Source organism: Nitrosomonas sp. GH22, assembly GCF_009833115.1.
Lineage (GTDB): Bacteria > Pseudomonadota > Gammaproteobacteria > Burkholderiales > Nitrosomonadaceae > Nitrosomonas > Nitrosomonas eutropha.
This window is the reverse complement of record NZ_QRCA01000029.1, coordinates 1-57671: the sequence shown is the minus strand read 5'-3', so window position 1 is coordinate 57671 and position 57671 is coordinate 1. Positions and strand designations below refer to the sequence as shown.

Here is a 57671-nt window from a genome sequence, read left to right as displayed (position 1 = left end):
TTCCCGTTTGAGGCGATCATATTCCTCACGCACCCGCGCACTGCGCTCAACCTGGTAGGTATCCAGCAACTCCCGTGCCTGCTCGTATTGAGATTCTTCACGCACCCATAACGCTGGCATGGAAATTCCCCAGTTACCGGCCGTGGTTTCATAAAAATCAATCTGATGCTCGCTCAGCAGCACCCGCACCTCTTCCGCCTCATCATCCGGCACATTTCTTAATTTAAATAGCAGTTTTGACATTTGCCAATAAAATTCTACAAGATAAACTCGAATTCTCTATCAGAATGAAGCCGCTGTCTGCAGCAATAATTTGTATCATGCATATATCATCACTGATAAATTCTCTTCCCGGTTGATAATCCACTTTATATCTAGCTATCTGTCAAAAAGATAAAGCTCAGTAAGCTGGCCAGCATGAATCTGTTATTTGCTTGTCATGAAAGTGGCAGGAGGATGTGAAAATTCTGCGCACGTTGTCAAGGAGCTATGTAGAAATATTGCCGGGATAAGGGTATTCTGCATAACTTTCATTTACCTGAAAATATAATGTTGAGGACGCTCGGCGAATCTGGACCTGTTATTCAGGATGCAACCTTGATTAGAAATCGCCATAAGCTTGCGTAAAACTGAAAAAATTACCATACGGTTCAAGCAAGAGCGCTCTTTTGTTAAACTCCATAAAGGATAAATTGAGAGAGACATGTCTAATTTTATTCGCACTATCATAGTAATTGTTTATCTGGTGTGTGCCTCTGGCGGTGCCTATGCATCCTCAAAATTACCTGAAACAATCAGAGTTGAATCCGCTGCACTCACATCTGAGCCGCCTTGTGATCCCAAAATTCCACCAGCCTGGCGTGATGCGCAAGTTATTGAAGGCGTGAAAATTGATGCAGATCCAAGTTGCAGCCCGGATAATCCTGCCTGGATTGCCGTTGCTGTTAAAGGAACCAATAATGTTTCCATGGATACGCTTATGCAAACGCACTTTTCTCCAGACGCCATCATCAAGACAGATGATCTGGATGGAGACGGCGATCCTGATCGTATCGTTATCAAGTTGGAAATCATGGAATTAAATGGAAAATCCCCTGATTTTCCCGGCCAGGTTCCCACCTTTGATATCGCTCCTGGCGTACAACCCGGCGCCTGGGTTTTTGCCCCCAAAACCAGCGGCATGTCAACCGAAAATTTTGAAAGTGTGCGAGCCACTCCGCTGATCAGATTGCCATCACCGGTAATCCGGGTTGAGCAGGGAGATATCGTACAGATCGTGCTGGAAAATACGCATTACTTTCCGCACAGTATCCATTTACATGGCGTGGATCACCCTTTCCATTATGAGTTTAATGGTAACGATGGCGTACCTCAAACCAGTGAAATGGAGCTGATGCCTGGTGAACGCCGTATTTATCAATTCCAGGCACGTGAAACCGGCACCATGTTTTATCACTGTCACGTCCAAACACATACTCATTTGTCGATGGGCCTGGCGGGAATAATCGTTGTTGAAGAAAACCGGCCCAATAACTGGCTGCAAACATTGAATATTGGCGGTGGCCACGTACGGCACCGATCAGTTGCGATCAAAGAGGATTTTGATCGGGAATATGACTTGCACTACCATTCAATGGACAAGGAACTGGGTGACATTATTAAGGAATACAACGACCCACGTTTGACTGCGCGCGACATGAACCGACGCTACCAAATCAATAATGCTACCGAGGATTATTTTACAATTAATGGATTATCATTTCCTTATTCACTCAGAGAATCACTGATCATAGTTGATCCAGACGAGAAAATTAAATTACGTTTACTCAACAGTGGCAGTGAATCAATCGCGATTCACACACATGGGCATCATGCCATGATTACGCACTATGACGGAGTGGAGCATAATCCTATAGCACAAATCATGCGTGACGTGTTTGATCTAGCCCCGGCGCAACGTCTGGATCTGAAACTGGAAACCATCAATGACGGCAGACACAGTTATGGTGAAGGTGACTGGCTGATCCATGATCACCGTGAAAAAGGAATTACGACAAACGGTATGGCTGAAGGTGGCAGCATGAGTTCCATTGTGTACACTTCGTATCTTGGTGAAAACGGCTTGCCGGATACGAGTCACTTTGGTGTTAATCTCGACCATTTTTTCACCAAGGAATATTGGGAAAGAAAGGTTCCCGTTTGGCAAGACCTGGATGAAGCCGCTACTTTTGGAGCTGCCGCAGGAAGAACAATCAATCTTGACACCGCAACTCGTAACATTTTGCTCTATGCTTTAGGAGGATTGCTGGCTGGATTGCTCCTGTACTCGATCTTTGTCGGACGTAGTCATATCAAACAATATGCTGCAGCATTAATTTTACGAATCAGAGGAAAAAAAGGGGGTAAAGCGTAATGAACGCAAGATTCAAGATCATTTTTCTGCTGGCTGCCACTTTGCCATTCTGTTTCGATGCTATGGCGCAACAGCAGGCCACACCCGATGAACACGATCAACATGCCCAGCACGAACAGCATAGTGGTCATGAACAGAGTGAACCAAAGCAGGAAGAGGCCACACAGTCCGAGCATGATCACAGTGGGCACGACATGAGTACCAGCAGCGAAACGGCGGCTGAACATGAACATACTCACAAGGATCACAGCATTGATGCCGAATCGCATCAGGAAAAGCCTGTTCAGGATCATGCCCATAAGGATCACAGCATTGATGCTGAAACCCACGAACACCCGTCAGAGCATGACCATGACGTGCACCTGGGTGGAGCAGCTGATCATGGCGATATGCATCACCACCACCATGTGGATGATGGCCACATCATGGATCATGAAGGTACGATGATCATGGGTCAGAATCTTGACAAGCTGCCCAGTGGTTGTAAAAGCATTTCTGAAGAAGTGGAAATTACCGTTCGTGCAGGCAGAAAATATGCAAAAAGGTTTCCTGGAACCGTTTTTGCCTTTGATCAACAGCAGTGGCACGTTAAACCTTGTTCAAAGGTTACTTTTCATTTCACCAATGAAGACAACATCCGCCATCAATTCATGATGCATGGTCTGCCTAGATATATATATCAACTCGGCATGTTCCATCTGGAAGTCACGGGGCCGAAAACTGTCTCCGGCACAATTATCGTACCGGGATCGGACGACACCTTGCTGGTGCATTGTGATATTGCACAGCACATGGAAAAAGGAATGAAAGCCCAGCTCGTTATTGGTAAGGGTGGCCAGGATATCCCTAGCATCCCCGGATTGACGCCTTACAACATCACCGATGTTTATGAAGCTGAAGATCTGCCAAAAATAAGTGCATCTGAAAATAAACAAGACAAAAGCAAAGTGGTAAGGGAAATTACCAAGTCACTTGCCAAAAGTGATACACAAAACTACCTGATACTTCTGATTGGAGCACTGATAGGGTTATTCAGCATTCCACTACTCAGGAAAATCATTCCCAGAAGAAAAACCAGTAAGAATGAGGAATAAGTAAACAAAAATGTAAGTCATGTCCCTTCGCATAGCCGTGGGGACATGGCCTCTTCCTCCGTAACTTGCAACACAGGAAATAATCCATCCTGAGCAATCTTCCACCTCCACGAACTTTTCGGTATGTCCAGCACGTTATAGGATAAAGAGTCCGGGTACAAAAGAAAATCGGCATTCAGAGGATCATGCGCAAGTTACAGCTCTGCAACGCACCATACACGCAGCGCAGGTCTTCAAGCGTTACAGTAACGGGACTGCCAGATGGTGATCTCTCAGATGAGCCGCCGCAGAAACCCCTTGGCTATTGATTCGGCAATGTATCAATATATAAATGACGCCGTCCCAGAGAAAATTTCTTTGAAACACTCAAGGAGTTCAAGCGCATCACTTTACACAGCGACAAAACCGACTACAGCTTCTCGCCAGCCATTTACCTGCTATCTGCTGTCACCAACTCCAGTTGAATCTCAACAGAACCTGATCTGGCCAGGCGCCCCATCCCAGACAATAAGCTTTAGCAGCAATTGGTAAAGCCATAAACCCGTGACACCGGTAAAAGCTGGTGTTTTTATCGATCCCGTCTTGCCTGGTACTCGCCCGTACAGCCCAACCCTCAATCAATACCGTACAGTATTCAACCACCATTCTTTAGTCACAGGTGAGCTAAAAGCGCGCCCAATAGGCTGTAAATGCAGTGTACACACGCCAGGCCCTTGTGCTGCAGCAACCCGGGGAGACTCAATGGCGGCGGCGTCTGAAGCGCTGCGGGCCCTCAGCCAAACCATTTCTGACCCCCCTGGTGCGGGCAGCATCTTAGTCTGGCAACTGACTCCATCAAACAGGTCATTTCGCGTTGTTCCATGATCCTCTCTCCTCTCCCGGGGCAAACGTTTAAGCGTCATAGACACCAGGAGATGAATAAACCTGCCACTACTGTTTGCTACAAGAATTTCTTGAAACATCAATAAGGGTTGACATAGATCTTTATCAAAGGTAAATTCGCGACCCGATTTTAATAAACGGAAGGGGAAATATAAAATGATCTCAACAGTTTACGCCATTACACTCGTAGGGATAGGCTTGGTCATGGCAGTCTTTTATTTTGTGATAATTAATTCCAAAAAAACTGAAGCGGATTATCAATCCATTACAAAAAAATGGTACGGCGTGCGCAGTAAATGGTTTATTTTTTTACTGGCACTGGGAATCATCGTCACCTTCGCCTCACTGAATCCATTTCCAATTCCTGATCAACACAAGGAATATTCAAGCAATGATTACCAGACCGTCGCGGTAAATGGTCATCAATGGTACTGGACAATGACACCTGCCACCGTAAAATCAGGCCAGCCGGTTGAATTCCAGGTATCTGCCGCAGACGTGAATCACGGGTTCGGTATCTATGATGAAAACCTGGTATTGATTGCTCAGACCCAAGCTATGCCAGGCTACACCAATAAACTTATTCACACATTTGACAAACCCGGAAAATTCAAGATTCTTTGCCTGGAATATTGCGGCCTGGCGCATCATGTGATGATCACCGAATTGATAGTTGAATAAATAACCCTGCATTAACAATAACTTATTGGAGAATACAATGAGTACAACAGAAGTAAGCAGCAAGATTGAGTATTCCGATTCAGAAAATCGGAATGCACTAATCGCCGTTAAATCTCACCTGATAGCGGGGTTACTGGTATTTTTATTGATGATGCTCGCGGGGCTGGCCATGCGGGCGGCACAAGGCACTTGGTTGGAAATTGGCGCTGATCTGTTTTATCAGATAATGACAGTGCATGGCGCAGGGGTTGTGGGGGCCGCAATGATAACCTCGACTGGGGTACAGTGGTACTTTCTGCGCCAATACGTACGGCTGAGTAACGGAGTTTTCTGGACCAATTTCTTTATTTTCTTGACGGGTGTTGTGCTGATCCTTGGCTCTATTTTCTTAGGAAAGTATGGTGGTGCATGGACGTTTCTCTTTCCGTTACCCGCTATTTCAATGGGAGCCTGGTCCGCGGGCGCTGCAGCCGCCTTTCAGCTGGGTTTGCTCATCATCGGTGTGGGGTTCTTGATTCTCTATCTAGATTTCGGCCGCGCTATCCTAGCACGCTATGGTAGCCTGGCACGTGCTCTGGGGCTTACCCAGCTTTTTGGTAAAGAACCGGTAAATTACAAGCACCCGGCAGCAGTGGTTGCCAGCACGATGGTGCTTATTGTCAACTTTATGGGTATTGCCGCAGGTGCTGTAGTACTAGTCATGGGTCTGGTTAATCTGTTTTACCCCGAATTCAAACCAGATGCCTTATTGATGAAAAATCTGATCTATTTCTTTGGTCACGTTGTCATCAATGCCACCATATACGCATCAGTCATAGCGGTTTATGAACTCCTTCCACGCTATACCGGCCGTCCATGGAAAACCAACAAACCATTCTATGCCGCTTGGTTCGCCATTGTATTCATGGTGATGGGGGTATATCCACACCATCTTCTAATGGATTTCCCGATGCCAACCTGGGCGCTTATCACCGCACAGGTACTCTCCTTTGGTAGTGGCCTCCCGGTTTTGGTGGTTACCGGTTACGGTGCGTTAATGATCGTATATCGTTCAGGCATCACATGGAGCACTTCTGCCAAGTTACTGTTTCTATCAATGTTCGGCTGGGCTGCTGGAGTAATTCCAGCTATTCTGGATGCAATGGTTACCGTGAATCGTACATTCCACAACACCCTGTGGGTACCGGGTCATTTTCATTTCTACTTACTGCTTGGATTACTTCCCATGCTCATCGGATTTGCCTACTTTCTGGCAGGCGAAGGTGACCGCAAAGAACGGCCTAAAGCAGTTGATAGCCTTGGATTCTATGCCTATCTGATCGGTGCATTCATGACATCCATGGTTTTCCTTGCCAGTGGCGCAAACAGCATCCCTCGCCGCTGGGCCGTCCATTTACCGGAATGGATCGGCTTTGCTCAAGCAGGGACAATCGCCGCTTCACTGGTTGTGCTGGGAATGTTGCTATTCATCACGCGCGCTTTAATTAGCCTGCCAGGTGCAAACAACCCCCGCTAAAACATAGACACCCCGGCAATTTCTCCAAATAAAAATGGAGAGTTGCTGGGGAATCTGATAGTAGCACTCGATACACTGCACACGGGGAATAAGGGATGAAAACTTTTCTGGCAACGTTTCTCGTAGTTATCGTGGGATCTCTCGTTCTTTGGGTAAGTACTGACGAAGGACGTGCTTTTACAGCAGAAGAAGCGCGTCGCCTTGAAATCCGTGAAACCCCTCGATCTGTGCCTGACTGGCGCCTGCAGAATCAGGATGCTGAAACTTTCAGAATCCAGGACTGGCACGGACATTTCATTGTGGTAGATTTTATCTACACAAGCTGTCCTGATGTATGCCTGATACTTAGCGGCAATCTTAAAACCCTGCAGAAAGATTTCTCCACTGAAGAGAAATCAGACAAACTTCGCTTCCTCAGCATTAGTTTTGATCCTGAAAAAGATACCCCTCAGCGACTGAAAGAATATTTGCATCATTTTTCTGCCGACCTCAGATACTGGATGGCTGCCCGGCCGATCAATCCTTCCCAGAAAGAAGCCATCCTGGATTTCTTTAAGGTCATCGTAATCCCTGATGAATACGGTGGTTACACTCACTCCGCCGGCTACCATATCATCAATCCAGATGGAAAACTGGTCGCCATATTTGGGATTGAACAGACAGATGAACTTCATACTTACCTGAATCAGGTTCTGGAGGAAAAAGAAAATGTATCCAAAAGCTAAACAGGCATGGTTACTCCTGGCAGCACTGGTCATACTGGCTCTCCCTCCGATGCAGCGATTTCTGGAACAAAGCATGGTAATGCACATGCTTGTTCAGATTCCGGCACTGGCAATCATAGGATGGATGATCGGCAAGATACTGCCTGAAAATTGGAAAAATAATATAGCTCCATGGAACCGATGGGGAATAACAGGCATAGCACTTGCTATTATTATCATGACCTACTGGATGTTGCCACGCGTACAGGATGCTGCTATATCCGAATGGCCTATCGAACTGACAAAATTTATCACTGTACCGATAATGGGCATGGCATTGGGAATAAGTTGGCCTCAACTTAACCCTATCGCACAAGGGGTTCTGAAACTGGAATTTTGGGCTACTTTTATGCGCTTGGGGTGGTTGTATCTTGATCTGCCTGATCGCCTCTGTGCAAATTATCTTTTGAGCGATCAGCGTGTTTTTGGACAACTATTGTTACTGGCTGGAAGTATTTGGGCAGTTGCCTGGACGCTTAGAATCACGTTTGGAATAAAAATTATCAACAACTGAAACCCGCAGTGATCTGCAGGAAGATGGATCACCGCGGGTTTCAGTTTCAGTTACTATGTGTGCGGTACCATAAGGTTGAGTTAAATATTACTGCCCCCAGAATATTGCCGATCGTTACTGGAATCTGATTCCACAGCCACCACTCAGAAATCGTCACGTCAGCGCCTGACAGTATCCCAATCGGGAAGACAAACATATTCACCACCGCGTGCTCAAAACCGAGCGCAAAAAAGGTGGCAATTGGCAGCCAGATCAGCATGACTTTACCCGGCACACTGCGCGATCCCTTAGCAAAAACCGGGCCGAGACTGACCAGCCAGTTACACAGGATTCCCATACCAACGGCGGCAATCCAGCCATTCATCCCATACCCCGCATACGAAACTTTTTTCTCTGCAAGATGGGCCAACGTAGTAAGAACTCCTGGTGGTTCTACTGCCCCTCCCTTGGTCAGCGAAAACCAGAGTAAACAGGCAAAGAAAATACCGCCGACCAGATTGGCTACGAACGTCCAAAACCAGTTACGCACCACACTTCCCAATCCGATTCGCCCTGCAAACAGTGCCATGGGCATTACGGAAAAACTGCCAGTCGCCATCTCCAGACCCAGTATCGCCAGCATGACATAGCCAACCGGAAAGAGCAGGCCTGCTGCTGCCGTCGGCCATCCTTGCGCAACCAGCAACGCACACAATGCCGCACCATAGGCAAGAAACGGAGTGCATAAGAATCCCCGCGTCAGAATCTGTGCAACATTGAATTTGCTTTTCTTGACTGCATCTTCAACGAGATCATGCCCCATCTGCACAGGCAGGACACTATCAATAATCGCGGTCGGATCACTACTTGCCTTAACCGGAGTCATGCTGCCTGCATAACCGCCAGCCGACATACTTTCTGCGATAGCACTGGATTGAATGACCTGTTCACTTAAAATAACAGAAGGTTTTTCAGATTCTTTCATATTCTCTTTAAGGTAGACTAATTGAGGAAATTAAAATAGTGATGCTGTGATTGTATGCACAGCGGGCGGGAATTCTGTCATAACTCAGGATGGCCAGCAAGAAAAATAGTGATGTATATTTAGCAGGTTACGGGCATCCTTCGATGAAGATGAAGAAGGCAGTACTTTACGCAATCGTTAGCTCGAATCATACTAAAAAGCATCCGGAAAATTTTCGGCTGACTATCAATAATCTTTACAGAATCACGGCCTCCTGCGCTACCTGCTGCAGAGATTGAATTACACACCTCAATGTCACCCAAAACCACTCTGGCATTTACAGTACAAAAGCAAACTGATCTGGTACGGGTTTATACATATCCTTCCGGATTACATTTCTGCCAGCGCCAGTGATCTCGGCACATCGCAGCCAGATCACGCTGCGCATTCCACCCCAGTATCTTTTCAGCCAGTGCAGGATCAGCATAACAAGTCGCCACATCCCCTGCCCGTCTGGGTGATAACTGATACGGAACATGCTGGCCACTTGCATTCTCAAAAGCCTTGACCACATCCAGCACGCTGTAACCGGTGCCAGTACCAAGATTGACTGCAAGACACTGCGGTGTGGCAAGGTGCCCCAGCGCACTGAGATGCCCTAGTGCCAAATCCACCACATGAATGTAATCTCGCACGCCGGTTCCATCATGCGTCGGGTAATCACTTCCCCACACATTCAGATGTTCACGCCGCCCCACCGCAACTTGTGCGACGAAAGGCATTAGATTATTGGGAATCCCTTGCGGATCCTCGCCAATCAACCCGCTGTCGTGTGCACCCACAGGATTGAAATAACGCAGGATGGCAATGTGAAATTGAGGATTGGCCCGATACACATCGCGCAACATTTCTTCAATAATAAGTTTGCTGCGGCCATAGGGATTGGTGGCAGATAACGGATGATCTTCCGTCAAAGGTAAACGTTGTGGTTCGCCATAAACAGTTGCCGAAGAGCTGAAAACCAGTGTGTATACAGCACAATTCTGCATTGCGGCCAGCAACCGGAGAGTACTGACAACGTTATTGTCATAATACTCAAGTGGTTTTTCTACCGACTCCCCTACCGCCTTGAGCCCGGCAAAGTGAATGACAGCCTCACAATGGTAATCTTTCAGAACCTTTTCAATGGTCGCCTGGTCTCGCACATCCCCCCTGACTACAGCAAGTTTCTTACCGGTGATTTTTTCTACCCGGCGCAATGCCTCCGGATGGCTGTTGCAAAAATTATCAAACACGACAACCTCATATCCGGCTGTCAGTAATTCGACGCAGGTGTGCGAACCAATGTAACCAGCTCCTCCAGTAACAAGAACCTTCATATCAATACCTTATCAGATCTAAATAAATACCAGATTAAGCAATCACTGCTGCCGCCGCGCAAGCAAAGCTTGTTTTCATCTAAATACGTTTTCCCTAAGTATTTTAAGCAGATACTGGCCATAACCATTTTTGGCCAGTGGCTGGGCCAGCATTTCCAGCTGTGCCGCATCAATCCATCGTTGCCGGTAAGCGATTTCCTCCGGACAGGCCACTTTAAGTCCTTGTCGGTTTTCCAGAGTGGCGATGAACTGGCTGGCATCGAGCAGAGTTGCATGTGTTCCTGTATCCAGCCAGGCGTAACCCCGGCCCATGATTTCCACACTTAACTGATCTTGTTCCAGATATAGGCGATTCAGGTCGGTAATTTCTAGCTCTCCACGTGCCGAGGGCTTAAGCGTTTTAGCAAAATCGGTAACCTGGTCATCGTAGAAATACAGACCGGTTACTGCATAGTTGGATTTAGGCTGCCTGGGTTTTTCTTCCAATAACAGCGCCTTCCCGCGTGCATCAAACTCAACCACGCCATAGCGCTCAGGATCAAGCACATGGTAAGCAAACACACTGGCTCCCTCCGTGCGCGCCATGGCATTGGCCAGTAATTGCTGCAAATCATGGCCGTAGAAAATATTGTCGCCCAGCACCAGTGCAGAAGGGTGATTGCCAATAAACGCTTCTCCGATCAGAAAAGCTTGTGCGAGACCATCCGGTGCAGGCTGTACCGCATATTGCAGATTCAATCCCCATTGCTCACCACTGCCCAGCAATTGCTGAAAACGGGGTGTATCCTGCGGCGTGCTAATGATGAGTATGTCGCGAATACCTGCCAGCATCAGGGTGCTGAGCGGGTAATAGATCATCGGTTTATCAAATACCGGCAATAATTGTTTGCTCAGCGCAAGCGTGGCCGGGTGCAGCCGCGTACCGGAACCGCCAGCAAGAATAATACCTTTTCTATTTGTCATAATGATTTTCTGGCAATCCGCAGAAAAATGAAATTGAAGAATCAGGGGAACATGTGAATTCTTGCAGATAGAACTAGTCCATAAAATACGGACTGTTATACTACAAGACTTGCGGCGGATCGTGCGGACATAGACAAATCCGGATGAACCAGCCGGCAAGCAGTTTACCTGTTTTGCCGGAATCACTTAATCGCAGATAAAGACCCATTTTCTCAGTCACACTGTTCAACATGAAAAATATCGGTTTTATTGGTCTGGGTATCATGGGAAAACCCATGGTCAGCCATCTTATCCGGGGAGGCCACCCGGCTTATCTCCATTCCCGCAGTGGCGTGCCCGATGAGTTGACAGCCCTGGGTGGAATTGCCTGCCCTACACCCAAGGCTGTCGCAGAGCAGACGGATATTATTATTCTGATGTTACCGGATACGTCAGATGTCGAAAAAGTGCTGTTTGCTGAAAACGGTGTCATGTCGGGCCTTTCCACAGATTCAGCCCGATCGAAAATTATCATCGACATGAGTACGATTTCACCAATTAGAACCCGCGATTTCGTCAGACGAATCAACCAATCCGGGCATGATTATGCAGATGCCCCCGTATCAGGCGGCGATATCGGCGCCCGGAACGCCGCGCTAACCATCATGGTCGGCGCAACTGAACCGGTTTTTGCAAGAATCGAACCCATCCTGGCGTTAATGGGAAAAACCGTCACCCGCATCGGCGAGCCAGGTACTGGACAGATCTGCAAGGCAGCCAATCAGATCATTTCCGCCCTGACGCTTGAAGCAGTGGCCGAAGCGCTGGTATTTGCTTCCAAGGCCGGGGCGGATCCAAACAAGGTCAGACAAGCGTTGCTGGGTGGATTTGCTGCTTCGCGCATTCTGGAAGTACACGGGGAGCGTATGCTCAAACACGCCTTCACACCTGGCTTTCGCGTCGATTTGCACATGAAGGATCTGGGGATTGCACTGGATTGCGCTACGGAGCTAGGCGTCAGCCTGCCGGGTACTGCGCTGACTCAATCGCTTTATAACGCCTGCGTTGCACAGGAAGACACGATGCTGGATAGCTCAGTCATCGTGCGTATCCTCGAAAAATTGGCCGGACATACTATCAATCCATCCACAGCAACCTCTCATGAATCGTAAGCAACTGATTACAGCCTTTCTGAAGTTTCTGCCTGAAGAAGCGATACTTTACGAGGAGGAAGATTTAAGGCCGTATGAATGTGATGCCCTGTCCGCCTACCGGCAGATGCCCATGATTGTCGTGCTGCCGCGCACAGAAGCTGAAATTGCCGCTATCCTGCAAATCTGTCATGCCGGACAGGTTCCGGTCGTGGCACGCGGCTCCGGCACCGGTCTGTCCGGTGGGGCACTACCTCACGCAGAAGGCATTTTACTGTCATTGGCCAGACTGAACCGCATTCTGGATATCGATCCTGCTGCCTGCACTGCACGTGTTCAACCTGGTGTGCGTAACCTGGCCATCAGCGAAGCCGCTGCAAGCTATGGAATGTATTACGCACCCGATCCTTCCTCACAGATCGCCTGTAGTATTGGCGGAAATGTGGCGGAAAACTCCGGGGGGGTGCACTGCCTCAAGTATGGACTCACCGTTCATAACATTTTACGCTTGCGTGTACTGACAATTGAAGGTGACATGCTGGAAATCGGTGCTGACGCACTCGATAGCCCCGGTTTTGATTTGCTTGCACTGATGACAGGCAGCGAAGGCATGCTGGGCATTGTCACCGAAATCACGGTAAAACTGCTTCCCAAACCGGAAACAGTGAAATTGGCCATGGCCGTGTTCGACGATATCAGCAAAGCCGGGGATGCTGTCGCCAACGTCATTCAGGCAGGTATTATTCCGGCCGGTATGGAGATGATGGATAAAATTACCATCCACGCCGTCGAGGATTTCGTACACGCAGGCTACGATCTTGAAGGTGCAGCGATTTTGCTGTGCGAATCTGACGGCATGGCGGAAGAAGTAGCCGATGAAATCAAACAGATCCAGACCATTCTGCAAGCCAGTGGCGCTGTCCGGATCAGCCTTGCGCGAGATGAAGCCGAACGGCAGCTTTTCTGGGCCGGACGGAAAGCCGCCTTTCCGGCAGCCGGCCGGGTTTCACCGGATTACTACTGTATGGACGGCACCATTCCACGCAAGCATTTGGCACATGTGCTGGAACAAATTGAGCAACTTTCAGCTGAATACGGTCTGCGCTGCATGAATGTGTTTCACGCGGGAGACGGTAATCTGCACCCGCTGATTCTGTACGACGCCAATCAGCCGGGCGAACTGGAGAAAGCAGAAGCCTTTGGCGCACGCATACTGGAAATCTGCATTCAATCCGGCGGATCATTGACCGGCGAACACGGTGTAGGCATCGAAAAACTCAACCAGATGTGCCTACAATTCAATGATGCCGAACGTGATCTGTTCCATGCGGTCAAGGCGGCATTCGATCCGCAATCGCTGCTCAATCCAGGCAAAGCCATTCCCGAACTGCACCGTTGCGCCGAATTCGGGGCGATGCATGTCCATCGAGGCGCTGAAAAATTTCCAGACATACCCAGGTTCTAATCAGACATACCCAAGTTCTAATTTATGCAAGATCAAACCATTCTCGATCAGCTCATCCAGACCGTTACAGAAGCAGCCGAATATAAACAGGCGTTATGCATCCGGGGAGGCGGCAGCAAGGATTTTTACGGCAACCCGCAGGCGTTGCAACCTCCCGCGCTCAACACAGCTACCTGGCAGGGAATCGTCGATTATGAACCCAGTGAGTTGGTTATCACTGCTCGCGCCGGAACACCGCTGGCCGAGCTGGAGAAGCTGCTGCATGATCATGGTCAGATGCTGGCTTTTGAACCTCCTTGCTTCAATACATCCGCTACGCTGGGCGGCTGTGTCGCTGCCGGATTATCCGGCCCCAGACGCGCCTACACCGGCGCAGTACGCGACTATGTATTAGGTATCGGATTGCTGGATGGCCAGGGCAGAACCCTGTCTTTTGGGGGGCGTGTCATGAAGAACGTGGCCGGTTATGATGTCTCCCGCCTGATGACAGGCGCCATGGGCACGCTGGGGGTATTGCTCGAAGTGTCACTTAAGGTACTCCCTAAGCCGGCTGTAGAACGCACCCTGTGCATTCAGACCAACATGCCCCAAGCGATCGGAATCATGCGCCGCTGTGCAGCTGAACCGCTGCCGGTTTCCGCTACCTGTTTTCATGAGAATCAGCTTTATGTCCGGCTTTCCGGTGCTGAATCCGCCGTGCACACGGCACATGCCAGACTGGGCGGAGATGAAATTAAAGATAAGGGAAGTTGTGAGGAAAATTTCTGGAAATCCGTCAGGGATCACACCCATCCGTTTTTCCAGCAAGGAAAATCGAATGGCAAATCGCTGTGGCGGCTGTCGATCCAATCGACCACCCCTCCGCTTTCGCTGCCAGGTGAACAACTGATTGAATGGGGCGGTGCACTGCGCTGGCTGGTGACAGACGAAGATACCGATGCTGCCAAGATCCGCAACCTTGCTTCCGGTGCCGGCGGCCATGCCACTCTACTCCATGGCAATAAAACCGCAACCCCCGTATTTCACCCGCTTTCCCCTGCCCTGCTTAAAATCCACCAGAGACTGAAGCAGCAGTTTGATCCGGCAGGTATTCTGAATCCGCAACGACTGTATGCCGAGTTTTAAACCATGCAAACCCGTTTGACTGATCTGATTAAAGACACCCCGGAAGGCAAGGAAGCCGATGCCATTCTGCGCAGTTGTGTGCATTGTGGCTTCTGCCTTGCTACCTGCCCCACCTACCAACTGCTGGGAAACGAGCTGGATAGCCCGCGTGGGCGAATTTATCTGATCAAGCAGATGCTGGAAGGCCAGGAGGTAACAGAAAAAACGCAGCTGCATCTCGATCGCTGCCTGACCTGTCGCGCCTGCGAAACCACCTGTCCATCCGGGGTACAGTACGGGCGTCTGCTTGATATCGGCCGGGGCATGGTCGAACAGCAAATCCAGCGTACGCCTTATGCAACATTCAAGCGCTATACCTTGCGCAAACTGCTGCCCAACCGTACTCTCTCCAGCTTTTTCATGGGCGTTGCCCGCTTGAGTCGCCCGCTGCTCCCCGTCCGGCTGAAAAGAACGATCTTACCGAAGCCGGTAACTGCACGCAGCCTCTCCGGCAAAACCCACACACGCTCCATGCTGATACTCGCTGGTTGTGTACAGCCGGCCATGACACCCAACACCAACCACGCTACCACACGCGTGCTGGACAGGCTCGGCATCTCGGTCATCACCGCGGAACAGGCCGGCTGCTGCGGTGCACTGGCTTATCACCTTAATGCGCAGGAAGAAGGATTGAACGCCATGCGCCGCAATATCGATGCATGGTGGCCTTTTGTCACGCGATCCGAGAATCCGGTTGAGGCCATTATCGTCACGGCCAGCGGCTGCGGCGTCACTGTCAAGGATTACGGACATCTGCTGCAACACGACCCAGTTTATGCCGAGAAAGCAGAACGAATTTCCAGCCTGACCCGCGACATCAGTGAAATCATCACGGCCGAAACCTCCACACTGATTCCGTTGTTGGAAGCAGCAAAAACCGCATCGACATCCTCCTCGTTCCCACGCAACCTTGCCTTTCATGCCCCCTGCACCTTACAACATGGCATGAAACTAAAAGGAAAAGTCGAACCGATTCTGCAAGCAGCAGGCTTTAACCTCACCAAAGTCGCTGACCCCCATCTCTGCTGCGGTTCAGCGGGCACCTATTCCATCCTGCAACCCAAACTTTCTCGTCAGCTACGTGATAACAAGATTACTGCATTGACCATGGAAAACCCCGATCTGGTGGTTACCGCCAATATCGGCTGCCAGATACACCTGCAAGGCGGCACCCGGCTGCCTGTACGCCACTGGATTGAACTGCTGGATGAAACCCTGGGCGGATAATCCCCAAACATCAGGGAAACGCTCTTTATCCGCGCGGCCGCACCGCCGCCAGCGGCAATTGATTCAGCTCCGCCGTGGCCTCGCGCCAGGCTGGATAATACTGATCCATCAATGCAACAAACCGTTTGTTATGTGATGCTTCAAGTAAATGAACCATCTCGTGCACGACAATATACTCAAGTAAATCCTTCGGTCTGGTGACCAGATCGGTATTCAGCCGGATATGGCGGGTACGCGGGTTACAACTACCCCAACGGGTTTTCATTCGCTGCAAAAAATAGGCAGACACACTCACACCCAGCCGATCCTGCCATTGCTCGATCAAACCGGGCACCACACCATGCAGCAAGGATTTGTACCAGGCATGCATCACCGCGGCACGCCTGGATAAATCACTGCCCGGACGCACCTGCAGGATGATGGACTGCTGATTCAGCAACACACAAGGTTTGGCTTGTTTCTCCACCACCTGCAGCACATAATGATGACCCCATACGGTATGGCTTTCATGCTCAACCAACTGCCGGGGTGCTTCTCTAACCTGCGATTGCAGTTTTGTCTGCTGCTTTTGAATCCAGGATAGTTTTGAAACAGCAAAGGCATGGATCCTCTCCAACCTGGCTCCAAAAGGCGCAACCAGTGTCACCCGGCCATCCGGCGGGTGCACCCGCAGGTAAACATGCTTCACTACCCTGCGTTGTATGAAAATCGTAAGATCTCCCAGCTTGATCTGCTCGCTCACCAGTCACTCCGCTCATCTTTGATTCTATGCAACCCCGACCAACTGTCGCTGCAAAAAGCCTGCGATGATGTGATCTGCATAAGGTCGTGCAACCTCACAGATGAAGCGCGGGAAATCGATGTGAGCGCTGTCATCGGCGCGATCAGAAATGGTGCGCACGGCAGCGAACGGTTTGCCAAAGTCACTGCACACCTGTGCTACTGCAGCGCCTTCCATCTCGACAGCGAGCGCCTGGTGGCCGGCTGCGGCGAGCGTGGTACGCAGCGCAATTGATTCAGCCAAGGTACTGACAAAACGATCTCCACTGACGATTAAACCCTGGTGCACCCGCGCTAAATGAGTGCGCGCGACACCACTGCTCCGAGGTATATCAGCTTGGGTATTTGTCAGATAAGCGTGCGCCGCTGCAAATAATAGAGTAGACAGTTCCGGATCGCAGGCAAATTGTGTACAGCCATAACCTGGTACTTCCCAACGCGGGAAAATGGGCGATGCATCCATATCGTGCTGCAGAAATTGCGTAGCGATGACCACATCACCCACCTGCACACCTTCCCCCATACCACCAGCCACACCCGTAAACACGATGCGCTGCGCACCCAATCGTTCAAACAGCACAACAGCTGTTGTCGCCGCTGCCACCTTGCCAATGCCAGATAATCCCAGCACCACTGTCTGGCCATGCAGACGACCGCGCCAAAATACACGCCCCGCATACTGAAACTGCTCCCGTTGCTCCAGCGTCTGTACCAAACCGCCCTGTTCTTCTGGTAAAGCGCTCAAAATTGCTGTAGTCATTGATAGGTATTAAAAAATCCGGAAATTTTTGATGTAACCCAATTTCGCATCGGCATTGCTCATAGAAGATTGCTCATAGAAGAACAGTTAATCGGGCCAGGGCAGATCATTTTCCTGCGCCAGCGCCCTGCCCCATGCTTCCAGTTCATTCAGAACTTCCTGCTGCGCCTGTTGCGGACAATCGGTACGCAGTTGTATCAGCTTCTGATGATATTCGTTTAATGTCAGACTGTCGTTGATGGCATCTTCACCAAACTGTCTGCGGCAATGAACTTGCCAGCGGTGTTTTTCCTGGGCCGACAAGGTATCGGGAAAGTTGCGGGCACGATAGCGAAACAGCAGTTCAGCATAACGTCCATCCTGAAATTCTTCTGAGAGATCAATCAGTCTCTCCGGTTCTGAATCGCGCACAAGCGGGAACAGGTTACGGTCGTGATCGTTTGCAAAACCATCGTACAACGCCAGATCGGCATCATTTTCTGGAAAAATCTTGCCATTTGCATACGCTTGCCTGATCCGCTGCATAAAATCAGGGTTTTGCTGCAACAATTGCCAATGCTGCTGGCACTGTTCAATATTCAATCCAATTCGATTGGCGACTTCATCATTCAGAACTTTCTGTGGCGCCAGTGCCGGGCATTTATTCAGCCTAATCGTCTTGACCGGCAGGCGCTGCTGCCCTTCCGCCAATTCCAATTTGGGCGTGAACAGACGTTCCACCAGCGCATCAACATTCAGCTGCATAAATTCAACAGGATCGTGCCGCAAGTCGTAAACCAGAATACTGTTGGTATTGCCTGTTTCAGGCAGCAGCGGCATCACCAGCGTGGTGCAACCTTGTTCGGATGGATACATACGCGAGGTATGCAATACCGGGGTATGTGCTGTCAGATCGAGCAGACGAGATGCTTCACGCTTATCCCGCAAACGGAACAGCCAGTCATACAAACGCGGCTGCCGGTCACGTAGCAAGCGAGCCAGTGCGATGGTGGCGCGAACATCGGATAACGCATCGTGCGCACTATCATGCATTAACCCGTTGGCAGCGGTAATATCCTCCAATCGGAAACTAGGCTTCCCTTCCCCATTGACCGGCCAGTTGATGCCTTCCGGACGCAGAGCAAAAGTCATGCGGGCGAGGTCAATCACATCCCAGCGCGAATTGCCGGACTGCCATTCGCGTGCATAGGGATCGTAGAAATTGCGATACAGCGCAAAGCGGGTGACTTCATCATCAAACCGTAGCGTGTTATAGCCCACCCCGCAGGTACCCGGTTGTACCAGCTGTGCATGAATCAGTGCGATGAATTCCGGTTCCGGCAACCCTCTGGTTGCTGCCATTTGTGGTGTGATACCGGTAAGCAGACAAGCTTCCGGATGCGGCAGCCGATCACGCGCCGGTTTGCAATAAATCACCAGCGGATCGCCAATTTCATTGAGCGCTTCATCCGTCCTCAGCCCAGCAAACTGAACCGGCCGATCCTGACGAGGGTTCGCACCGGAGGTTTCATAATCATGCCAGTAGAGTGTTGAGGTATCCATTCGTATAATGGTGGTTAGTCCGTAACAGGTTGGAAAACGCGGATTTATTTTCCCGATCCATTCCTGAATAACCGGGTCTTAACAAAAATCTCGAATCAATCCTGATCTGCCCAGAGAACATATATCGCTTGTTTCAAAGCTGCTTTCCTACCTTTTAGCGTATAGGTACAGAAAAATATCTATACATGTCCATCCTGGTTAAAGCTTTGCACCAAACCCCCGTTAAATATGGCTATCAACAGATCTATTTTATCAGCCTGAACCGGGCATTTGATGTCGTATAGATTACATTAATATTTTCATTAAATTATTCATTCATGGATCTACAATGGTAAAGTTCCTCAACACAAGTGCGACAAATTACTTCCTCGAAGAACTCATAAAAAGTGCAAAGGATCGGCTCATCCTCATCAGCCCATTCCTTCGCCTGAATGACAGAATCAAAGAATTGCTGGAAGATAAAAATCGCCTGAAAATTGACGTAAGAGTCGTCTACGGAAAAAGTGAACTCCAGCCAGAAGAAATTAGCTGGCTTACTGAACTCTTCTATTTATGGACTAGTTTTTGCAAGAACCTGCACGCAAAATGCTATCTCAATGAAGAATTATGCATTATCACCAGCTTGAATCTCTACGAATTCAGTCAAGTTAACAACAACGAAATGGGTGTGCTCATTCAGCGCTCTGAAGATGCCGAGCTTTATCAGGAAGCTTACGAAGAAGCACAACGCATCATCCGTATCAGTGATGAAGTACGCATTTCAGTCGAGACCATCGGAAAGGAATCGGAATCAACAGCTGAAGCCGATGAGCAGTCCACAGACAAGCTAACAACTTCCAAGCTGGCGCAAAAGATCGGAATCAAAACTATCGATCTTATAGAGCAATTGACGCACGCTGGTTATCTCGAAGTACGGGACGGTAAAAATTACATCACATTCAAAGGGAAAAATGCCGGGGGTGAATTCCGCATGAGTCCAAAGTATGGCCCTTATTTCCTTTGGCCTGAAAGCTTCCGACTGTAATAATTATCAGCCATTCATATACCACATCCAGAATATTCTTCAGGAGCCACCCTCAAACATGAGACAAATGATTTGTAAAGTATTTGTTAGCCCACCCCCATATAACAATTCATTCAGGCCAATACTGTTTTGATGTGGTTTAATGAAACCACATCAAAGTGTTGGATCTGTTCACCCCTGAGGAGTGTGCCAACTACCTTGCTTCATGTGGATATATAAACAAGTAAATTCAAAATGATCTAACCTTTCTCTTTGGCTACCAAATAATAATCCGCAGAAAGCCGTTACATTTTTTTCAATGCCCCGTTAGCCCCAACCGCTGCCAGATTTTTGTGGGTAGTACGGCCGAGTTAAGCGTGTAGAAATGCAGGCCGGGTGCACCGGCTTCCAGCAGGCGCGCACAAAGTGCGGTGACCACATCCAGCCCAAATGCCTGGATGGAAGGGATGTCATCACCAAAGCTCTCCAGTTTTTTGCGAATCCAGCGGGGTATCTCCGCTCCACAGCCATCGGAAAATCTTGCCAGTTGGGAAAATTTGCTGATCGGCATGATGCCGGGAACGATTGGGACACTGATATTCGCAGCTTCGCACATCTCTACGAAATGCAGATAGGCATCGACGTTATAGAAAAACTGGGTAATCGCTGCATTGGCACCTGCCTCAACTTTTCGTCTGAAGTTGGTGAAATCCTCCAGTGCGGAACGTGCCTGTGGATGATATTCCGGATAAGCTGCCACTTCGATCCAGAAAGTATCGCCGAACTCCTTGCGGATAAATGCCACCAGCTCATTGGCATAGCGGAATTCACCCGCCTGCGCCATGCCCGAAGGCAGATCACCACGCAACGCGATAATGTGGCGGATATTGTGGCTGTGATATTTTTCAAGAATGGAGCGGATATTGTCGCGAGTGGAACCGATACAGGATAGATGCGGCGCTACCGGGGAACCTTCTGCCTGGATTTCCAGCACGGTTTCCAGCGTCCGCTCCCGAGTGGAGCCACCTGCACCGAATGTTACCGAAAAGAACTTCGGGTTGAAGCGGGCAAGTTGTATACGCGTTGCCCGCAGTTTTTCCATGCCTTCCGGTGTCTGCGGCGGGAAAAACTCAAAACTGAATGTGGGCGTAAAATTTTTCTGGGATAACATCTGGACTTACTTCCATTGGCCACTTCCCTTCAAAGGAAGCAGTAGTGAGAATCTATGAAATAAAACCCAAATTTTCCATCAGATCCTTGCAGCAGCGAAAAACAACCTTTCAAAATCTGCTGGATTGCTTGACACCTACAGTGCTCGCAAAGACGGTATTTTGTCACCTGTTGAATTTCGCATCTTCTGCCCTGATGAAGAACCCGGGATAAAGCCGGGGGAATACAACTGTCGCTTTGACAGCGATTTCTCCGGCTTCAATCAGTTCAACCACTCAAACTCAATAACGGTACATCTCGGGTTTATAAGGTCCGTTTTTATCGAGATTGAGGTAGTGCGCCTGCTCGTCGGTCAGTTCGGTCAGCTTCACACCCAGTTTACCCAGATGCAGACGCGCAACCATTTCATCCAGCTGTTTAGGAAGTACATACACCTTCTTCTGGTAATCTTTACCGTTTTGCCAGAGTTCCATCTGCGCCAGCACCTGATTGGTGAAGGAGCTGGACATGACAAAAGACGGATGGCCGGTAGCACACCCCAGATTAACGAGACGTCCTTGTGCCAGCACGATGATGCGGCGGCCAGTCGGGAAGATGACATGATCAACCTGTGGCTTGATGTTTTCCCACTGGTACTTCTGAACTGAGGCAATATCGATTTCAGAATCGAAGTGGCCGATGTTGCATACGATCGCCTGATCCTTCATTTTCAGCATGTGGTCATGGGTGATCACACGCAGATTGCCGGTGGCGGTGACGAAAATATCTGCTTTATCACAGGCATCGTCCATGGTCACCACACGATATCCTTCCATCGCCGCCTGCAATGCACAGATTGGATCAATCTCGGTAATCCAGACAGTTGCTCCCAGGCCGCGCAATGACTGCGCACAGCCTTTGCCGACATCGCCATAACCACAAATCACAGCTATTTTTCCGGCAATCATTACATCGGTTGCGCGTTTGATGCCATCCACCAATGATTCACGGCAACCATAAAGATTATCGAATTTGGATTTGGTGACTGAATCATTGACATTGATCGCCGGGAATGGAAGTTCACCTTTCTTTTCCATTTCGTACAGGCGATGTACACCGGTTGTGGTTTCTTCTGTCACACCGCGAATTCCGGCAAGGTTACGCGAGTACCAGCCCGGATGGCTGGTAAGACGGCTACGGATGGAAGCAAACAGTACCTGTTCTTCCTCATTGGACGGATTGGCAATCACGGAAGGATCGCGTTCAGCCCTGCTGCCAAGGATGAGCAGTAAGGTGGCATCCCCGCCATCATCTAGAATCATATTGGCGGCATGCGAGCCATCACTGGTCCATTCAAATATCTGGTGAGCGTAGTCCCAATATTCCTTCAGTGATTCTCCCTTGTAGGCAAATACTGGAATATCGCGGGCGGCAATCGCCGCAGCAGCATGATCCTGGGTGGAGAAAATATTGCAGGAAGCCCAGCGGACTTCTGCACCTAGTGCCACCAGTGTTTCAATTAACACGGCGGTCTGGATAGTCATGTGCAGGGAACCGGCAATTCTGGCCCCTGCCAGCGGCTTCTTGCCGGCATACTGTTCGCGCAGCGCCATCAAACCGGGCATTTCAGTTTCGGCAATGGCAATTTCCTTTCTGCCCCAATCTGCCAATGACAAATCAGCCACCTTGCAGTCGGTAAAAACAGAGTTGTCCACTACGGGGTTGATTGTTGCACTCATAACACATCTCCTGAGAAGTGAAAGAGCGCCGTTGTTGGGTTGTTCATTTGTCCGAGCCTCACGAGATAGACCGTTGCAGCGCTCCTCGGTACAAATGGAACATCATTCACGCTGAATGATGTTGATGAAAAATATTCAAATACCTGCATCCGCTTTAAGCTGCTCTGCAATGTCGGTTTTCTCCCAGGTGAAACTGGGTTCTTCCCGACCAAAATGGCCATACGCAGCCGTTTTGCTATAAATCGGACGCAGCAGATTCAGTTCATGAATGATCGCTCTGGGGCGCAGATCAAAATTCCGGGTGATCAGCTCGGCGAGTTTTTCATCTGAAACTTTACCGGTACCAAAAGTTTCCAACATTAATGAAACCGGCTTAGCCACGCCAATTGCATAAGCCACCTGAACTTCACATTTGCGTGCCAGGCCGGCAGCTACAATATTTTTGGCGACATAACGGGCAGCATAAGCTGCTGAGCGATCCACCTTGGAAGGATCCTTACCGGAAAAAGCACCGCCACCATGATGGGCTGTGCCACCGTAAGTATCCACGATGATCTTGCGCCCGGTTAGTCCGCAATCGCCCATCGGCCCGCCCACCACGAAACGACCGGTAGGATTGACCAGATACCGAATATCACTACTCAGCATTTCTGCAGGCAATACAGGTTTGATGATTTCCTCGACAACTCCTTCAAACAAATCGCCATTGGAAATATCCGGATCATGCTGGGTTGAAATAACGACTGTTTCTATGTTTTTCGGTTTCCCGTCAATATAGCGTACTGAAACCTGGGATTTGGCATCCGGACGCAGCCATGACAGCTGGCCGCTTTTTCTCAATTTTGCCTGCTGTTCAACCAAACGATGTGCATAGTAAATCGGCAGCGGCATTAGTTGCGGCGTTTCATCACAGGCATAACCGAACATCAGTCCCTGATCTCCCGCCCCCTGATCCATCTCCTCTTCCTTGCTGCGATTCACCCCCAGAGCAATATCGGGAGACTGTTTGTTAAAAGCGGTCAGCACCGCGCAGGTGCTTGCATCAAAGCCAATCTCGGAACTGGTATAGCCGATTTCACGCACCGTATCTCGTGGGATGACGTTGTAATCAATGGTAGCATGGGTCGTTATTTCACCTGACAAAACGATCAGCCCTGTACTGCACATGGTTTCACAGGCTACACGCGCATGAGGATCCTGTTGCAGAATTGCATCAAGGATTGCATCCGATATCTGGTCGGCCACCTTATCAGGGTGGCCTTCAGATACGGATTCAGACGTAAAAAGATAGTTACTCATAGTTTGTTTTGTTAATTAAATTTGGATATGAATGAGATAATACTCAGGCAAGAGTAAAACCAATTCCGGATTTGAGGCCAAAGACTGCAGTTATTTATTAAGGTACAGTGCAAAACTACCTTAAAGCACTGCTTGTTGAGCAACCGGATTATTCCAGAAATCCGTATGAAAATCATTGTTCTTTTTACTGACCCTGCCTAGATTAGGTAATGCGGATGCAATAATCTGTCATTTTTTCATCTCAATGCTCCCGGAAAATGCCGATTATTTTGACCATGTACAGGAGTTTTCCATGAATACTGTTTTGATTACCGGCGCCAATCGGGGAATCGGATTGGAATTTGCCACACAATATGCGGCAGACGGGTGGCAGGTAGTCGCCTGCTGCCGGCAACCGCAACAGGCCATGGCGCTCAATCAGCTGGCTGAGCAGTACAAAGATCATTTTTCTATTTACCAGCTTGATGTACGTGAGCTTGCCGAAATAGATCAGTTGTCACAAAAGCTGCATGATTTGTCCATTGATGTGCTGATTAATAACGCAGGCGTTTATCCACCTGCACAAAATGGGGAGTTTGGTCATATCAACTATGATGACTGGATGGAGGCCTTCAGGGTCAATACATTCGCCCCCCTCAGAATGGCAGAAGCCCTGGTGAAACAGGTTGCTCGCAGCAAATTGAAAGTTATCGCCACCATCACCAGCAAAATGGCCAGTATCGACGATAACCAGCGTGGCGGCAGTTATATTTACCGATCCAGCAAAACTGCCGTAAACATGGTGGTAAAAAGTCTTGCCATTGATCTGCAGCCTCGCGGTATTATTTCAGTGCTGCTACATCCAGGCTGGGTACAGACTGATATGGGTGGACGTGGCGCGTTAATCACAGCAAAGCAGAGTGTGACCGGCATGAAAGGCATCCTGGATAAAATCACCCATACGGATACAGGCAAATTTCTTGCCTACGATGGACAGCACATCCCTTGGTAGTCTTTTTTACCTGCCTTTCAAGCAACAAACTTTCACTGGTAACCAAATGCGCTCATCTTATGTTGTGCAACTCGACGATGAAGCAGCAACTTTGTTCCTGGGAGAGCAGCTTGCAGCTATACTTCGCCCTGGTTTGACCGTATTCCTTTATGGTGATCTGGGAGCTGGCAAAACTACGCTTGCACGTGGAATATTGAAAGGGCTGGGGCATCATGACAAGGTGAGAAGTCCCACCTATAACCTGGTTGAAATCTACAAACTTTCAGAGTTATACTTGTATCACTTTGATTTTTATAGATTCAATGACCCATTGGAGTGGGAAGAAGCAGGCTTCCGGGAGTATTTCAACCAGAATTCCATCTGTCTGGTCGAATGGCCTGAAAAAGCAGGGGAATTTCTGCACGCAGCTGATCTGAAAATATGGATCAGTTATTCTGGAACAGGAAGAATCGCCGAACTCAAGGCGGAAACGGAGGCAGGAGAACAATGCTTATCACGCTGGCAAAAACAGGTATCCGAATGAATCAACCCGGAACCAGGCAGTGCTCTCCATTTCTATTTTTCGTTATAGCTATCCTTCTGCAACTGGCTTTGTATAGCAACGATACATCAGCTGGCACTCAAATCACGGCAGCACGCTACTGGGCGGGGCCCGAGTATACCCGGTTGACACTGGAATCGAGTAAGCCGGTTAAATACTCGGTCAGCACACTCCAATCACCCAAAAGAATCGTGATGGACATGGAGAATATTTCATTGTCCGATGTACTGAAGAGCTTGCCAGCAAAGACCGAATCACGGGATCCCCTGGTTGGCGCATTAAGAGTCGGCAATTTCAATTCGCGGACTGTCAGGCTGGTCGTGGAATTAAAAACAGATGCTGTACCCAAAGCATTCGCGCTTGATCCTGTAGATCAATTTGGGCATCGGCTGGTGCTGGATCTTTACCCATCGAAAAAACTGACAACAGAACCGTATGAACAGGATCCACTCATAGCATTAATACAAAAAAACAAGAAACCTGCGCCAGCTGCTCATACCCGCAATGTAACCCCCGCTGCGACTTCGAAGACTGTCCTGACAGCAACCAGCCGCAAACCTGAAAAGAACCGGATTATTACTATCGCAATTGACGCCGGACATGGCGGCAAGGATCCGGGAGCAATTGGTCCGCAAGGCTCCATGGAAAAAAATATAACCCTTTCCATCGCCAGAAAACTCAAGGCCAGAATTGACAAGGAACCCGGTATGCGTTCCGTACTAATTCGTGACGGAGATTACTTCATATCGCTAGCTGAACGGCGCATCAAGGCAAGACAAGCCAATGCCGATTTATTTGTATCTATTCATGCTGATGCTGCTCCACGGAGAGAAGCACATGGTGCATCAATTTACGCATTATCAGAAAATGGTGCCACTTCCACCACAGCGAGCTGGCTGGCCAAAAAGGAAAATGCGGTTGATCTGATCGGCGGAGTCAAACTGGATAACAAAGATCGATACCTAAAGCAAACACTGATTGATCTGTCCATGAATGCCACGATTAATGACAGTATCCGGCTGGCCAATCACGTATTGAATGAAATCGGGACAATCAGCCATCTGCACAAAAAAAATGTGGAACAGGCTGGTTTTGCAGTACTCAAATCACCTGATATTCCATCTGTTCTGGTTGAAACCGCATTCATCAGCAACCAGACTGAAGAAGCCAAACTTAATTCAGAGATTCACCAGAATAAATTGGTTGATGCGATATCAGTCGGACTTAAACGCTATTTCAACAGCGGATCCTGGCAGACACGGATGGATGTTGCTGATACCAGATAAGAGATATCAGCCTCTACCGGTTCTCAGACTACACTGTTTTATAGAGATGTCTGCTTATGGGTAAAACAGCTCCAGTTTGTAGCCCATAGCATTGAGCTGATTCGTATTCAAGAAACATTGGACCTGTATTTCACTTTCCCCCGCAAATATTGATTGATCAGCTGCTGAATCCAGATAATCCTTTGCCGTAAAAATACGACTTGCGAGCAGTTTTTCATCAGCATCTGTTAGCGTTAGCAGTAATGCCGGTAACGCTTGCGGGAAAGGCGCATGATTGCGGATAATTGCAGAAAGCTCCACCACATCAGGATCAGCGGAAGAACTGACACGCAAGTCTGATGATTCCAGGCTCAATAAATGGAGATGACGTGGTAAATCAACCTCACATTGCATCAGGGTGCAATATTCATTCAATACCGGTCGAAATGCAGGGAAAGCAATAAATATTTCTGTACGATAGGCATGCATAATCTGCCCAAGCAGCAATACCAGCAATACTGCATTGGGCACCAGCCAAAGCCGGGAAATTTTTGGCGCAGACGGTTGAATGTCAAAATAATCAACAGGAGGCGGTGTTTCAGCAACCGACATTACAGCAGTATTATCAGGGTCGGATTGATCCAGATCCGGTTGGGGCAACATCACAAGCGGTTGAATACACGCCACCGGAACAGCTATCAGTGCTGTAAAACCGTTGAATACTTGCTTACACTGCCCGCAGCGCACATCACCGTTATGCGAATGCAGCTGCCCACCCGTCAGGCGAAAAATCGCATGACAGCCAGGACAGCGTGTCACCAGTGTCATGATGTCCTATTGACTGATTTCCGACCTGCAAGCAGTACCCATCCCTGATCTTTTGCAGCAATCTGCATATCAAACCACTCGCTGTAAATCTGCAGCACTTCATCAGCCTGGGTTTCCAGTATTCCTGAAAGCACGATACGTCCGCCTGGTTGCAAGGCACTCATCAGAACAGGGGCCAGCATGATCAGAGGATTAGCCAGAATGTTCGCGACCACTACGAAAACAGGACGCTGCCTGGTATCAGCAGGATCGCCACCTCCAGAAAAGGATAGCGCAGTGGTAAATGATAATTTATCCAGATCACAGAGATTGTTCCGGGCATTTTCGAGGCTGGCAGTAATGGCATTCGGATCAATATCCACGCCCATCACCCGGTCAGCCCCCAGTTTTAACGCTGCGATTGCCAGAATCCCGGAGCCACAGCCATAATCAAGCACGCTGTCGCCAGGTTTAAGAAATTTATCCAGCCAGCCCAGGCACAACTGTGTGGTCGGATGACTGCCCGTACCAAAAGCCAGTCCCGGATCCAGTCGCAGATTAATTGCTGCAGGATCGGGTAAATCATGCCAAGATGGAACGACCCACAATCGCGAGGAAATTTTGATTGGCTCGAATTGCGCCTGTGTCAATCTGACCCAATCCTGTTCCACTACTTGCGTCAATTGATAGTCTGGCAGCGCAGATATCCCCATCACCCGAGCTACTGCCTGCACAATTTCATCAACATCCGTATTTTCCTCGAGCAATACTGTTACCTCTGCCTGTTGCCAGAATTGCTCCGGGAGAGCACCTGGTTCACCAAACAAGGGTTGTTCGTGATCAGTCCCTTCACCCGCATCATGTACATCAACTGACAGTGCGCCCTGCTCCAGCAACTGATCACTTACCGAATCAACGTAATCGGACCCAACTTTAAAAGTCAGAGAGAGCCAGGACATAGCTGATCTGTGTAACAGGTTTTATCACGATCACATCAAGTCGTTTTTTTGTTATACAGTGCAAGCTTGTTTTCAAGATAGTGAATAGAGACAGAATCGGATACAAAGTTACAGTCCGCCAAAAGATCCAGATGTAACGGAATATTGGTTTTGATTCCTTCAATGATCATTTCGGTAAGCGCAATACGCATACGCGCAATAGCGAGATCACGATTGTCACCATAGGCAATTACCTTGGCGATCATGGAATCATAGTAAGGTGGCACGCGATAATTATGGTAAATATGGGAATCGACTCGGATCCCGGGACCGCCTGGAGCATGGTACTGTGTAATACGTCCGGCTGAGGGAGTCAGCTTATAGGGATCTTCCGCATTGATGCGGCATTCTATGGCATGTCCTCTGGTCACAATATCTTTTTGCTGCACTGACAGTTTTTCCCCTGCCGCCACACGAATCTGTGCTTGAACCAGGTCAATACCAGTAACGGCTTCTGTCACCGGATGCTCAACCTGAAGCCGGGTATTCATTTCAATGAAATAAAATTCATTGTTCTCATAAAGAAACTCGAAAGTTCCTACCCCTCTGTAATTAATACGCTTGCAAGCCTCGACACATCGCTCACCAATTTGATTGCGCAACTTGATCGAAATACCTCGCGCCGGCGCCTCTTCAATAATCTTCTGGTGACGGCGCTGCATGGAGCAATCCCTCTCCCCCAGATGAACGGTATTGCCGTATTCGTCAGCCAGTATCTGGAATTCAATATGACGCGGATTTTCCAGGTATTTTTCTGCGTAAACCACCGGGTTACCAAATGCCGCCTGCGCTTCATTACGCGTTGTAATCACCGCATTCGAGAGCGCCGCTTCAGTGTACACGACGCGCATCCCGCGCCCCCCACCTCCTCCGGCTGCCTTGATAATGACTGGGTAACCGATCTCCTTGATAATTTTCCTTACTTCATCAAGTGAATCCGGCAACGCACCCTCTGAGCCTGGTACACAGGGAACACCTGCCTGCAGCATCGCGTGTTTTGCAGAGACCTTATCTCCCATCAACCGGATTGTATCCGGTCGGGGGCCGATAAAGAAAAAACCGCTCTTTTCCACCCTCTCTGCAAAATCCGCATTCTCGGATAAAAAACCGTAACCCGGATGAATGGCTTCCGCATCCGTTACTTCAGCAGCACTAATGATAGCGGGGATATTCAAGTAACTTTGCGCAGAAGCTGCCGGGCCGATACAGACTGATTCATCGGCCAGCTTGACATATTTTGCTTCGGCATCCGCTTCCGAATGAACCGCTACGGTCTTGATACCCATAGTCCGGCACGCTCGCTGGACGCGCAATGCTATTTCTCCACGATTTGCGATTAATATTTTTTCAAACATATAAATTAAACGATGAAAACCAGATCCGGATAGATTCCTGAAAATTCAGAGCATTATTTCTCGAAAGATTATTATTCGATAATAAATAACGGCTCGCCATATTCAACTGGCTGACCATTCTCCGGCAAAATAGCTTTGATTTTGCCCCCCCGATCGGTTTCGATCTCATTAAGCAGCTTCATGGCCTCAATGATACATAGCGTATCTCCGGACTTTACTTGCTGACCTACTTCAGCAAATGGTTTGGCCCCCGGGGCCGAAGCGCGATAAAAAGTACCTACCATGGGAGACTTGACAATATGTCCTTCCGGCAAACCTGGCTTCTCTTGTACATCGCTCTCACTGGCTATGGGGGCTGCCGGCTCTACCGGAACAGGGATCTGATATTGTGGCATAACCGTTGCCACCGATTGTGTCATGGTTACGGATTTGCTGATACGGACCTTCTCTTCCCCCTCTGTTACTTCCAGCTCTGTAATACTGTATTCCTCTACTAATTCAATTAATTTCTTGAGTTTTCTCAAATCCATTTTATCCTCCGGGGCAGATCCCTTTCATAAGTGCCCTGATCTATCTTCAGGGATAGCAGTTTTACGTCTTTTGATGATGGCTGGTAACTGATTTGCTTGTAAATCAATTGATCAAGTCTGCTTTGTCATTTGTATTTGTATTGATCACCGGGTAAAAAAATAATTTAACTGATTTAGGACAAATATATTGGAGTCATGCCCCGTTTTACACTACTGCCTGGCCAAAGCAAATTGCAGAGCCAGCTCATACCCCGCAGCACCCAATCCACTGATAACCCCAACAGCAATATCCGAGAAATAGGATGTGTGGCGAAAATGTTCGCGAGCATAGATATTGGAAAGATGAATTTCTACAAAAGGCAGATTTGTGGCAGCCAGGGCATCACGCAGGGCTATACTAGTATGTGTTAAAGCGGCGGGATTGATGATAATAAAGCCAGTGCCGTCATTCATGGCTTCTTGTACACGATCGATCAATTCATGCTCGGCATTGCTTTGAAAGGTATCCAACACCACAGAAGCTGCCTGCGCCTTCGCGACCAGATTCCTGTTAATATCTTCCAATGTTGTATGCCCATAAATGGACGGCTCTCTTCTACCTAAAAGATTCAAATTAGGACCGTGAACAACCAGGATTTTCGCAACCATTACACTATATTAACCATCCGCTTCCACGAATTAATTATGGCGTGTTATCGTATTATTGTACAGTTTTTTATGTGTTTTCGCCGAAGTTAAAGAATATTTAACCTCATTAAATCACAAAACAAGCAATTCAGGGGTCACGTTATTTATCTCTCATAAAACAACATCTGACAATAGGAATAATGAGTGATTTTATAGTGATTGGAGCTGGGATTATCGGTCTTGCCACTGCGCTCCGATTACTTGAAGAAGGGGCATCAGTCACGCTCCTTGAACGTCGCAAAGCTGGCTGCGAGGCATCATGGGCAGGCGGAGGCATTCTGTCCCCTCTGTGCCCCTGGAACTATCCGGACACCATAAACCGACTCGTCGCTTTCAGCACATCACTCTATCCAGAGTGGACTGCTGCACTTAGCGCGGCTACAGGAATTAATCCGGAATATCACGTATGCGGACTTCTCGCTCTTCCACCCTATGACTTGGATGAAGCTGTTAGCTGGTGCGCTGCTCATGCGGCACCGTTGACATACCAGATATTTCCACTTTCAACCCATGCTAGAACTCCGGGAATCTACGATTGCACCCAGCAGCAAGCTGATCAGGCACTATTGCTTCCTGACGTCGCCCAAGTTCGAAATCCACGTCTGTCACAAGCGTTATGCAAACGCGTCAAACAGCTCGGTGGAAATATAATTGAACACTGCGAGGTCCAGAAACTGAATGCTACCAGGCAGGAAGTTAGATCCATCCGGGTCCCACATAAAAACCTCTCTGCCGATCGATACATCCTGTCAGCCGGTGCATGGAGCAGGAATATTCTTGGAGAATATGCGTTGAATATTGAAATAAAACCAATCCGAGGACAGATACTGTTATACAAATTCCCGGAAAAACCTTTGCATTCTGTCGTATTGCAACAAGACCTTTATCTCATTCCCCGGCGTGATGGACATTTACTCGTCGGCAGCACAACCGAAGATGTCGGATTCGATAAGCGCATTACACTGGAAGCGAAAGACAAATTATCCAAATGGGCAGGAAAAATATTACCAAAGCTGAGTAATATGTTGCCGCTAAGACACTGGTCAGGCTTGCGCCCCGCCACACCTGGCAATATCCCCGTCATCGGGGCACATCCATTCCTTAAAAATCTTTATGTCAACAGCGGACATTTTCGCTATGGCGTCACGATGGCCCCTGGCAGCGCAGAAATATTAACAAACGAGATCATGCAACGAGCTCAACCTTTTGATACCACACCCTATCAGCAAGGATGGAATCTGTCTGGGTAATTTCAATCAGATATGCTTGTTGAAACCGGCTGGCTCAGCCTTTGGCAATGGGAATGTTACGGATTCAAGGACTCCCGCCAGCTCTTCCACCACCACACCCTGATTCGACTGTTTTGTCGCAATCTGCTCAAGACGCTCCAGTACCTGCTGAACCAGTATCTCCGGAGCAGACGCACCTGCAGTAATTCCAATACACTGCTTGTTGGCCAGCCAGCTCTCCTGCAACTGTGCCGCCTGATCGACCATATATGCTTCTACATTCTCGTTTCTGGCCACCTCACAAAGGCGATTTGAATTCGAACTGTTTGGCGAACCCACCACAATCACCAGATCACAGAGCTTGACCAACTTTTTGACAGCATCCTGTCGATTTTGCGTAGCGTAGCAAATATCATCTTTTTTCGGGCCAACAATCTTTGGAAAACGTCGTTTCAGTGCCTCAATCACGCGCGCCGCATCATCAACAGACAATGTTGTCTGGGTGACATATGCCAGATTATCTTCATCCTTGACCTGTAGTCCGGATACGTCTTCCGCTGTTTCCACAAGGTACATCGTCCCTTTTTTCTTCTCGATCTGCCCCATGGTTCCCTCAACCTCAGGGTGACCCTGATGGCCGATCATGACGATCTCCTTGCCCTCTCGGTCCATTTTGGCCACTTCCACGTGTACCTTGGTAACAAGCGGACAGGTAGCATCAAATATCTGCAGCTTGCGAGCGGCTGCATCTCTTCTTACTTCGTGGGAAACACCATGAGCACTGAAGATAAGCATGCTCCCTTCCGGCACTTCCTCCAAATTTTCTACAAATACTGCTCCTTTTTTCTCCAGATCTTCAACCACGAAACGATTGTGGACAACCTCATGCCTCACATAGATGGGGGCGCCATACATCGTCAATGCACGTTCAACGATTTCAATGGCTCGGTCAACACCAGCACAGAACCCTCTCGGGTTTGCAAGCAACACCTTGATCATCAGCCTATTTCTCCATGATTTACGCACAGGTTTGATTATAAAATAATCCTGAAGGGGTTTTCAGTTTTCATCTCTGAAGCCTATCCTATTAACACATACTCGTCATTCATCTTTATCCCGTTTCACCCGATTTGATAAGGCTATAAACAGGATGATAATTAAATCTTAAGCTTCCATTATATATAAACTTCTTAAAATCCTTTCTCTCTGGCTGTATACTTTCAAAATATTTCACGACATACGTGTTTAACCAGCTTCAAAACTTGATGGTTTTATTTGAGTACTCCTGATGGGCGCACTGATTTTTTATACTTTTATTTATTTCGTCGGGCATTTCGCTGCGCTCGGGCTAAACATAATTACAAACAAAAAACTGCTCAACCACCGCTTGGTCGGCTTGATTGGCGTAATCCTTGTGGCAATAATGCATGGCTACAAAATTATCAACAGCACCGGCCACGATGAAGACACGCTGTATGCGATAAGTTATTTTGTCGTTTTCCCGGTGGTGGTCATCAGCGCAGTTCTCTTTTATTTTGGTGGAAAAGATAAAGATGATAACAATCCCAAGTAAATGACAGGATTGTACGACATCTCTCCTTCTTTTTGATACATGACTTCTTTGTCACCTGACCAGATTATCCGCCAGGAAATTCTTGCACTATCAGCCTACCACGTCCCGCCCGCGAAGGACATGATCAAGCTGGACGCAATGGAAAATCCCTATCGGCTCCCCTCCTTTTTGGGTGAAGAGATTACCTGGATTACAGCAGGCGCGCATATCAACCGCTACCCTGATCCGCATGCCGCGGCACTCAAAGAAACGCTTCGAACATCGCTATCTATTCCAGATGGAATGGAAATCATGCTGGGAAATGGTTCAGATGAAATCATTCAAATCATCATGCTGGCAGCTGCAAAACCAGGAGCAAAGCTACTGACTGTTGAACCCGGATTTGCCATGTTCAAAATGATTGCTACATTTACAAATATGGAATATGTCGGCATTCCGTTAAGACCAGATTTCTCGCTGGATCTTGACATGATGCTCACGGCAATTTCACACCACCAGCCAGCTATTCTGTTTTTGGCCTACCCGAACAACCCCAGCGGCAATCTGTTTGACGAGGCCGCCCTGAATAAAATAATTCAAATATCCAAAGGTCTGGTTGTAATAGACGAAGCTTATCATCCATTTGCAGGGAAAAGTTTTATTGAAAAACTCCCAAATTATCCGAATTTACTGGTTATGCGAACGCTTTCGAAATTGGGATTGGCCGGGCTTCGCCTCGGGTTCCTGGTCGGCAGGCCGAGCTGGCTGTATCATCTGGAGAAATTGCGCCTGCCTTACAATGTCAATGTAATTACCCAGCTTATGGCAGAAAAAATCATGCAACATTACGATACGCTACAACATCAGGCTGACATAATTAAACAAACCCGAACCAAATTAAGAATCTTTCTTGAAAGTCTGAAAGGTGTTGAAGCCTATCCCTCTGATGCCAATTTCATTTTATTCCGGCTCAACAACGCCAGCCATGTTTTCAAGCAACTTCAGCAGCGTCGTATTTTGGTGAAGAACCTTGACAACAGCCACCCCTTATTAAAAAATTGCCTCCGTGTAACAGTTGGCACGCCCGAAGAAAACGATTATTTCTGCAATACACTGCAAGATTTGATCGCTGAAAATTAACCGGAAGACTAAACAAAACACTCCGTTCAAATTTAAATACTCATGCGCAAAGCCCAAGTTACTCGCAACACTCAGGAAACACAAATTACCGTAGCAATCAACCTGGACGGCCAGGGCAAAGCGGAATTGGATAGCGGCGTTCCTTTTCTTGATCACATGCTGGATCAGATTGCCCGCCATGGCATGATTGACTTGAATGTTGCAGCCAAAGGCGACCTTCATATCGATGCCCACCATACTGTGGAAGATATTGGCATTGCACTGGGTCAGGCACTGAATCGTGCCATTGGTGACAAAAAAGGAATATTTCGCTACGGTCATGCATATGTGCCTCTGGACGAAACCTTGTCAAGAGTAGTCATCGATTTGTCCGGAAGGCCTGGCTTGCAGTTCAACACCACATTTACACGTGCGGTTATCGGCTCTTTCGATGTCGATCTGATCCAGGAATTCTTTCAGGGCTTTGTCAATCATGCCATGATGACACTGCACATAGATAACCTCGCCGGTAAAAACGCACATCACCAGGCTGAATCTATTTTCAAGGCATTCGGCCGTGCACTGCGTATGGCTGTAACAATTGATCCACGCTGCGATGACCTTATTCCATCCACCAAAGGCGTGCTGTAGGTAAAAAAACGCTCAGAACATCTGATACGAACATGAACTCGATTGCCGTTGTAGATTATGGGATGGGCAACCTGAGATCGGTATCCAAAGCACTGGAATATGTCGATTCATCTGCGGTTGTCACGGTTACCAATGATCCGGAGGTTATCCGATCTGCCTCACGCGTTGTTGTTCCGGGCCAGGGTGCGATGCCTCATTGCATGGAGGCTCTGGATGATCAGGGTTTGCGTGAAGTAGTCGTCGAAGCAGCTCAAAATAAACCTTTTCTCGGCATTTGCCTCGGACTGCAAATGTTGTTCAAGGAAAGTGAGGAAGGCGATACCTCAGCACTGGGTATTTTGCCAGGCAGTGTGAAAAAATTAGACGTGCGTGAGACCGCCGGTAACAACACCCCAAAACTCAAGATTCCTCACATGGGCTGGAACCAGGTTCACCAGGTTATGGCGCATCCACTGTGGGATAGAATTGATACCGGCACACGCTTTTACTTTGTTCACAGCTATTACGTAGCTACAGATGAACCAGGAATCGTGGCGGGTAGTACCAACTATCCAACCCCATTCACATGTGCAGTTGCCAGAGACAATATTTTTGCCACCCAGTTTCACCCGGAGAAAAGTCATTCCGCAGGATTGGCATTATTGAGTAATTTCCTAAAATGGATACCATAACAACATTCCAGCATTATCCTATCCAGCATTTCCATTGTATTATCAATTTTTTTTCAAGTCTGATCATTAACCCCGATAACTTCGTATGCTGATTATTCCTGCTATAGATCTGAAAGACGGACAATGCGTCCGCCTGAAGCAAGGCATCATGGAAGATGCCACAGTATTTTCAGAAACCCCTGAAACAGTTGCACTGCACTGGCTGGATAACGGAGCCCGTCAGCTGCATCTGGTTGACCTTAATGGTGCTTTTGCCGGAAAACCTAAAAATGGTGAAGCTATCCGCGCGATAGTCGAAGCCATTGATGGAAGAATTCCAATCCAGCTGGGCGGAGGAATCCGCGATCTGGAAACTGTCGAGTACTATCTGGATAATGGCATCAGCTACGTAATCATTGGAACGGCTGCGGTCAAGATACCTGGCTTCCTGCACGATGCCTGCTATGCGTTTCCAGGTCAGATTATGGTCGGACTGGATGCCAAAGGTGGAAAAGTGGCTGTTGACGGCTGGTCCAAAGTAACCGGCCATGACGTTATTGATCTTGCAAAAAAATTCCAGGATTACGGTGTCGAAGCAATTATTCACACCGACATCGGTCGTGATGGCATGCTCAACGGCCTCAATATCGAAGCTACTGTGGAACTCGCTCAAGCGCTGACAATCCCCGTCATTGCAAGTGGCGGTGTGACCAACCTGGATGACATCAGGAAATTGTGCCAAGTCCAGTCCGAAGGAATCACCGGTGTCATCACCGGCCGGGCAATTTATCAGGGCTCCCTTGATTTCAAGGAAGCACAAGCCTTGGCAGATCAGCTGGATTCAGCAAAGTGATTGACATCACTCACTCACAGAAACTCACTGGCTTTGTGCTTTTTATCCCCTTCTTTTTTTATCTAATTTATTTCTGATAACTTTGACCAATGGGATTAGCCAAACGTATTATTCCCTGCCTTGATATTAAGGACGGGCGCGTCGTCAAAGGTGTCAATTTTGTCTCTCTGCGGGATGCAGGAGATCCGGTTGAAATTGCTCGCAGCTATAATGAGCAGGGAGCGGATGAACTCGTCTTTCTCGATATTACTGCAAGCGTGGAGAATCGCGATTTAATCCTGCATATTGTGGAAAAGGTCGCCTCACAGGTTTTCATCCCGCTAACGGTGGGAGGAGGCGTCTGCAAGGCCGAGGATGTGCGCCGGCTGCTGAACGCGGGGGCTGACAAGGTCAGCATCAACACTTCCGCAGTATTGAATCCGGAACTGATCAAGGAATCAGCAGATCATTACGGTTCTCAGTGTATCGTAATCGCCATTGATGCCAGGCAAACACCTGACGGAAACCCTGAATCTCCGCGCTGGGAAGTATTCACCCATGGCGGGCGCAAGCCAACCGGGCTTGATGCGATTGAATGGGCTCAAAAGATACAATCCTTGGGTGCCGGAGAAATTCTGCTGACCAGCATGGATCGTGATGGCACTCGTTCCGGATTTGATCTTGTTCTGACACGCACAATCTCCGATGCAGTAGACTTACCCGTTATTGCCAGCGGTGGTGTAGGTAACCTGGATCATCTGGTGGATGGTATTTTGCAAGGCCATGCTGATGCAGTGCTGGCAGCCAGTATTTTTCATTATGGCGAATTCAGTATCCGTCAGGCCAAGGAATATCTGTTATCACACGGCATAGAAGTCCGCCTGTAAGAAAGTGGAACACGATCTTTACTTCTGAGTCGCCACAATTACCATGGAAGCCGCTTTTCCTACGGTATTCCCACATTTTGCAAGTATTCCTGAAACTGTTAAGATCGCCCTGAAAGCAGCAGCACACAAGGAGCAGCTAATGACAGATGAATGGCTTGATACAATAAACTGGTCAGTTGACGGCCTCATCCCGGTAATCGCACAGGATGAAAACGGCGGCAAGATTTTGATGGTGGCCTGGATGAACCGCGACGCGCTCAAACGTACTGTCGAAACTGGTGAAGCAGTTTACTGGTCGCGCTCCAGAAAGAAGCTGTGGCACAAAGGTGAGGAATCCGGCCATACCCAGATAGTCCAGGCAATCCATCTGGATTGTGATAAAGATGTCCTCCTCCTCAGTGTGGAACAAAAAGGGGGGATTGCTTGCCATACAGGCAGGCAAAGCTGCTTTTTCCGCCAATTGAAAAATGGGGAATGGGTAATCACAGAGCCCGTTATCAAAGACCCATCACAAATTTATACCCAATGACCTCCTCTTCAACGATATTACAGCGACTGACTCAGACGATTGAAGCACGTAAGAGCGCCGACCCTGCTCATTCCTACATCGCAAAACTGCTAAGCAGCAACGAAGATAAAGTGCTAAAAAAAATTGCTGAAGAAGCCGCTGAAACTATCATGGCTTGCAAGGACAATGACAGAGAACAGATTATTTATGAAACAGCGGACTTGTGGTTTCATTGCTTGATCATGCTTGCCAGGCACGACATCTCGCCGGAAGCTATACTGTCGGAACTGGAGCGAAGAGAAGGAGTATCCGGTATCGAAGAGAAATTGTCACGATCTCAAAACCAACCTGAGCCAACTAAGGCTGAATGATATGGAAGATTGTATATTCTGCAAAATCGTACGTGGTGAAATTCCAGCCACTAAAATCCATGAAGATGATGAAACAATAGCGTTTTATGATATTCATCCGGCAGCGCCTGTGCATTTTATGCTGATACCCAAACAACATATCGAATCATTAAATGAAGTTGACCTGAGTCATCAGCAGCTACTCGGGAAAATGCTGTGGCTAGCTCCCCGCTTGGCGGCAGACCAGGGATGTACAGATGGGTTTCGAACCATTATCAACACCGGGCGGGTAGGAGGACAGGAAATTTTCCATCTTCATCTTCATGTTATTGGAGGGAAAGACCGCCTACCCGCCATGATTCACCACGGCTAATCCGCTTAAGGAGCAAATAATGGGAAGTTTTAGTATTTGGCACTGGCTGGTTGTTCTGGCGATCGTTGTACTGGTATTCGGAACCAAAAAACTCCGCAACCTTGGCAGCGATCTGGGGGGAGCCGTTCGTGGATTCAAAGAGGGTATGAAGGGTGCTGAAGAGGAATCTTCGCAACCACCTCCTTCACAGCAACAGGTAACCAGCCATTCAATCAAAAATGAAATAGAAGAAAAAGATCACACAAAGGTGTGATCTGGCAATATGGCTCTGTACAATCACGGGAACAGGATTTTCCGGATAATCTCGAAGCAGCATTCAATGCTATCCGAGCCTGCAAATGTTTGATATCAGCTTCACTGAACTTATCGTCGTTGGAATTGTAGCCCTTATTGTCATCGGGCCAGAACGATTGCCGGCAGTTGCACGCACAGCAGGTTATTTTCTGGGACGGGCTCGGCGTTATGTCGAACAGGTAAAGCGTGATTTGAACGAAGAAATGGAGTTGGACAGCCTGAGGAAGCTCAGGGATTCCATGCATGAAACCGTCGATTCATTTGAGAATTCGGTGCGCAGCGAAATAAACAAAATATCGGAGATAGCAGATACCCAGCCCACAGCCATACCCGAAAAAAAATCTCATGCAGTTGAATCAGGGGGAAAAACAGAACCCGAGAATACCGAGACAGCCGCCTCATCAACCCCTAAAGAACCCCGGCAACTGGGCAGTTAGTTTTTGCAGTGATTCAACCACTGCAAACTGCCAGTAATCTCCTCTTTATTAAGCGACTCAATTTAACAACAGGATAAACCACAGCAACAGATGGATGATGACAATACTTTTATTTCGCATCTGGTGGAATTACGTGCCCGGCTGATTCGAGCACTGCTGGCATTATTTCTGGGTTTTCTCCCCTGCGCTTTTTTCGCGCGAGAGCTGTACAGTTTCCTGGCCTTTCCTTTGCTGGAAAAATTGCCGCAAGGTGGTCAAATGATTGCTACAGAGGTGGTGACTCCGTTCTTCATCCCAATGAAAGTTGCGTTAATGGTGGCATTTCTCGTCACCCTGCCACACACGTTTTATCAAGTTTGGGCATTTGTCGCACCCGGCCTATACAGCCACGAAAAACGCTTGTTTTTGCCGCTGGTATTCGTCAGCAGCCTCCTGTTCTTCACAGGCATGGCATTCGCCTACTTCGCCGTACTACCACTGGTATTTGAATTCATCGTCTATTTCGCGCCAGAAGGTGTCGCTGTCATGACTGACATCAGCGAATACCTCAACTTCGTATTATCAATGTTCCTGGCTTTCGGCATCACATTTGAAGTACCGATTTTCGTACTGATCCTCATCCGTACCGGTCTCGTTTCAATAGGAAAAATGAGATCCGTCCGCCGCTTTGTTCTGGTTGGTGCATTTATCATCGGCGCGATTTTCACCCCGCCTGATGTCATGTCGCAGATCTTGCTGGCAATTCCTTTATATCTGCTTTATGAATTGGGTATCCTCCTTGCTGCCCTGTCGATGAAACAATCCGCTCGGGAATCAGCGCCACCCGCCATGCAGCATCAGCGTGACAATACTGGAAAAAACGAATAACAAGAACCAATTTACCAACCACATACCAACAGCAAAATTCTCCCTGCACCACAGAAGAATTACCAGCCAGTTTCGGAACCATCCTCCCGGACCATTCTTGACATGGTCATAGCGCTGCTATAGTCTCCACTCCCTTGCTTGAGGTGTCCCAGATGCATTTGCACGAGGGATGAAACGGGAAGTCGGTGCGCACTGGAATCAAACAATGCAATGCCGACACTGCCCCCGCAACGGTAAATGAGTCAATATTCTGCACACGCCACTGTGCCATCCGGCACGGGAAGGCGCAGAATCAGGAAATAAATCCACTCACAAGTCCGGAGACCGGCCTGAAGCAATATCATGTTATTGCGGAGGGCAATACACGGCACCGGATCTTATTTCTGGCATTTAATTATGTCAGGTTCCCTGCTGTTTCTCCGCAATCTGTTTATAACCCGATCATCGCGCGGGTGTGCGCGGAGGAAACAATGTCCAGAAATCATGCTTCATCTGTACTGGCTCTATGGCTGGGAATCAATCTTTCTGCCGTCTCATGGGCGGAAGAAATCAACTATCTCGAAAACCCGGTTGTCGTTACCGCTAGCCGTACTGATCAAGCCGCGGAAGATACACTTGCCTCAGTTACCGTCATTACACGAACTGATATTGAGCGTCAGCAGGCACGTTCCGTGCAAGATCTGCTGCACGGTATCGCAGGTATCAATGTCGCCAATACCGGTGGCCCTGGAAAATTGACCACACTTTTTCTGCGAGGTACAGAATCCGACCACGTACTGGTTCTGGTTGATGGCATCAGAATGGGCTCTGCCACCTCCGGTTTTAGTGAAATCCAGAACTACCCGGTAGAGTTGATTGATCGTATTGAGATCGTCCGGGGACCACGTTCCAGCTTATACGGCCCGGAAGCGGTAGGTGGCGTCATCCAGATCTTCACACGTAAAGGCGGAAAAAAGGGATTAAAACCCACCCTCAGTTTTGGGGGGGGCAGCTATGGAACCATCAATGGCTCAGCTACTCTCTCCGGTAGCAGCGAACACGCCTGGTTTAATCTCGGCATCAGCGGATCAGACACCAATGGCTTTAATGCCTGCAAAGGTTCTTTTAGTGCGGGATGCTTCACCGTTGAACCGGACAAGGATGGCTACCGTAATATCTCCGGCTCGGCCCGTGCCGGCTACCACTTCGACAGCGGATTGGATGTCGAAGCCAGTTTTTTACACACTGATGGACATTACGAATACGACGGCGGCTTTATCAACCGAACCAAACTGGCACAACAGATGTTCGGAGGAACTGCGCGTTATTCGCCTTTTGAGCCTTGGCGCATCACCTTAACAATGGGGCGCAGTAATGAAGATTCCGATAATTTCAAGGAGAAAATGTTCATGACGCGCTACCACGCCCGGCGCGATACGATCTCCTGGCAAAATGATATCACTGTAACCCCGAATCAGCTTTTGACCATCGGCACAGATTATCTGTATGATCATGTCAATAGCACGGAAAAATTCACCACTACCTCACGCTATAATTGGGGTGTATTTGCACAACACCAGATTTCACTCGCAGCGCACAAACTGCAGCTTTCTTTACGTCATGATGACAATCAGCAATTCGGCAGCCAGGTAACCGGTGGTGCTTCCTGGGGCTATTCACTGACTGAACGGGTCAGGCTGACTGCTGGCTTCGGTAGCGCGTTTAAAGCCCCTACCTTCAATGAACTGTATTTCCCTGGATTTGGCAACCCTCATCTCAAGCCGGAGGATGCCCACACAGTAGAACTGGGTGCAACTGGCCGGTTCGACCGAGGTAATTGGTCACTTAACCTGTATGAAACCTGGATTGATAACCTGATCTCATATAATGCGGCAACATTCGCTCCAGATAATATAGACAAAGCGCGCATACAAGGATTGGAAGCTATCCTCAACACTGAAATCAAAGGCTGGCTGATTCAAACCAACCTCACTTTTCTCAATCCAGAAAATCGCTCCAAAGGTGCTAATCGAGGCAATATCCTACCACGACGCAGCAAACAGGCCTTCCGGATTGATGCCAGTCGCCAGCTTGGTAATTTTGTGGTGGGGGCACTGTTTCTTGCGGAAGCCAATCGTTACGATGATCTGGCAAATAAGCAGCAGCTGGATGATTACGTCAAAGTCGATTTACGGGCAGAATATCTGATCAATTCACAGTGGCGCATACAAGGACGAGTTGAAAACCTGTTTGACAAGGACTATGAAACCGCTGCATTCTTCAACCAACCCGGGCGCAGCTTCTTTGCTACCCTGCGCTATCAACCATAGGATAAAACCATGAAGCCATTACCATTACACTATCAATACCTGATCGGGTTCATCCTGATCGCCCTGATGATTGCCACCCGCGAATATCACTTCGCCTCATTGCACAGCCTGCCAGGAGCTTCCTGGGCCGTCTTCTTTCTGGCCGGCCTCTATCTTCGTTCAAGCTGGTCATTACCTGGTTTTCTCGCATTAACCTGGATACTCGACTCTTCAGCTTACTTCACTGTTGCAGAAAGCGAATTCTGTCTGACTACAGCCTACGCCTTCCTGCTGCCTGCCTATAGCGCCCTCTGGGCTGCTGGTCGCTGGTTTGCTACACACTATCAATTCTCATGGCGGGCATGGATGCCACTATCCTTCAGCCTTCTGATCGGTGCAATGCTATGTGAATTATTCTCCAGTGGCGGATTCTATTTCTTCTCCGGTCAGTTTACAGAAACCAATTTTGCTGAATTCTGGCAGCGTGAACTGTACTATTTCCCGCTTTATCTCCAGTCTTTACTGTTTTACGTCAGCATGGCAGCAGCAATACACATCCCTCTTGCGTTGATCCATCAATCGCGTTACCCCCGGAATAATGCAATCAGCCAATACCAATAATGAACGCTGAAGCAGATCGGGCGCAGCGCCACCGTGCCCGAATGCAACGCCAAAAGACAGTTGTCGATGCCGCGATTGCCCGTGCTGATAAAAGTAAAGGCTTGCTGCTGGTATTGACCGGCAACGGCAAGGGTAAATCAAGCTCCGCTTTCGGCATGGCTGCCCGCGCACTGGGTCATAGTATGCGCGTTGGCGTCGCGCAGTTCATCAAGGGGCGCTCCGACACCGGCGAAGAAGCTTTCTTCCAACAGCAGAAAAATATCATCTGGCATGTGCTGGGGGAAGGCTTTACCTGGGATACACAAGATCTTGAACGCGACAAGGAAACTGCCAGACGTGGATGGGCAGTTGTACAAACCATGCTGCATGATCCCTCCATTGACCTGCTGATACTGGATGAGCTCACCTACCCGCTCAAGTTTGGCTGGCTGGACATCAATACCGTATTAGCTGATCTGCAGAACCGCCCGGCGATGCAGCATGTTGTCATTACCGGCCGTGCCGCACCGGATGCTTTATGCCAGACAGCCGATACCGTCACTGAAATGCGTGATATCAAACACGCCTTCCAGTCTGGGATCCAGGCACAAATAGGGATTGATTACTGACAACGCCACTCCGGAAGCTTGTCAGTAGAAGAAACCTTACAACTGCCCAGGACCCATCAGTAAAACGCTGATTTATCCGCCACTAAGAGGCCTGCAAGGCCGTAGTATCCAGAATCTATTGATTTTGAAAAGCCTCTGGAGGCTCATCACGTTCGCAGTTATAGTTTCAATAACGCTTATTGATTTGATCAATATCCTCTTAAATAATAAAATTTTTGTCCAGAATACATAAAAACAGTAAAATTTCCAGGATATATACACGTCAGGCTGTTTAACGACACAAATGGTATATAGAGAAAAGACAAGTACAAAACGATATTGCAACAGGCTATCGATCATCATGAAGTGGCCGAACGAACATATCGGTATGTCACATGAGACGATATTGCAGAAACTGGAAAATATGGCAGTGTAGTTTCGCACGCAGTACGATCCGAACAGAAACTCAACTACATGCAAACACTCCCATAGAACACACATGAATTCCTGGAATCATTGAAAATAATCATGCTTAAACTTATACGAGATAAAGGGCCGAAAGAGACGATAAATACGCTCATAGTCGCTGAAAAAGCCAGAATCAATCATCAAGATATTGAAGAACTGCTACTGAAGTATCAAAGAAGCTACCCGGAAGACGCCACCAGAAGCATAACAGAGGTTACGAATCCAACTCAGGAGAAGCATGAAGGCCTGAGAGTGTTCGTAATCCAGACACGGATAGCGCTTATGCTGGCAAATTCCTACGGACTTGAAGCGTATCAGACTTTAAAAACGTTTATGGAGAGGCAAGGTTACAAGACGCAGCCTGACTCCATGTCCGTGGTAACAGAACAGAAAGACTAAATCCCAATATCAAATAGCCGCTTTTTTCCCCTTGTGTCAGGCTAGTTGTCGCAAGCGTTGATTCTGTTGTGGTGCTGGCGCAACACTATGCGTCACCGAACAGACGACCTGAAAATGGAAGTATCGCGACGTTTTTACCGATCGATCACACACGCCACACCGGCTGCAAACTACGCTTACACCAGCACAAGAAGCCATTGCGATTTATCTGCATCGCTCACTGCTGCTGCCTTTGGATGATCTGCTGGCCATCACCCGTGAATTTTTGTGTCGAGTGCCGACAGGCCCGGTCTTGGCTTGGCTGATCAGATAAATTGCCAGGAACCAGATGCTTAGCGACAAGTGGGGGCTTTGGAACAAGGCGCCTACAATCAGAGATTGTCTGCAGACGGCAGCGCTTGCTTGCATTGGAAGTTCTTGTATTTTCCTGCCTTAAGCAAGTAGTAATTTGCGTTGCCGCAGCCTGGGCAGCTAAATTCTTACGGCCAACGAGATACTTCCAATACATCCGCACATTGCTCATCCGTGCCAAACTGTGTAAGAAATCAAGTAAAGACAAGCCTACTTAAAATTGAATACAGTTCATGGCCATGATAATTCCTCTTTGATAGGTTTGTTTGGGCCGCTATGCGCCTTATCATAGAAAAAATCGGGTCTGGCTGAACAATCTTTCTAATCAGGTAAAGTTATGATGTATGGGATTGTAACGAAGAAAAATTACAGTAATTGCTATAGATCTCAAGTTTCACGGAATATATAAATTCCAGGCACAAAGATCGGGTATTTATTCACTGGTACTTGTCGCATGCGACAATATGTCACATTGTTTATTCCAATGGCTTATTTGATACTTGGTACCCAGGCTATGCAAGACAGGGAGTTTCCGAGCATAGCCTCTTTTACCAATCACTCAAATATTAAGAAAAAATTTAGATGAACAAGACGATCAAATGCGCATTACTTTTCGCTGCTGGTATAACCTCGCTACCCGCCGTTGCTCATATCAGCTATAGCAGCCGTGATTTTGGAATCTACGATTCGACCACTGGCGGCTCAAACACCATTCTTCATCAGTTCGTAACAGGTAACTACGGTTGGATAGATGGAACTGATTCCGACCAGGGGAACAGCCACGGAGTACTGCCTTTCCGATTTACGCTTACCAGCTCGGCTAGCGTAAATCTCAGTTTTCGGGAAGATAGCGCGATGACTACCAACTACAAAGGTGAAGAAGCCCTTTCAATGCTGGGATTGGCGCCTGGATTCTCGCTATATCGAGGATTAGCTCACGTTTCACCTCACGAACTTGATCATGACAACACTGACGGTTCTAAACTCCTGCGCCCCGAAGGCAGCGAAGGCTCATTCGTGGCACTGGCTGACTGGAGCATCACCAACGAAGATGATCCGCAGGCATTGGATCCAAGCTACCTCAGCTATATCGGGCACGCTTATGATGGTGCCATGAACTATGGTACTGGACTCATTCCAGGTGGAGATGGTGTGGCTGATAATTTCGTATCAAAAACATTTCAACTTGATCCAGGTGACTACTCTGTCTTCGCAGGAGGATCAAGTTATTGGGACCAACTGGAGGACAATCCAAACCTTGCAGCCCGCTATGGTTTGAACGCTTCCTTTAGCATAATGCAACAAGTTCCCGAACCAGGGACATACACTCTACTGCTGATCGGCCTGGGGTTACTGAGCATCGTCAAACGCCGCAGACAAGTGTATTAACAACAGTACAATCGTTGGTATCTCTCAGAAACGCTTACTTCACCCGCATGCCTGGTTGTGCGCCGCTGTCCGGGGCGAGCAAGAATGGGCCGCCGCTTTCACCGCTTGCAGCCAGCACCATGCCTTCTGAGAGTCCAAATTTCATTTTGCGCGGAGCAAGGTTAGCGACCATCACAGTCAGCCGTCCTTTGAGTTGTTCCGGGTCATAGGCAGATTTGATGCCTGCGAAGACGGAACGCTGTTCAGAGCCGATATCCAGTGTCAGTTGCAGCAGTTTGTCGGCACCGGGAACATGTTGTGCGTCGAGAATCTGGGCAATGCGCAGATCGATCTTGCTGAAATCCTCGATTGAAATTGTTTCGGCAATGGGAGCAATGACACGTTGTTGTGCTTCAGCATGCCGCGTGAGTGAATGAGTGTCGTTACTGGTCGTCATGGTTTGTCGGTTGGCCTCTGTCAGTGCAGCAATTTGTTTGGGATCAATACGGGTGATAAGGTGTTGATAAGTATTAATAGTGTGACCTGCCGGCAGCAGCATAGTGGATAAAGGTTGTCCTGCTTGCTGTCTGGGCCAACTCAGCGCCGTCCAATTGAGAAAATGCTCGATGCGTTCAGCGGTATAGGGCAAAACCGGTTTCAGATAACAAGAGAGTAGATAAAACATCTGGATACCCAAGCTGCAGGCACGGTGTAATTCGCGCTCTCGTGTCTCATCCTTAGCAATTTCCCAGGGTGCAAGCGCGTGGATCAGTTCGTTGATCTCATCCGTTCGCTTCATGATATGGCGTATCGCGGCAGAAAAATCGCGCGCCTCGTAGGCTGCTTCGATGACGCCCGGCTGCCAGCTGGAGAAATGTTCATCCACCGTTTGTTGCAGCAGTTGATAATCTTCCCCCGCCACCAGCTTGCCGTCGAAACGTTTGCTGATAAATCCGGCACAACGGCTGGCAATGTTGATGTACTTGCCGACCAGATCCGCATTAACACGCGCAACAAAATCTTCCAGGTTAAGATCGATATCTTCCATGCTGCCGTTGAGCTTGGCGGCATAGTAGTAGCGTAACCATTCCGGATTCAGCCCCTGTTGCAAATAGCTTTCCGCCGTAATAAACGTGCCGCGTGATTTACTCATTTTTTCGCCATTCACGGTCAGAAAACCATGAGCAAAAATCTGTGTGGGGGTACGATAACCCGCGTTCTCCAGCATTGCCGGCCAGAATAGTGCATGAAAATAAAGAATATCCTTGCCGATGAAATGATACAACTCCGTGGTGGCACCCTTTTTCCAGTATTGATCAAAATCAATCCCTTGCTCGGCGCAAAGCTTTTTGAAGCTGCCCATGTAGCCGATCGGTGCATCCAGCCACACATAAAAATACTTGTCTGTTTCACCGGGAATTTCAAAGCCAAAATAAGGTGCATCGCGTGAAATATCCCAATCGGATAATTTATTCTCACCCTCTTCCCCCAGCCATTCCGCCATTTTGTTGGCTGCCTCTGCCTGCAAATGGTTGCCTGAGCGTGTCCATTTACGTAAAAAATCACTGCAACGCGGATCAGATAGCTTAAAGAAGAAATGCTCCGATGCTTTTCGGATGGGCGTTGCACCGGAAATAGCGGAATAGGGATTTTTCAGCTCTGTTGGTGTATAGGCCGCGCCACAGGCTTCACAGGAATCTCCATATTGATCAACCGCCCCGCATTTCGGGCATTCACCTTTAACAAAGCGATCCGGCAGAAACAGGTTTTTGACTGGATCATACAGTTGTTCTATCGAACGGATTGCAATCAGCCCGGCTGCTTTCAGTTTTTGGTAAATATCCTCGGCGTAGTAGCGCGTTTCATCGGAATGTGTGCTGTAATACTGGTCAAACGCGATATGGAAACCGGTAAAATCACGCAGATGTTCTGTATAGACCCGCGCAATCAATGCTTCCGGTGAAATACCCTCCCTTTCAGCACGCAGCATGATGGGCGTGCCATGCGCATCATCCGCACAGACATAATAGACGGTATGCCCCTGCATTTTTTGGAAACGTACCCAGATATCGGTCTGGATATATTCAACCAGATGCCCCAGATGAATGCTGCCATTGGCATAAGGCAGCGCGGAAGTTACCAGAATATTACGTACAGTCATCGGTTACTCATCAATTCAAAATATATAATAAGAGAAGATTGTAGCAAACCAGCTGGCGCGATATTTGCTAACATCAATACTTTTGTGGCGGGAGCACGCTCATCAATGATCACACAACAACAAATTGAAACGGTGCTGGGTCAGATTATTGATCCCACGACCGGTAAAAATTACCTTACCAGCAAAACTGTCAACAACATTCAGATCAATCAGACCAGCGTTGTAATAGATATCGAACTTGGCTACCCGGCTAAAAGCGTGCTGGAAACCGTCCGTCAGCAGATTGAACACGCCTTGCGTACCCTGCCCGGAATCGAATCGGTCACAGTCAATGTCACCAGTAATATCATTGCCCATGGTGCACAGCGCAAACTCAAACTTTTACCCGGTGTCAAGAATGTGATTGCAATCGCTTCCGGTAAGGGGGGTGTAGGTAAGTCTGCTACTGCAGTCAATCTGGCACTGGCACTGGCAGCTGAAGGGGCAACAGTAGGTATTCTGGATGCAGATATCTACGGCCCGTCACAACCACAAATGCTTGGCGTCAGCGGACAGCCGAATTCACCGGATGGCAAAACTATCGAGCCGATGCGGGCGCACGGTATTCAAATGATGTCGATTGGTCTGCTGATTGATGTGGAAACCCCAATGGTCTGGCGTGGTCCGATGGTAACGCAAGCTTTGCAACAGCTACTGAATGACACCCTCTGGCAAGATTTGGATTATCTGCTTATTGATCTGCCACCTGGCACGGGTGATATTCAACTGACACTCGCCCAGAAAATTCCGGTGACCGGCGCGGTCATCGTCACTACGCCACAGGATATTGCCCTGCTGGATGCCCGCAAGGGTCTGAAAATGTTTGAGAAGGTCGGCATTCCTATTTTGGGAATCGTGGAAAACATGAGCCTGCACACCTGTTCGAACTGCGGACATACCGAGCCGATTTTTGGAACGGGGGGCGGTGAAAAAATGAGCAAGGATTACAACGTCGAGCTGCTGGGCGCCCTGCCACTGGATATCCGTATCCGCGAGCATACTGATGCCGGCACACCCAGTGTCGTGGCCGAACCAGACGGGCAAATCGCCACCATCTACCGCACGATTGCACGCCGCGTAGCAGCGAAAATCTCCGATATGGCGCGTGATTACACGGATGTATTTACACAAATTATCATGGAAGACGATTAATTAAGGCCGCGCATGTCGATCAAATCAGATAAATGGATCCGCAGGATGGCCGCCGAATACGGCATGATTGAGCCATTCGAGCCTGGTCAGGTTAAACAGAAAGATGGGCACAGCATCGTCTCCTACGGTACTTCCAGCTATGGTTACGACATCCGCTGTTCGGATGAATTCAAGCTGTTCACCAATCTGAATTCAACCATCGTTGACCCGAAACGTTTCGATTCAAACTCGTTTGTTGATTTAAAAAATGATATCTGCATCATCCCGCCCAATTCCTTCGCGCTGGCACGCACAGTTGAATATTTCCGCATCCCGCGCAATGTGCTGACCATCTGCCTCGGGAAATCCACTTATGCTCGCTGTGGCATCATAGTCAATGTCACACCATTTGAGCCAGAGTGGGAGGGTTACGTCACACTGGAGTTCTCCAACACGACCCCCCTGCCTGCCAAGATTTATGCCAATGAAGGCGTTGCCCAGGTTATCTTTTTTGAAGCGGATGAAGTATGTGAAACATCCTACAAGGATCGCAAGGGTAAATACCAGTTTCAACAAGGAGTGACGTTGCCAAAAATATAGATTTGAGAAATACCAAAAGGTATTTCTTACCAGCTCCTCTTGCCCCACTTCTGATACTTCATAACAAGAAACAGAGCCAACTACCCACTATTCGGTTTTTGGCTGGTATATTCGGCCGGAGCAAAAAACACCAGCACGCTCAGATCCTCTGTTATGTCATAAAAACAGTGATCAACATTGGCTGCTACAAAAATAATACTTCCCGCTGAAATCTGCCGATGGTCGCTACCCACCCGCATACTCGCCTGGCCCTGCGCCACATAATAAACTTCATCCTCGGCATGCGGTTCCTGCAAATCAGACGATCCCGCAAGCAGGGTGTAAATCCCCATACTTAGTGATGGCGTCCGCAAGAACTCCAGATAGGTATCTCCCGATTCCTTTTGCCGGGTGATTAAATCCAGTAGTTTGTATATATCCATACCTTCCATTCTCCTGATCAAATCAAAAAACAATAATGGCTCATTCAGGCCGGTTCTGTCTGCCGCGCTGCCGGATCCTGACGATAAAACTGGGCCAGCTGCTGATATACCGCTGGAAAATGGTGCTTCACCTGATGTGGCCTGATAAAAAAAACTTCACTCAATACCGCAAAAAATTCTGCCGGATCCGTTGCTGCATAAGGATTGATACCCGTTCCTTCACCCTGCTCCACCTGTCTACAGAAAATCTCATAAGCCTGGCTGAAAACCTCAGCCCAGCTGCGCGGATCCATCCCATTATGCAGGGGCGGATAACCGTTGGCAGAACCATTCAGCATATCCAGCTTGTGTGCAAATTCGTGTATCACCACGTTATGCTCATGATGAACATGAGCCACATCCTCCCATGACAGAATCACCGGCCCGGTCAGCCAGGATTCACCCGAAGCCACCATCCGCCTGGTATGTACAATCCCTATTTCATCCCGATAGACGCGATTGAGAATAAACTTGCCGGGGTAGACGATTACTTCTACCCAGTCATCGTAATATTCCGGGTCCAGCTTCAAAATCAGCAAGCAGGCCTGCGCCGCGATCATTACACACATCGCTTCTGTCATGATCAGACCCTGCACTCCATTAATTTTTTTGTCATGCAAAAAAATTGTCGACCATTCCCGCAACCGATGGAGTTCATTCCGAGTCAATCCATACAAGAACGGTAATTGATCCACTACCGGTTGCCAGATAGATTCGGGAATAAGTTTACGTTTGAGAATTCGGCGACGCCGCCATTTTTCCAGAAGCCAGATCATTCAATCACCTGAAAGCATCATGTTGCATGAGAAAAAGAGTACCGTTTGTTTGTTCCAAGAGTTGGATTTACGATTTTCATGGAGAAAATCTGTTACCGTCTACAGATTGCAAGGCACAGGAGACATGATGACAACTATAATTTCTAGCATCCCAGTACACTTGCCCATTCTGCTGATCTGCCCTTTCTCTTCCGTGCCATGACAAATCAACTTGCAGATAAGAATACCGAAGCGCTGCGACAAACGAAGTGGCATACACTGACTCAATCTGAGATTGAGAAAATTCTGCAAACCGGGCCTAATGGCCTGAAAACTGCTGAAATCCAGGATCGTCTTGCCCGATTCGGATCGAACCGCCTGCCTCCACCCAAACGACGCGGGCCATTGATTCGTCTGCTGATGCAATTCCACAATATCCTGCTGTATATCATGACTGCTGCAGCGCTCATCACCGCTCTACTGGATCACTGGGTGGATAGCGGCGTACTGCTGGCTGTAATCATGGTTAATGTCTTTATTGGTTTCATTCAGGAAGGAAAAGCCGAAACGGCGCTTGATTCTATCCGGGCCATGCTGTCGCCCCGCGCAACCGTCATCAGGGATGATTCCCGCCATGAAATAGACGCTGCTGAACTAGTACCAGGTGATGTGGTATTGCTGGTTTCCGGCGATCGAGTGCCGGCGGATATTCGCCTGACTTCAATCAGGGAATTACAGATTGATGAAGCTACACTGACTGGGGAATCCATACCAGTAAAGAAACACATTGAAACAAGCCTGCCCGATACCTCGCTGGGTGATCGCTCCGGCATGATCTATTCCGGCACCCTTGTCGTATTCGGCCAGGCCAGTGGAATTGTCGTCTCTACCGGCAGCACAACCGAGCTGGGCAAAATCAACCAGATGCTCACGGATATAAAGAGTCTGTCCACTCCATTATTACGTCAGATTGATAACTTTGGCCGCATACTGGCCATCGCCATTCTTGCAGCTTCTGTCGCAACTTTCGTACTGGGCACCATTTGGCGCGGCCATGCTCCAGAAGAGATGTTCATGATGGCGATCGCGTTGATCGCTTCGGCGATACCAGAAGGGTTACCGGCCATCATGACCGTGACACTAGCGCTGGGGGTTCAACGTATGGCACGACGCAACGCCATCATCCGGCAACTGCCCGCTGTCGAGGCACTGGGATCGGTGACTGTCATCTGCTCTGACAAGACAGGTACGTTGACCCGCAATGAAATGACCGTGCAGCATGTGATCTGCGCCGACCATGTATTTAATATCAGCGGCGTTGGCTATACACCAGCAGGTGAATGCAACATTGACGGACATGTCATTGATCCCGCCCATTATCCGGCGCTTACCCTGGCAATACGCACGGGCGTGCTGTGCAATGATGCACGATTGCAAAAGGAGCACGGTCAGTGGCATGTGGAAGGAGATCCTACCGAAGGCGCTCTGCTGGTGCTGGGTGAGAAAACCAGTTTCTCCCGCCACCTTGCCAATACTGCCTGGCCACGCCTGGATGTCATTCCGTTTGAATCACAATATTCCTTCATGGCCACCTATCACCGCGACAGTGATGATAAGCCCTGGATCTTCGTCAAAGGAGCGCCGGAACGTATTCTGGAGATGTGTACAACCCAGTTGCACCAGAATAATGAACAGCCGCTTGATGCCGGCTACTGGCAGCGAATGGCAACCACCACGGCGGCTCAAGGATTACGCTTGCTGGCATTGGCTTGCAAACGTACGGCACCACAGGAAAACAATCTAAAAATGACCGACATGGAAACAGGATTCACGCTACTGGCTCTGGTTGGCATCATCGATCCGCCCCGTGAGGAAGTCATCCGGGCAGTAGCGGAATGCCATCGCGCCGGAATCCGGGTCAAAATGATTACCGGTGATCATGCGGAAACAGCTTGCGCCATCGGGGCACAACTGGCTATCGGCACCGGTAAACCGGCTCTTACCGGGGTAGAAATCGCTGCCATGGACGATAACGCCTTGCGTAATGTAGTCATGAATATCGACATATTCGCCCGCGCCAGCCCGGAACACAAACTGCGCCTGGTAGAAGCTTTGCAGGCCAGTGGACAGGTAGTGGCCATGACCGGCGACGGTGTGAACGATGCACCGGCGCTTAAACGCGCGGATGTCGGCGTGGCAATGGGTATGAAGGGGACTGAAGTTGCCAAGGAAGCATCCGATATCGTGCTGGCAGATGACAACTTTGCCACCATTGTTTCTGCTGTACGTGAAGGTCGGGCTGTTTACGACAATCTGAAAAAATTCATACTATTCATGTTACCGGTCAGTGGTGGCCTAACGTTGATAATCATTGCCGCCATTTTGTTCGAACTCACACTGCCACTTACACCAGCACAGGCATTGTGGATCAACATGGTAACAGCCAGCACCCTGGGACTGGCGCTGGCTTTCGAACCGGCAGAACGCAATATCATGAATCGCCACCCACGCCCACCGGCTGAGGCATTTCTGTCTGGTTTTTTTGTGTGGCGCATTCTAATGGTATCTGTGCTGATGATGATCAGTGCACTTGGCTTGTTTCTGTGGGAGCTGGGTAATGGCACCCGGATTGAAACAGCGCATACGATCGCTGTTAACACGATCGTAATGGCAGAAATGTTCTATTTGCTTAACAGCCGTCATATTTTTGCCCCGATTACGCTTATCAAAGGCCTAACCGGTAATCGTTATATCCTGCTGACCATTGTTGTCTGCACGCTGCTACAGATTGTTTATACCCACCTACCCGCCATGCAGGCCATATTCAAATCAACTGATTTGTCAGTGCTGGAATGGTGTAAATCCATTGCCGCTGGATTGATGGTGTTCTACGCGATCGAACTGGAAAAATTCATTATCCGGTGCACTCACTTTGTTTCATTGACAGCCAAAGGTTAGAAACTCACTCATCGCAAGAAGTGAACCCTTAGTAGCGGTTATGATGGCGAGCAGAGTACACTAGAAAACAAACAGTGAACGACAGAATTTTTATAGATAAAAGAGTATGCCAAACATTACAATCTGGTAATCATGACAAGAACTGTATTCACAATATTCTAAAGAAATAAGTTAAGAATCTGATTATTACGATTGTAGATAAGGAAGCTGCAAAAATTATCAAAAGTAATTTCAGCAAATATCTTTTTGCCCTTTTTGGCAAAATCAACAGTAGCATTAATATTACTGATCCAACCGCAATTAATGTTAGCACTTCTAAAAATTCCTGAAATAACACTGTTTATCCACGTGAAAGAAAGTATCCAAACATACACATCCAGATTCTCGCACAAAAGACAGGCACGATACGCCAGGAAAGCGATCGAGAAGATTGCGGATCCTTGTCCATTATTAAACCTATTTCAAGCTTTTCAGCACGCTATCAGAACAGATAAATCTTCAAGATTTCCTGGTCTTTCCTTTTCCCACAGTCATAGTAAATTCGGCAAGGATAAAGCTATCCATACAGGCAGAAACGGGAGAGGCTGGATCACCGCTCGCCATGTTCTATTTGCGGCCAAATGACTAAATCTTCTGATGAAAGAGAATTATTGATCCTGGGATGATAAGAAATATCATCTTTACGAACACCGGTGGTGTGAAGTAATTCAATGAGCGGGAAAATTATTCCACGGCCAATATTTCCAGCTCAGACGGTCCCTTCACAATCTTCATTATCCCCAGGCTCACCGTCACCGCACGCATGAACAATCTGCGATTATGTAGCTACTCCCTCCTCAAGTAATAATTCAGCCGGTTTGTCATACACCAAAACGGTTTTCTTGAAGTGCTCAGCATACTGGTAAATATCTGAAAGATCTGTTACGGACACTATCCTTTCCTCTTTTTCTTCAAATAGCCCCAGCGTCATCCTGGAAGGATTATTGAATCGCAAGCGACAGATTGGCTTGCGATTATTGTCATCAAGCAATATCGCGCAGTAGCTTTTAGAATCTCGCATAACCACTCGCTTCGGATCGACAGTTTCCCGAAGAATTGCACGGACAATACGATACCCCTCAAATTCTTCTTCAGTTGTAATGATCCCATCTGAATCCTGATCAGAGATTATGTTGTCTTTCTTCAACTCTTCTGATGGTTCCATAGCCAGCTTGAGTCTCTCATTGATTTTGTCCGAAATAAGTTGTTGAAATGCATTCTTGGTTATCAAAGTAAATTGCTCCTTTATTGCAGGAGTTATACGTTTTCCATTAATGACTTCGGAGCATGCCAATCTGACAAAATCCTCAGATGGGGCAACCATCCAATCAGCTAGAACATTGTGGATCGCTCTTGTATATTTCAGATCACTTGCCGTATTTAATATCAACTCAACATTGAACGCAGGCTTGGCAAATTTTTTAAGCTCCTCTACATACTGATCCTTGAAGTCAAGAATATTGAATTCAAGAAATGGCTTTTCATCCATCTTATTTGCTTGTTCCAGGTCAGTGAAGAAGCGGTACAAAATACCATTTGTAAGCACTCCAAAACGTGCTTCCGTCGCATGAAAATATCTGAATAATTGTGATGCATGACCAATATTCAGATCACTCCCGCTTTTCTTACATTCAAAAAGCATAATCGGCTTGCCATCCTTCAGAATGGCATAATCAACTTTTTCTCCTTTTTTCATCCCTACGTCAGCTACTAATTCTGGCGTCACTTCATTTGGGTCAAACACGTTGTAGCCAAGTATTTGTATGAATGGCATGATTAATGCATTCTTTGTTGCTTCTTCAGTTTGTACCGTATCTTTTATCTTTCTAAGATGTTTAGTCCCACGGTGTGCTGGTGTAACATATAACCAGCTACGGAGGGATGATTTATGGGACAGATATTACACGGAAGCGCCCGCACGACAGCGGCGGTGCGTCGAGCGATACAAAATAGTCAAGAGAGTCTGAATGTTCTGGCCAAGCGGCATGGGATTAATCCAAAAACGGTAGCGAAGTGGCGGAAGCGGGAATTCACCCACGATGCACCGATGGGCCCCAAAGAGTCGCACTCGACTGTTTTAAGTCTGGAAGAAGAAGCCGCTGTTGTGGCGTTTCG

The 57671-nt window shown here is 48.3% G+C and carries 55 protein-coding genes, 2 pseudogenes and 2 riboswitches (1 of these 59 running past the window's edge); of the genes and pseudogenes, 37 read left to right on the top strand and 20 right to left on the bottom strand.

All coding sequences use genetic code 11. From position 1 onward, the window contains the following. Window positions 1-243: the 5' portion of a DUF6164 family protein gene (locus ABF86_RS09100; protein ID WP_074710486.1), read on the bottom strand. The gene continues 126 nt to the left of window position 1, outside the view; only the first 243 of its 369 coding nucleotides appear in the window; its start codon is at window positions 241-243; its stop codon lies beyond the left edge, outside the window. A gap of 460 nt (window positions 244-703) precedes the next feature. On the opposite strand from ABF86_RS09100, the gene ABF86_RS09095 reads away from it, so the two are divergent. From ABF86_RS09095 to ABF86_RS09070, 6 genes are all read left to right on the top strand, one after another. Then, window positions 704-2413, top strand: a complete 1710-nt coding sequence (locus ABF86_RS09095; RefSeq protein ID WP_160803556.1) for a multicopper oxidase domain-containing protein — start codon at window positions 704-706, stop codon at window positions 2411-2413. Then, window positions 2413-3507, top strand: coding sequence for a cupredoxin domain-containing protein (locus ABF86_RS09090; protein WP_160803555.1), 1095 nt, complete (start codon window positions 2413-2415; stop codon window positions 3505-3507). Before ABF86_RS09095 ends, ABF86_RS09090 begins: the two co-directional genes overlap by 1 nt. Before the next feature lie 1038 nt (window positions 3508-4545). Next, window positions 4546-5070, top strand: coding sequence for a cytochrome C oxidase subunit II (locus ABF86_RS09085; protein WP_160803554.1), 525 nt, complete (start codon window positions 4546-4548; stop codon window positions 5068-5070). Between the two features lie 37 nt (window positions 5071-5107). Then, entirely contained in the window at window positions 5108-6586 is a 1479-nt protein-coding gene (locus tag ABF86_RS09080; protein ID WP_160803553.1) for a cbb3-type cytochrome c oxidase subunit I, read from the top strand. A 95-nt stretch (window positions 6587-6681) separates the two neighbouring features. Then, window positions 6682-7311, top strand: coding sequence for an SCO family protein (locus tag ABF86_RS09075; RefSeq protein ID WP_011634911.1), 630 nt, complete (start codon window positions 6682-6684; stop codon window positions 7309-7311). After that, the gene (locus ABF86_RS09070; protein WP_083331380.1) at window positions 7295-7864 is read left to right on the top strand and encodes a hypothetical protein; all 570 of its coding nucleotides are present in this window, start codon (window positions 7295-7297) and stop codon (window positions 7862-7864) included. The genes ABF86_RS09075 and ABF86_RS09070 overlap by 17 nt, the downstream gene beginning before the upstream one ends. 46 nt (window positions 7865-7910) lie before the next feature. Here the strand turns inward: ABF86_RS09070 and ABF86_RS09065 are convergent, their stop codons facing one another. The 3 genes from ABF86_RS09065 to rfbA form a co-directional block, all read right to left on the bottom strand. Further along, window positions 7911-8828, bottom strand: a complete 918-nt coding sequence (locus tag ABF86_RS09065) for a formate/nitrite transporter family protein (RefSeq protein WP_011634913.1) — start codon at window positions 8826-8828, stop codon at window positions 7911-7913. A 350-nt stretch (window positions 8829-9178) separates the two neighbouring features. After that, the gene (gene galE, locus ABF86_RS09060; protein WP_160803552.1) at window positions 9179-10186 is read right to left on the bottom strand and encodes a UDP-glucose 4-epimerase GalE; all 1008 of its coding nucleotides are present in this window, start codon (window positions 10184-10186) and stop codon (window positions 9179-9181) included. A 75-nt stretch (window positions 10187-10261) separates the two neighbouring features. Beyond that, window positions 10262-11149: a glucose-1-phosphate thymidylyltransferase RfbA gene (gene rfbA, locus ABF86_RS09055; RefSeq protein WP_160803551.1), complete on the bottom strand. Its 888-nt coding sequence runs from the start codon at window positions 11147-11149 to the stop codon at window positions 10262-10264. Between the two features lie 230 nt (window positions 11150-11379). On the opposite strand from rfbA, the gene ABF86_RS09050 reads away from it, so the two are divergent. The 4 genes from ABF86_RS09050 to glcF are packed head-to-tail and all read left to right on the top strand — an operon-like array spanning window position 11380 to window position 16135. Then, on the top strand, window positions 11380-12300 hold the full coding sequence (locus ABF86_RS09050; RefSeq protein ID WP_160803550.1) for a 2-hydroxy-3-oxopropionate reductase: 921 nt from the start codon (window positions 11380-11382) through the stop codon (window positions 12298-12300). Beyond that, entirely contained in the window at window positions 12290-13744 is a 1455-nt protein-coding gene (locus ABF86_RS09045) for an FAD-linked oxidase C-terminal domain-containing protein (protein ID WP_160803549.1), read from the top strand. The genes ABF86_RS09050 and ABF86_RS09045 overlap by 11 nt, the downstream gene beginning before the upstream one ends. Window positions 13745-13768: 24 nt before the next feature. Beyond that, a complete protein-coding gene (gene glcE / locus ABF86_RS09040) occupies window positions 13769-14869 on the top strand; it encodes a glycolate oxidase subunit GlcE (RefSeq protein ID WP_011634918.1) in 1101 nt (366 codons plus the stop codon). Window positions 14870-14872: 3 nt separating this feature from the next. Further along, window positions 14873-16135: a glycolate oxidase subunit GlcF gene (gene glcF, locus ABF86_RS09035; RefSeq protein WP_160803548.1), complete on the top strand. Its 1263-nt coding sequence runs from the start codon at window positions 14873-14875 to the stop codon at window positions 16133-16135. Window positions 16136-16160: 25 nt separating this feature from the next. On the opposite strand, the gene ABF86_RS09030 is transcribed toward glcF, so the two are convergent. From ABF86_RS09030 to sbcB, 3 genes are all read right to left on the bottom strand, one after another. Further along, on the bottom strand, window positions 16161-16877 hold the full coding sequence (locus tag ABF86_RS09030) for a SprT family zinc-dependent metalloprotease (RefSeq protein WP_160803547.1): 717 nt from the start codon (window positions 16875-16877) through the stop codon (window positions 16161-16163). 24 nt (window positions 16878-16901) lie between these two features. After that, window positions 16902-17675, bottom strand: a complete 774-nt coding sequence (locus ABF86_RS09025; protein ID WP_160803546.1) for a 5'-methylthioadenosine/adenosylhomocysteine nucleosidase — start codon at window positions 17673-17675, stop codon at window positions 16902-16904. An 87-nt stretch (window positions 17676-17762) separates the two neighbouring features. After that, a complete protein-coding gene (sbcB, locus tag ABF86_RS09020; RefSeq protein ID WP_074685037.1) occupies window positions 17763-19217 on the bottom strand; it encodes an exodeoxyribonuclease I in 1455 nt (484 codons plus the stop codon). Window positions 19218-19545: 328 nt separating this feature from the next. On the opposite strand from sbcB, the gene ABF86_RS09015 reads away from it, so the two are divergent. Continuing rightward, a complete protein-coding gene (locus ABF86_RS09015; protein WP_074685036.1) occupies window positions 19546-20241 on the top strand; it encodes a phospholipase D family protein in 696 nt (231 codons plus the stop codon). 295 nt (window positions 20242-20536) lie between these two features. Here ABF86_RS09015 and metF read toward each other — a convergent pair whose 3' ends face one another. The 3 genes from metF to metK all read right to left on the bottom strand — a co-directional run bounded on the left by metF (window position 20537) and on the right by metK (window position 24407). Next, window positions 20537-21391, bottom strand: a complete 855-nt coding sequence (gene metF, locus ABF86_RS09010; RefSeq protein ID WP_011634925.1) for a methylenetetrahydrofolate reductase [NAD(P)H] — start codon at window positions 21389-21391, stop codon at window positions 20537-20539. 280 nt (window positions 21392-21671) lie between these two features. Continuing rightward, window positions 21672-23108 carry an adenosylhomocysteinase gene (ahcY, locus tag ABF86_RS09005; RefSeq protein WP_074685035.1) on the bottom strand — a complete coding sequence of 479 codons (1437 nt, stop codon included), beginning with the start codon at window positions 23106-23108 and terminating at the stop codon, window positions 21672-21674. A 16-nt stretch (window positions 23109-23124) separates the two neighbouring features. After that, window positions 23125-23202: riboswitch (S-adenosyl-L-homocysteine riboswitch) on the bottom strand. A gap of 41 nt (window positions 23203-23243) precedes the next feature. After that, on the bottom strand, window positions 23244-24407 hold the full coding sequence (gene metK, locus ABF86_RS09000) for a methionine adenosyltransferase (RefSeq protein ID WP_074685034.1): 1164 nt from the start codon (window positions 24405-24407) through the stop codon (window positions 23244-23246). A gap of 292 nt (window positions 24408-24699) precedes the next feature. On the opposite strand from metK, the gene ABF86_RS08995 reads away from it, so the two are divergent. Genes ABF86_RS08995 through ABF86_RS08985 form a run of 3 tightly spaced genes read left to right on the top strand, consistent with a single transcriptional unit; the run spans window position 24700 to window position 27225 of the window. Then, window positions 24700-25398, top strand: a complete 699-nt coding sequence (locus ABF86_RS08995; RefSeq protein ID WP_011634928.1) for an SDR family oxidoreductase — start codon at window positions 24700-24702, stop codon at window positions 25396-25398. A 46-nt stretch (window positions 25399-25444) separates the two neighbouring features. Next, window positions 25445-25921 carry a tRNA (adenosine(37)-N6)-threonylcarbamoyltransferase complex ATPase subunit type 1 TsaE gene (gene tsaE, locus ABF86_RS08990; RefSeq protein WP_074455824.1) on the top strand — a complete coding sequence of 159 codons (477 nt, stop codon included), beginning with the start codon at window positions 25445-25447 and terminating at the stop codon, window positions 25919-25921. Then, window positions 25885-27225, top strand: coding sequence for an N-acetylmuramoyl-L-alanine amidase (locus ABF86_RS08985; protein ID WP_074455823.1), 1341 nt, complete (start codon window positions 25885-25887; stop codon window positions 27223-27225). The genes tsaE and ABF86_RS08985 overlap by 37 nt, the downstream gene beginning before the upstream one ends. A gap of 54 nt (window positions 27226-27279) precedes the next feature. Here ABF86_RS08985 and ABF86_RS08980 read toward each other — a convergent pair whose 3' ends face one another. The 5 genes from ABF86_RS08980 to aroQ form a co-directional block, all read right to left on the bottom strand. Further along, window positions 27280-28032 carry a zinc-ribbon and DUF3426 domain-containing protein gene (locus ABF86_RS08980; protein ID WP_074685033.1) on the bottom strand — a complete coding sequence of 251 codons (753 nt, stop codon included), beginning with the start codon at window positions 28030-28032 and terminating at the stop codon, window positions 27280-27282. After that, on the bottom strand, window positions 28029-28970 hold the full coding sequence (gene prmA, locus ABF86_RS08975; protein ID WP_074455821.1) for a 50S ribosomal protein L11 methyltransferase: 942 nt from the start codon (window positions 28968-28970) through the stop codon (window positions 28029-28031). The genes ABF86_RS08980 and prmA overlap by 4 nt, the downstream gene beginning before the upstream one ends. Before the next feature lie 35 nt (window positions 28971-29005). Beyond that, the gene (accC, locus tag ABF86_RS08970) at window positions 29006-30364 is read right to left on the bottom strand and encodes an acetyl-CoA carboxylase biotin carboxylase subunit (RefSeq protein ID WP_011634933.1); all 1359 of its coding nucleotides are present in this window, start codon (window positions 30362-30364) and stop codon (window positions 29006-29008) included. Between the two features lie 71 nt (window positions 30365-30435). After that, window positions 30436-30894 carry an acetyl-CoA carboxylase biotin carboxyl carrier protein gene (accB, locus tag ABF86_RS08965; RefSeq protein WP_011634934.1) on the bottom strand — a complete coding sequence of 153 codons (459 nt, stop codon included), beginning with the start codon at window positions 30892-30894 and terminating at the stop codon, window positions 30436-30438. Between the two features lie 210 nt (window positions 30895-31104). Next, the gene (gene aroQ / locus ABF86_RS08960; protein WP_011634935.1) at window positions 31105-31542 is read right to left on the bottom strand and encodes a type II 3-dehydroquinate dehydratase; all 438 of its coding nucleotides are present in this window, start codon (window positions 31540-31542) and stop codon (window positions 31105-31107) included. 179 nt (window positions 31543-31721) lie between these two features. Here aroQ and thiO point away from each other — a divergent pair, with 179 nt between their 5' ends. Then, a complete protein-coding gene (thiO, locus tag ABF86_RS08955; RefSeq protein ID WP_011634936.1) occupies window positions 31722-32831 on the top strand; it encodes a glycine oxidase ThiO in 1110 nt (369 codons plus the stop codon). 6 nt (window positions 32832-32837) lie between these two features. Here the strand turns inward: thiO and ispH are convergent, their stop codons facing one another. After that, a complete protein-coding gene (gene ispH / locus ABF86_RS08950) occupies window positions 32838-33809 on the bottom strand; it encodes a 4-hydroxy-3-methylbut-2-enyl diphosphate reductase (protein ID WP_074455820.1) in 972 nt (323 codons plus the stop codon). A 289-nt stretch (window positions 33810-34098) separates the two neighbouring features. Between ispH and ABF86_RS08945 the strand changes: the two genes are divergently transcribed. The 18 genes and pseudogenes from ABF86_RS08945 (at window position 34099) to ABF86_RS08860 (ending at window position 47433) form a co-directional block, all read left to right on the top strand. Then, complete coding sequence (locus tag ABF86_RS08945) at window positions 34099-34383, top strand: hypothetical protein (protein ID WP_074685032.1); 285 nt, start codon at window positions 34099-34101, stop codon at window positions 34381-34383. 39 nt (window positions 34384-34422) lie between these two features. Further along, the gene (gene hisC, locus ABF86_RS08940; RefSeq protein ID WP_074685031.1) at window positions 34423-35502 is read left to right on the top strand and encodes a histidinol-phosphate transaminase; all 1080 of its coding nucleotides are present in this window, start codon (window positions 34423-34425) and stop codon (window positions 35500-35502) included. Between the two features lie 42 nt (window positions 35503-35544). Further along, window positions 35545-36132 carry an imidazoleglycerol-phosphate dehydratase HisB gene (gene hisB, locus ABF86_RS08935; protein WP_011634940.1) on the top strand — a complete coding sequence of 196 codons (588 nt, stop codon included), beginning with the start codon at window positions 35545-35547 and terminating at the stop codon, window positions 36130-36132. 32 nt (window positions 36133-36164) lie between these two features. Beyond that, the gene (gene hisH, locus ABF86_RS08930) at window positions 36165-36803 is read left to right on the top strand and encodes an imidazole glycerol phosphate synthase subunit HisH (RefSeq protein WP_011634941.1); all 639 of its coding nucleotides are present in this window, start codon (window positions 36165-36167) and stop codon (window positions 36801-36803) included. Between the two features lie 85 nt (window positions 36804-36888). Continuing rightward, window positions 36889-37635 (top strand): 1-(5-phosphoribosyl)-5-[(5-phosphoribosylamino)methylideneamino]imidazole-4-carboxamide isomerase, encoded by a 747-nt coding sequence (gene hisA / locus ABF86_RS08925; RefSeq protein WP_011634942.1) that lies wholly within the window; start codon window positions 36889-36891, stop codon window positions 37633-37635. Window positions 37636-37724: 89 nt separating this feature from the next. Then, the gene (gene hisF, locus ABF86_RS08920) at window positions 37725-38501 is read left to right on the top strand and encodes an imidazole glycerol phosphate synthase subunit HisF (protein ID WP_074455817.1); all 777 of its coding nucleotides are present in this window, start codon (window positions 37725-37727) and stop codon (window positions 38499-38501) included. 139 nt (window positions 38502-38640) lie between these two features. After that, the gene (gene hisI / locus ABF86_RS08915; protein ID WP_011634944.1) at window positions 38641-39030 is read left to right on the top strand and encodes a phosphoribosyl-AMP cyclohydrolase; all 390 of its coding nucleotides are present in this window, start codon (window positions 38641-38643) and stop codon (window positions 39028-39030) included. Next, window positions 39027-39380, top strand: a complete 354-nt coding sequence (locus ABF86_RS08910; RefSeq protein WP_011634945.1) for a phosphoribosyl-ATP diphosphatase — start codon at window positions 39027-39029, stop codon at window positions 39378-39380. Before hisI ends, ABF86_RS08910 begins: the two co-directional genes overlap by 4 nt. A gap of 1 nt (window position 39381) precedes the next feature. Beyond that, window positions 39382-39732 carry a histidine triad nucleotide-binding protein gene (locus tag ABF86_RS08905; protein ID WP_011634946.1) on the top strand — a complete coding sequence of 117 codons (351 nt, stop codon included), beginning with the start codon at window positions 39382-39384 and terminating at the stop codon, window positions 39730-39732. A gap of 19 nt (window positions 39733-39751) precedes the next feature. Next, entirely contained in the window at window positions 39752-39985 is a 234-nt protein-coding gene (gene tatA / locus ABF86_RS08900) for a Sec-independent protein translocase subunit TatA (RefSeq protein WP_074685030.1), read from the top strand. Window positions 39986-40070: 85 nt separating this feature from the next. Next, the gene (gene tatB, locus ABF86_RS08895) at window positions 40071-40463 is read left to right on the top strand and encodes a Sec-independent protein translocase protein TatB (RefSeq protein WP_074455816.1); all 393 of its coding nucleotides are present in this window, start codon (window positions 40071-40073) and stop codon (window positions 40461-40463) included. 90 nt (window positions 40464-40553) lie between these two features. Further along, entirely contained in the window at window positions 40554-41330 is a 777-nt protein-coding gene (tatC, locus tag ABF86_RS08890) for a twin-arginine translocase subunit TatC (RefSeq protein WP_074685029.1), read from the top strand. Window positions 41331-41454: 124 nt separating this feature from the next. Continuing rightward, a riboswitch (cobalamin riboswitch) is annotated at window positions 41455-41678 on the top strand. Between the two features lie 122 nt (window positions 41679-41800). Beyond that, complete coding sequence (btuB, locus tag ABF86_RS08885) at window positions 41801-43639, top strand: TonB-dependent vitamin B12 receptor (RefSeq protein WP_083341446.1); 1839 nt, start codon at window positions 41801-41803, stop codon at window positions 43637-43639. A 9-nt stretch (window positions 43640-43648) separates the two neighbouring features. Next, the gene (locus ABF86_RS08880; RefSeq protein ID WP_011634951.1) at window positions 43649-44239 is read left to right on the top strand and encodes a hypothetical protein; all 591 of its coding nucleotides are present in this window, start codon (window positions 43649-43651) and stop codon (window positions 44237-44239) included. Next, window positions 44239-44847, top strand: a complete 609-nt coding sequence (cobO, locus tag ABF86_RS08875; protein ID WP_011634952.1) for a cob(I)yrinic acid a,c-diamide adenosyltransferase — start codon at window positions 44239-44241, stop codon at window positions 44845-44847. The genes ABF86_RS08880 and cobO overlap by 1 nt, the downstream gene beginning before the upstream one ends. Before the next feature lie 507 nt (window positions 44848-45354). After that, a complete protein-coding gene (locus ABF86_RS08870) occupies window positions 45355-45693 on the top strand; it encodes a hypothetical protein (RefSeq protein WP_074685028.1) in 339 nt (112 codons plus the stop codon). A gap of 139 nt (window positions 45694-45832) precedes the next feature. Continuing rightward, window positions 45833-45961, top strand: a pseudogene (locus tag ABF86_RS12865) (IS481 family transposase); the annotation flags it as partial. A gap of 665 nt (window positions 45962-46626) precedes the next feature. After that, on the top strand, window positions 46627-47433 hold the full coding sequence (locus ABF86_RS08860; RefSeq protein ID WP_074685027.1) for a PEP-CTERM sorting domain-containing protein: 807 nt from the start codon (window positions 46627-46629) through the stop codon (window positions 47431-47433). 34 nt (window positions 47434-47467) lie between these two features. Here ABF86_RS08860 and metG read toward each other — a convergent pair whose 3' ends face one another. Then, window positions 47468-49573, bottom strand: coding sequence for a methionine--tRNA ligase (gene metG, locus ABF86_RS08855; RefSeq protein ID WP_074685026.1), 2106 nt, complete (start codon window positions 49571-49573; stop codon window positions 47468-47470). Between the two features lie 105 nt (window positions 49574-49678). Here metG and apbC point away from each other — a divergent pair, with 105 nt between their 5' ends. Continuing rightward, complete coding sequence (gene apbC / locus ABF86_RS08850) at window positions 49679-50764, top strand: iron-sulfur cluster carrier protein ApbC (RefSeq protein ID WP_074455811.1); 1086 nt, start codon at window positions 49679-49681, stop codon at window positions 50762-50764. A gap of 12 nt (window positions 50765-50776) precedes the next feature. After that, window positions 50777-51343: a dCTP deaminase gene (dcd, locus tag ABF86_RS08845; protein ID WP_011634957.1), complete on the top strand. Its 567-nt coding sequence runs from the start codon at window positions 50777-50779 to the stop codon at window positions 51341-51343. Window positions 51344-51423: 80 nt separating this feature from the next. Here the strand turns inward: dcd and ABF86_RS08840 are convergent, their stop codons facing one another. Further along, a complete protein-coding gene (locus tag ABF86_RS08840) occupies window positions 51424-51765 on the bottom strand; it encodes a cupin domain-containing protein (RefSeq protein WP_011634958.1) in 342 nt (113 codons plus the stop codon). 44 nt (window positions 51766-51809) lie between these two features. Further along, window positions 51810-52580 (bottom strand): M90 family metallopeptidase, encoded by a 771-nt coding sequence (locus ABF86_RS08835; protein ID WP_011634959.1) that lies wholly within the window; start codon window positions 52578-52580, stop codon window positions 51810-51812. 198 nt (window positions 52581-52778) lie between these two features. Between ABF86_RS08835 and ABF86_RS08830 the strand changes: the two genes are divergently transcribed. After that, window positions 52779-55517, top strand: coding sequence for a cation-transporting P-type ATPase (locus ABF86_RS08830; RefSeq protein ID WP_074685025.1), 2739 nt, complete (start codon window positions 52779-52781; stop codon window positions 55515-55517). An 817-nt stretch (window positions 55518-56334) separates the two neighbouring features. Here ABF86_RS08830 and ABF86_RS08825 read toward each other — a convergent pair. Beyond that, window positions 56335-57378, bottom strand: a complete 1044-nt coding sequence (locus tag ABF86_RS08825; protein WP_074685024.1) for a type I restriction endonuclease — start codon at window positions 57376-57378, stop codon at window positions 56335-56337. 66 nt (window positions 57379-57444) lie between these two features. Here ABF86_RS08825 and ABF86_RS08820 point away from each other — a divergent pair. Continuing rightward, window positions 57445-57671, top strand: a pseudogene (locus ABF86_RS08820) (IS481 family transposase); the annotation flags it as partial.

What these genes read in the sequence shown, in the direction of transcription:
- ABF86_RS09095 (WP_160803556.1), top strand. Translation starts at nt 704, where the DNA reads ATGTCTAATTTTATTCGCACTATCATAGTAATTGTTTATCTGGTGTGT.
- ABF86_RS09090 (WP_160803555.1), top strand. Translation starts at nt 2,413, where the DNA reads ATGAACGCAAGATTCAAGATCATTTTTCTGCTGGCTGCCACTTTGCCA.
- ABF86_RS09085 (WP_160803554.1), top strand. Translation starts at nt 4,546, where the DNA reads ATGATCTCAACAGTTTACGCCATTACACTCGTAGGGATAGGCTTGGTC.
- ABF86_RS09080 (WP_160803553.1), top strand. Translation starts at nt 5,108, where the DNA reads ATGAGTACAACAGAAGTAAGCAGCAAGATTGAGTATTCCGATTCAGAA.
- ABF86_RS09075 (WP_011634911.1), top strand. Translation starts at nt 6,682, where the DNA reads ATGAAAACTTTTCTGGCAACGTTTCTCGTAGTTATCGTGGGATCTCTC.
- ABF86_RS09070 (WP_083331380.1), top strand. Translation starts at nt 7,295, where the DNA reads ATGTATCCAAAAGCTAAACAGGCATGGTTACTCCTGGCAGCACTGGTC.
- ABF86_RS09065 (WP_011634913.1), bottom strand. Translation starts at nt 8,828, where the DNA reads ATGAAAGAATCTGAAAAACCTTCTGTTATTTTAAGTGAACAGGTCATT.
- galE (WP_160803552.1), bottom strand. Translation starts at nt 10,186, where the DNA reads ATGAAGGTTCTTGTTACTGGAGGAGCTGGTTACATTGGTTCGCACACC.
- rfbA (WP_160803551.1), bottom strand. Translation starts at nt 11,149, where the DNA reads ATGACAAATAGAAAAGGTATTATTCTTGCTGGCGGTTCCGGTACGCGG.
- ABF86_RS09050 (WP_160803550.1), top strand. Translation starts at nt 11,380, where the DNA reads ATGAAAAATATCGGTTTTATTGGTCTGGGTATCATGGGAAAACCCATG.
- ABF86_RS09045 (WP_160803549.1), top strand. Translation starts at nt 12,290, where the DNA reads ATGAATCGTAAGCAACTGATTACAGCCTTTCTGAAGTTTCTGCCTGAA.
- glcE (WP_011634918.1), top strand. Translation starts at nt 13,769, where the DNA reads ATGCAAGATCAAACCATTCTCGATCAGCTCATCCAGACCGTTACAGAA.
- glcF (WP_160803548.1), top strand. Translation starts at nt 14,873, where the DNA reads ATGCAAACCCGTTTGACTGATCTGATTAAAGACACCCCGGAAGGCAAG.
- ABF86_RS09025 (WP_160803546.1), bottom strand. Translation starts at nt 17,675, where the DNA reads ATGACTACAGCAATTTTGAGCGCTTTACCAGAAGAACAGGGCGGTTTG.
- sbcB (WP_074685037.1), bottom strand. Translation starts at nt 19,217, where the DNA reads ATGGATACCTCAACACTCTACTGGCATGATTATGAAACCTCCGGTGCG.
- ABF86_RS09015 (WP_074685036.1), top strand. Translation starts at nt 19,546, where the DNA reads ATGGTAAAGTTCCTCAACACAAGTGCGACAAATTACTTCCTCGAAGAA.
- metF (WP_011634925.1), bottom strand. Translation starts at nt 21,391, where the DNA reads ATGTTATCCCAGAAAAATTTTACGCCCACATTCAGTTTTGAGTTTTTC.
- ahcY (WP_074685035.1), bottom strand. Translation starts at nt 23,108, where the DNA reads ATGAGTGCAACAATCAACCCCGTAGTGGACAACTCTGTTTTTACCGAC.
- metK (WP_074685034.1), bottom strand. Translation starts at nt 24,407, where the DNA reads ATGAGTAACTATCTTTTTACGTCTGAATCCGTATCTGAAGGCCACCCT.
- ABF86_RS08995 (WP_011634928.1), top strand. Translation starts at nt 24,700, where the DNA reads ATGAATACTGTTTTGATTACCGGCGCCAATCGGGGAATCGGATTGGAA.
- tsaE (WP_074455824.1), top strand. Translation starts at nt 25,445, where the DNA reads ATGCGCTCATCTTATGTTGTGCAACTCGACGATGAAGCAGCAACTTTG.
- ABF86_RS08985 (WP_074455823.1), top strand. Translation starts at nt 25,885, where the DNA reads ATGCTTATCACGCTGGCAAAAACAGGTATCCGAATGAATCAACCCGGA.
- ABF86_RS08980 (WP_074685033.1), bottom strand. Translation starts at nt 28,032, where the DNA reads ATGACACTGGTGACACGCTGTCCTGGCTGTCATGCGATTTTTCGCCTG.
- prmA (WP_074455821.1), bottom strand. Translation starts at nt 28,970, where the DNA reads ATGTCCTGGCTCTCTCTGACTTTTAAAGTTGGGTCCGATTACGTTGAT.
- accC (WP_011634933.1), bottom strand. Translation starts at nt 30,364, where the DNA reads ATGTTTGAAAAAATATTAATCGCAAATCGTGGAGAAATAGCATTGCGC.
- accB (WP_011634934.1), bottom strand. Translation starts at nt 30,894, where the DNA reads ATGGATTTGAGAAAACTCAAGAAATTAATTGAATTAGTAGAGGAATAC.
- aroQ (WP_011634935.1), bottom strand. Translation starts at nt 31,542, where the DNA reads ATGGTTGCGAAAATCCTGGTTGTTCACGGTCCTAATTTGAATCTTTTA.
- thiO (WP_011634936.1), top strand. Translation starts at nt 31,722, where the DNA reads ATGAGTGATTTTATAGTGATTGGAGCTGGGATTATCGGTCTTGCCACT.
- ispH (WP_074455820.1), bottom strand. Translation starts at nt 33,809, where the DNA reads ATGATCAAGGTGTTGCTTGCAAACCCGAGAGGGTTCTGTGCTGGTGTT.
- ABF86_RS08945 (WP_074685032.1), top strand. Translation starts at nt 34,099, where the DNA reads ATGGGCGCACTGATTTTTTATACTTTTATTTATTTCGTCGGGCATTTC.
- hisC (WP_074685031.1), top strand. Translation starts at nt 34,423, where the DNA reads ATGACTTCTTTGTCACCTGACCAGATTATCCGCCAGGAAATTCTTGCA.
- hisB (WP_011634940.1), top strand. Translation starts at nt 35,545, where the DNA reads ATGCGCAAAGCCCAAGTTACTCGCAACACTCAGGAAACACAAATTACC.
- hisH (WP_011634941.1), top strand. Translation starts at nt 36,165, where the DNA reads ATGAACTCGATTGCCGTTGTAGATTATGGGATGGGCAACCTGAGATCG.
- hisA (WP_011634942.1), top strand. Translation starts at nt 36,889, where the DNA reads ATGCTGATTATTCCTGCTATAGATCTGAAAGACGGACAATGCGTCCGC.
- hisF (WP_074455817.1), top strand. Translation starts at nt 37,725, where the DNA reads ATGGGATTAGCCAAACGTATTATTCCCTGCCTTGATATTAAGGACGGG.
- hisI (WP_011634944.1), top strand. Translation starts at nt 38,641, where the DNA reads ATGACAGATGAATGGCTTGATACAATAAACTGGTCAGTTGACGGCCTC.
- ABF86_RS08910 (WP_011634945.1), top strand. Translation starts at nt 39,027, where the DNA reads ATGACCTCCTCTTCAACGATATTACAGCGACTGACTCAGACGATTGAA.
- ABF86_RS08905 (WP_011634946.1), top strand. Translation starts at nt 39,382, where the DNA reads ATGGAAGATTGTATATTCTGCAAAATCGTACGTGGTGAAATTCCAGCC.
- tatA (WP_074685030.1), top strand. Translation starts at nt 39,752, where the DNA reads ATGGGAAGTTTTAGTATTTGGCACTGGCTGGTTGTTCTGGCGATCGTT.
- tatB (WP_074455816.1), top strand. Translation starts at nt 40,071, where the DNA reads ATGTTTGATATCAGCTTCACTGAACTTATCGTCGTTGGAATTGTAGCC.
- tatC (WP_074685029.1), top strand. Translation starts at nt 40,554, where the DNA reads ATGGATGATGACAATACTTTTATTTCGCATCTGGTGGAATTACGTGCC.
- btuB (WP_083341446.1), top strand. Translation starts at nt 41,801, where the DNA reads ATGTCCAGAAATCATGCTTCATCTGTACTGGCTCTATGGCTGGGAATC.
- ABF86_RS08880 (WP_011634951.1), top strand. Translation starts at nt 43,649, where the DNA reads ATGAAGCCATTACCATTACACTATCAATACCTGATCGGGTTCATCCTG.
- cobO (WP_011634952.1), top strand. Translation starts at nt 44,239, where the DNA reads ATGAACGCTGAAGCAGATCGGGCGCAGCGCCACCGTGCCCGAATGCAA.
- ABF86_RS08870 (WP_074685028.1), top strand. Translation starts at nt 45,355, where the DNA reads ATGCTTAAACTTATACGAGATAAAGGGCCGAAAGAGACGATAAATACG.
- ABF86_RS08860 (WP_074685027.1), top strand. Translation starts at nt 46,627, where the DNA reads ATGAACAAGACGATCAAATGCGCATTACTTTTCGCTGCTGGTATAACC.
- metG (WP_074685026.1), bottom strand. Translation starts at nt 49,573, where the DNA reads ATGACTGTACGTAATATTCTGGTAACTTCCGCGCTGCCTTATGCCAAT.
- apbC (WP_074455811.1), top strand. Translation starts at nt 49,679, where the DNA reads ATGATCACACAACAACAAATTGAAACGGTGCTGGGTCAGATTATTGAT.
- dcd (WP_011634957.1), top strand. Translation starts at nt 50,777, where the DNA reads ATGTCGATCAAATCAGATAAATGGATCCGCAGGATGGCCGCCGAATAC.
- ABF86_RS08840 (WP_011634958.1), bottom strand. Translation starts at nt 51,765, where the DNA reads ATGGATATATACAAACTACTGGATTTAATCACCCGGCAAAAGGAATCG.
- ABF86_RS08835 (WP_011634959.1), bottom strand. Translation starts at nt 52,580, where the DNA reads ATGATCTGGCTTCTGGAAAAATGGCGGCGTCGCCGAATTCTCAAACGT.
- ABF86_RS08830 (WP_074685025.1), top strand. Translation starts at nt 52,779, where the DNA reads ATGACAAATCAACTTGCAGATAAGAATACCGAAGCGCTGCGACAAACG.